Origin of the sequence: Lysinibacillus sp. NPDC093216, assembly GCF_050280325.1 — a bacterium.
Lineage (GTDB): Bacteria > Bacillota > Bacilli > Bacillales_A > Planococcaceae > Lysinibacillus.
On record NZ_JBNNVB010000007.1, the window covers coordinates 1 to 57,671 of the forward strand.

Below are 57,671 nucleotides of genomic sequence, written 5' to 3' on the forward strand. Positions count from 1 at the left end.
CAATATTTTCAATTAAACAACATCCGTCATAGAACAGGAAGAAAAGCCAAACTTCATTTCAACCTGGTGACGTTTATTTATAATGCCTGCAAGTTGGCAGTGGATCGTCTAAATGCTTTATTACAAGTACAAACTCAAGCAGCATAATTTTTAAAAACGTAAGTTTTCTTAATAGGAGCAGTCTAAGCTCTTGAAAAAAGTGATTTATGAAATTGATTCAGTTATATAAATCTTTTAAAATTTTTAATGTTGGTTTATAGTTTGCTTTTTCAATTCCGATTTTTTGCATAAAAAACCTCTTAATTATCCTAATTCTTCTTGTAGTTATATTGGTATCTAAAAAAAATACCTACTCCGTTAGTTCAAGAAGCCATTGCTCACTATCTTTGTTTAAAGATAATCAAATATATTTATATCAACTGAATCAATATAACCTATTTCCTCATTTAAATCCCAAAGTTTTATTTCTGATGTTTCCTCATTCTCTATAAATGGTTGTAGTTTTTCCATTGTAGTAAAGTACACAGGATTATATTTTATGTTGCCATCTAATGAATTTCCGGCTTTGATTAATCCTTTAAATTCTAAGTTTGTAACTAATTGTCCAGTTTCCTCGTAAAGTTCTCTAATGGCACATTCCTTTGACGTTTCGTTATTCTCTCTACCTCCAGAAGGTAGTTCCCATTGTTTACGCCAAGTGTTATAGCAAAGGAGAAACTTTCCTTCGCACTTTACTACGGCAAAAGAACCCGATAGAGGCTGGTATTTTTTTATATCTGTTTCTGGTATATTAATGAAATTTAGAGATTTAAATCCATTATTTTTCAAATAAGTCATAAGGAAGCCTCCTTTGATAAGCTTAATATTACTTCAATAAGCAGCATACAAATACCTTTATCTTAGTTTTTCTTGTTAAACTAACCTGCATCGTTACTAGAATAAGAAAAAAGAGCTGCCTGAACAGCTCTGCAATCTTGTACTAAAGCACCGTTTATTTTAATAAGGATTATTCTAATATCAATGTTACATTTTCGTGATCAAGGATTATTTCTTTTATTGAGTCAAATATAGTTGGACCCTTGTTCATTTTCGCATCCTTTATTTCTTGTAGCATATATTTTTTATTACTTGGATGGCATCTTTCCAAATTTTCATTGAGTTTAATTATTGTTTCTTCATATCCTAAATCACTTTTAGATTTATCGGAATTTGTCCAAATAATTGTATAATCTTCATTAAATTCAATTTCACCAAAGCCACCACGCAAAATATCATTAAATGCAGCGAGGGTTCCGTTCCACTCAAACTTTCCAGAAAGAACAACTCTCGAAAACTCCTTACAAAATTCCTCAAAGCTTGAAAAATTATTCCCATCTACGACAAAAACTTTATTCATTTCATTTTAACCACCTTAAATGCATAGTATGTTTGATTTTATCATACTTCCTCGCTGCACTAACCTGCTCCGTCAGTTGAATAGCAACAATCTTTTCGGAAACAGCTTAAAACTAAAAGCTATTTATATTTTTATCACCTAAAAATGAGATGACATTTTGATAAAACCTATGCCATGCGAATAAGTTGATTGTGGTGAAAATCGGACGCTCCAGAAAAGCGCCCAGCCGGAACGAAAATCAATCCCACATTATGGTAAATGTTCGATCTTTTTATATCGAAAAACAACATAAGGTAGATAATTTTGTTGTTTTTTAGCTTTTTACTACTAAACAAAACGTTAATAGCATTCTATGTATTATTAACAAAGTGTCTAATACTTGTCTAATAGGACAATGTTAAAATGATTTAACTTCTTTTAGCAGATGTCCAAACGCCTGCTAAAATAGAGGAACTCAGTCTAAGAACGCCACGTCCTGTGGCAACGACTGAGTGACCAACATCATGTTGTTGCTGCGCTTCGTTTCACTACGCTTTCGCACAGAATGAAGCCCTTTTGCTGCCGCTGCGTTAGCACTACGCTTTCGCACAAAAAACATCTGTTGGCCCAAAGTCTCCGGCGGATGTCATGGAATCGGAAAAGAGTTCTTAGAGGATGTTAGCCTAAAACCATCGCATCCATGCGATAAAGGCTAACTGACCTGCATCGGTGCTGTGTTGCTGTCGCTTCGCTTTCGCGCAAAAAACATCTGCAGGCCCAAGACAAAGCCGATTCCGGACGCAATTATGCGGAGGCATAAATGATCTCTAGAATATTCTATAAAACAAGGAGGCATTTGAATGACAGTAACAAGTTTAAAGACAACGGAATCTTATATGCGCGACCGAGAAGCAGTTATTGAGCTTACACAAAAGCTAGTACGAATAGATAGCGTTTATCGAGAAGATGATCCAAATGGCAATGAACAAGAAGTCGCGAATTTTGTCGCTCAATATTTACGTGAGATCGGGATAGAAACACATGTAGAGGAGGTTGTGCCAGGAAGGCCGAATGTTATTGGTATTATTGATTCGGGTAAGCCAGGAAAAACACTACTCTTTGAAGGACACACAGATGTCGTTACCGAAGGAAATCGTGAAGCATGGACGTACGATCCATTCGGTGCAGAAATTATTGATGGTCGAATGTATGGCCGAGGTACAAATGATACAAAAGGAAATCTTGCGTGTATGATTACAGCTTGTCAGTCGTTGTTACTGGATCAGGAGGAATTTACAGGCAAGATTATTTTATGTATTCCGTGCGATGAAGAAGGATTGATGCTTGGGATTAAACATTTTATAAAAAATGGCTGGGCAGATAATGTGGATGGGGCGATTATCTGTGAGCCAGAGGAAAACAATGTCTGTATTGCACAGCGCGGGGCAATACGTTTGAAAGTAGATATCTTCGGTAAAATGGCGCACGGTGCAATTTCTTGGAGTGGCATTAATCCGAACTGGCGCATGGCACGTTTTATTGTAGAGCTTGAAAAATTAGAAAAAGAAGAGCAAGCACGATTAGGACGTGATCCGATGCTTAATTGGCCATCTATTACACCAACGATTTTACGAGCGCCTGTAAAAGGAGATGCACAAATTAATGTCATTCCTGATCACTGTATGACAACGCTTGATATTCGTACAGTCCCTGCACAGGATCATGAGGAGCTTCTAGGTAAAATTGATGCCATTATTAAACGTCTGCAAGCAGATGATCCAGATTTTAAAGTGGAGCTAACAGTGCTTGATAACCGTCCTGCAACAGCAACAGCGAAGGAGAATCCTGTTGTACAAGCCATTTATGAGGCAGTCGCTGAAGTAACGGAAAAAGAGCCGAAATATAACGGTGTACCAGGGGCTACGGATGGAACGTTCCTTCATGTGCATGGAGTACCAATCGTTACCGTTGGAGCGGGTGATCGTGATATTCCCCATCAAATTGATGAATATGTCGATATCGAAGAATTAGCAGAAACAACAGCCATTTACCGTTTGGCGGCATTAAAGTTTTTAGCAGGTGATGCACAATGACTCACACAAAAGTCGCAGTAATTCCTGGTGATGGCATTGGAAAGGAAGTTATGGAAGAAGCACTAAAGGTACTAAGTTCTCTTCAGGAACACGATTCGTCTTTACAAATAGAAACAACAATTTTTCCTTGGAGTTCAGATTATTACCTCAAGCACGGTCAAATGATGCCAGACAATGCATTAGACATATTAAAAGAATACGATGCAATTTTATTCGGGGCTATTGGAGATGCTCGTGTTCCGGATGACGTGACAGTATGGGAATTAATTATGCCGATACGAAAAAGCTTCCAGCAATATGTTAATTTCCGTCCGATTAAATCACTACCTGGCATAGCCTCACCGCTTGCCAACGGAAGGGATATTGATTTTGTGATCTTCCGGGAAAACGCAGAGGGGGAATATTCCAATAGTGGTGGGCGAATTTATCATAATCAACCGCAGGAAATGACGATTCAAAATACGATTATGACACGGATCGGTATTGAAAAAATTGTCCAAGCGGCCTGTGATTATGCCTATAAAAATGGCAAAACAAAAATTACGAGTGCGACAAAATCGAATGCCATTATCCATTCAATGAAGTTCTGGGATGAGCATGCTAAGAGAATTCTAGCACAAAGCTCACCAGCACTAGAGTTAGAATCTATCTATATCGATGCTTTAGTAGCTTATTTTGTAGAGAGACCGCAAGATTTTCAGGTTGTAGTTGCCTCCAATTTATTCGGAGATATTTTATCAGATTTAGGGTCAGCTATTGTTGGTGGTCTTGGGTTGTCTCCATCAGCAAATTTAAATCCGGAAAAAGAATTCCCATCAATGTTTGAGCCTGTGCATGGGTCAGCACCAAATATCGCAGGAAAGGGCATAGCAAACCCAATCGCACAAATTTGGTCACTTGCGTTGTTACTTGGACATATCGGAAGACGGGATATAGAACAGCTAATTGTTCATGCGATTGAGACGGTGCTTCGAGAAGGTGTTGTGAAAACTGCAGATATTGGTGGACAGGCGACAACAGCACAAATGGGTGATGCGATTTGTCAGGAGATTATAAAACTGAATTTAGCGACAAGGGGTGTATAGCATGGCAGTAGAGCAACAGGTCGTCATCGTCACAGGTGCAGGGGGCGGTATGGGGAAAGCCATTATTCAGGAACAGCTTGCGAAGGGCAATATAGCAGTTGGGCTCGATTTATCAGTAGCTTCTTTAAGTGATTTAGTGCAGGATACCTTTCAATGCTTTGAAGTCAATGCCTTGCAAGAGGAGCGCGTGAACGATGTGTTCAAGCAGGTTTTTGACAAGTATGGACGTATTGATGGCCTTGTCAATGCACTAGGTATAGCGCAGTCAGCAACACCGCTTGAGCAAGTAACGATGGACGAGTGGAATCGATTAATGGATGTCAATGTTAAAAGTTTATTTATTACAACAAAGGCAGTCGTTCCATACATGAAAGAGCGACGCACAGGTTCAATTGTCACAATCGCTTCCATTTCTGCTGTACGTCCACGCCCAGGGTTACAAGCTTATATTGCTTCTAAAGGGGCTGCGGAGAGTTTTACACGTGCTTTGGCTATTGAACTAGCACCGTTTCAAATACGTGTTAATACGATTCACCCAGGGCCTGCCGATACACAGATGCTTGGTCAATTTACGGCACAAGGAGCAGATATCGAGCAAACAAAGCAAAGTGTCTTTGTTCAATCGGTCCCGCTTGGACGTTTAGTGAATCCATCAGACATTGCAGGAGCAGTAAGTTATTTACTCTCTGAAGTAGCTAGCGTGGTTACAGGAACGACCTTACATGTAGACGGTGGTCGCGGACTATAGGAGGGATAAGGGTGAAAAAAATTCCGATGTTTATAAATGGTGAATGGGTTTACAGTGCTATGGAAGAGGCCTTATTAGATGTTATGGACCCCTCTACTGGTGAAGTCATTGCCCAAATTACGAATGCAAGTAAAACGCATGTCGACGAAGCTGTATGTGCTGCACGTGTAGCGTTTGAAAGTGAAGAGTGGCGGAAAATAAAGGCCTATGAACGGGGACAGCTACTTGTGGAACTTGCGCACTATATACGCAAGCATGCAGAGGAATGGAGTTTATTAGAATGTCGTGATGTAGGTAAGCCGTTAACACAAGCAAGAGCCGATATTGAAGCAGCAGCACGCTATTTTGAGTTTTATGGGGGTGCTGCTGATAAAGTGATGGGTGACACGATTCCTGTTGAAGACGGCATTTTAAATGCGGTAGTGTTAGAGCCTGTTGGAATTACCGTACATATCGTGCCTTGGAATTATCCTATTCAAATCACAGCGAGAAGTGTAGCAGCTGCAATTGCTACTGGCAATGCAGTAATTGTCAAAAGTGCGGAAGATACGCCATTGACTACTCATGCTATAACGGAATGGTTTGCGGATAAATTGCCGAGGGGTATTTTTCAGCATATTACAGGCTTAGGTCGTGATGTAGGACCCTATTTAACATCTCATCCTGATATCAATCATATTACGTTTACAGGCTCTGTTCCAACAGGCATAGCAGTGATGAAATCAGCTGCTGAAAATGTTGTACCTGTAACGTTAGAGCTTGGTGGGAAATCACCAAATATTGTTTTTGCGGACGCCAACATGGAGCAAGCACTTGATGGTGTTGTACGTGCCATTATTCAGAATGCCGGGCAAACATGCTCTGCAGGGGCTAGATTACTAATTGAAGAAAGTGCCAAAGAAAAATTCATTGCTCAATTAGTGCAGAAATTTCAAGCTTTAAGAGTTGGTCCGGGTGAAGCAGACGTTGATATGGGTCCACTTCTAAATGAACGGCAATATACGAAGATTTCAACACTGTTGCAAAAGGCGAAGGAAAATGGTTTTGTGATTACTGGTGGTGAGACACTGACGATTGCGGGTTATGAAAAAGGATATTATGTTGAACCAACAATACTTGCAGGGGTAGAAGCTAACGATACACTTGCACAGGAGGAAATTTTCGGACCGGTGTTGACGGTATTGACATTTAAGACCGTTGAGGAAGCAATTGCCTTGGCAAATAATACAGACTACGGTTTAGTTGCAGGGGTTTGGTCGAAGGATTTAGATACTGCACATTATGTCGCAAGCCGTGTAAAAGCTGGACAAGTGTTTGTTAATAACTATGGAGCAGCAGGCGGAATTCAAATGCCGTTTGGTGGCTATAAAAAGAGCGGCATTGGTCGAGAAAAAGGTTTTGTCGCGTTGAGAAATTATACGCAAATGAAAAATATCGCGATACGCTATGCACCACCAAATCAAATGTGATAAACGGAGGGATGCATATGGATCAGCCAAAAGAAAATCAAGTGCTACTAGAGGTAAATCATTTAAAAATAAAATTCCATTTAAAAAATGGTAAAGAGGCAAAAGTTGTTGATGATGTGAGCTTTACGATCCGTAAGGGAGAAACGGTTGCGCTTGTAGGTGAATCTGGTAGTGGTAAAAGTATTACATCGCTATCCATTATACGGTTACTGCCCATACCACCAGGAGAAATTTCAGCTGGTACGATTAAATTGAATGGTAAAAATCTCTTAGACTATAAAAATAAAGAGATGAGTAACATAAGAGGCAATGAAATTAGTATGATTTTTCAAGAGCCGATGACGTCATTAGATCCAGTTTTCACAATCGGTAATCAAATGATGGAAGGAATATGTAGACACCAAAAGATTTCAAAAAAAGAGGCATGGGAGAAATCTCTACAGCTGTTAAAAGAAGTTGGTATTGCCAATGCGGAAAAGGTTATTGCTGAATATCCGCACCAATTATCAGGTGGTATGCGCCAGCGTGTCATGATTGCAATAGCCATGTCTAATAACCCTCAGCTGCTGATTGCGGATGAGCCAACAACGGCACTTGATGTAACCGTACAAGCACAAATTTTAAAGCTTATGATGAAGATGAAGGAAGAACATCATTCGGCTATATTATTTATTACGCATGATATGAGCGTTGTAGCAGAAACGGCAGATCGCGTTATGGTCATGTATGCGGGACAAATCGTAGAAGAAGCATCAGTGCGAGAGCTTTTTATGAATCCAAAGCATCCATATACAACTGCTCTTTTAAAAACAATGCCTAATCTAGACACAGATGTTAAAAGGTTGCCGTCAATCCCAGGCACTGTTCCACCAGCTTATGCGTTACCAGAGGGCTGTCGCTTTGCACCGCGCTGTCCATTTGCGATGGAACAATGCCATGAGGTGCTACCAGAGGTAATCCATATTCAAGATGAACATAAAGTGCGCTGTCATTTATTTACGGAGAAGGGAGCGCTTGATCATGACGAAGAAAGAAGTTTTGCTTGAAATTAATCATTTAAAAGCCTACTTTCCTGTGAAACGTAAGTCGATGAAGGAAGAGAAAAAAGTCATTAAAGCAGTTGATGATATTTCACTTGAAATTTTCCGTGGCGAGACGCTTGGCATTGTAGGAGAATCCGGCTCCGGAAAATCGACGTTTGGCCGAACTATTTTAAAACTCGTCGAACCGACCGAGGGAGAAATTTTCTATAAAGGACAGCCCATTCAGCAGTTAAAGGGCAATAAGTTGCAAACTTTTCGCAATCAAATGCAAATGATTTTTCAGGATCCTTTTGCATCACTCAATCCTCGTATGCGCATAGGTACCATTATTGAAGAACCGATGAAGCTGCAATTAACATTAACGAAAGAGCAACGCAAAGAACGTGTGAAGGAGCTTTTACAAAAGGTAGGTCTCCCAGAAGATGCTATGCAAAAGTTCCCTCATGAATTTTCCGGCGGTCAAAGACAACGAATCGGGATTGCGCGGGCGCTTGCTATTCATCCAGAGTTCATTATTGCGGATGAGCCTGTATCTGCACTAGATGTTTCGGTGCAGTCACAGGTCTTAAACTTAATGATGGATTTACAGGATGAATTTCATTTGACCTATTTATTTATTTCACATGATTTAAGTGTTGTGAAACATATTAGTGATCGGGTGGCTGTGTTGTATTTAGGGAGGGTAGTGGAAATTGGCACAAAGAAAGAATTATATGCGAATCCTCTGCATCCATATACGCAGGCGTTGCTATCAGCGATCCCAGTTATCAATTTTGATCAACCGAAACAAGAAATATCGTTACAGGGTGAATTGCCAAGCCCTATGAATCCTCCAGTAGGCTGTGTGTTTCATACACGTTGTCCCTATGTCATGGACAGATGTCATCAGGAACGGCCTGTGCTTCAGGAAGAAAATAACCATCAACGGGTAGCATGCTTTTTATATGATAAGTAAACTGAAAATTAAGTCTTTTTTGTGGAGTGAGGTGTGTTTGATGTTTGGAAATATTACAGATGTGCCAGGAGTTAAAGTTGGGCATGCAGAAAATAGTGAAGGCATAACAGGCTGTACAGCGATTTTAGTGGAAAATGGTGCAGTTTGCGGTGTCGATGTAAGAGGCTCAGCACCAGGCACTCGAGAGACGGATGCACTTGATCCTATTAACGAAATTGATCATGTACATGGGATTTGCTTGTCCGGAGGAAGTGCTTTCGGATTGGATGCTGCGACCGGAGTCATGCAATTTTTAGAGGAACAGGGTATTGGTGTGGATGCAGGTATTGCTACCATTCCAATTGTTCCTAGTGCTGTGCTATTCGATTTATTTATCGGTGATCCAAAGACAAGACCTACTGCTCCAATGGGCTATGAAGCGGCTAAGAGTGCGGTTGTTGGTCCATTTGCAAATGGTAATACTGGAGCCGGTTATGGTGCGACTGTAGGGAAATTGGCAGGCCCTCAATTTTGTATGAAAGGGGGGCTAGGTAGTACCTCTATAGCTGGTAAAGAGGGTGTTGTAGTTGGGGCAATCGTTGCTGTCAACGCTGTTGGGGATGTAAAAGATCCAAATACGAGAGAAACGCTAGCAGGTGCAAGGAATCCGAAAACAGGGGAATGGATTGATTGCTGTACTTATTTAGAGGAGTATGTGCAATCAGAAGGGTTATCTGGTACGAATACGACAATCGGTGTCATTGCAGTGAATGCCAGGCTGACAAAAGCAGAGGCGAAAAAAATAGCCCAGCTTACACAAAATGCCCTCGCACGGACGATTTATCCTGTTCACACAATGCTGGATGGAGATACGATTTTCGTGCTGGGTACAGGAGATAAAACATATCCAGTTGACTATTTGGGCCATTTGGCTACAAGAGCTATGGAGGAAGCGATCATTGCTGGCATTAAAGCTGCTGATAAATTAGTTGAAGTAGAAAGCTATAAAAGCATTCAAATAATGAGCACATAATGAATAGGAGGAAAGGACATGAGACTGAAGAACAAGTGGTTGATGCTGTTGTTGACATTGATAGTAGTTTTACTAGTAAGTGCCTGTTCAAATGATGACAAAAAAGATGAAAGTTCTAAAGAGAAATCCGAAGCAGATTTACCTCAAGACATCGTGGTACGTATAAATGATGACCCAGATTTTTTAGATCCACATAAAGCAACAGCATCTATTTCGTACCAAATGATACTCAATATTTTTGAAGGACTAATGGCACCTGAAACAGATGGTACTTTAAAAGAAGGGTTAGCCGAAAGCTATGCAATATCTGACGATGGTTTAACATATACATTCAAAATTCGTCCGGGTGTGAAATTTCATAATGGTGAGGATTTAACTGTTGAGGATATTCAGTATTCATTTGATCGTTTAATGGGGAAAAACGGTGGCGAAAAGATGTCAAACAGTTTTGATAATGTTGCGTCAACGGAAGCACCAGATGCCAATACATTTGTGATTAAGCTAAAGGAGCCAAACTCTAACTTCTTATATTCATTAACTGCTCGACAATCAGCCATCTTACCAAAAAGCAATGATGGAAAACATAATGAAAACCCAATAGGTACTGGACCATTTGCTTATGTAAAATACTCTCCAGGCTCTAATTTAGAATTGAAGAAAAATGAACACTACTGGAAGGAAGGGTTACCATACTTGAATAAAGTGACGTTTACCTTCCAATCGGATGATCAAGCGGCGATTATGAGTTTAATGGCCAATGAAGTCGATTTAACGAGTGTACCTTGGCAGCGCGTAAGTGAAGTAGAAAATAACTATAACTTATCTCATCAAAATAATAACTCATCATTAATCGTTACATTTAATGAAACGAAAGCTCCTTTTGATAATGTAAAGGTCCGTCAAGCAATTAACTACGCTATTAATAAGTCCGATATTATCGATTCAGTATTTGCAGGCTATGCTGTACCACTTGGTTCAAATATGAGTCCGGCGATGGGGGACTATCAAAAGAAAGGCTTAGAAAATATGTATAAGCGTGATGTGGAAAAAGCCAAAGCATTATTAGCAGAAGCGGGATATCCTAATGGCTTTAAAACGAAAATTACAGTGTCTTCGCATAATGATATGTATTCAAATATCGCGCAAATCGTAGCGGCTAATTTAAAGGAAATCGGTATTGATGTGGAAATTGAAGTAGTAGAGTGGGGCATTTGGCTAGACCGAGTTTACTTTGGTCGCGACTATCAAATGACAACGATCGATTTAACAGGTCGTGCCTCTGCCTATGATATTTTAAATGATTACATTTCATCAAATGATAGTGAAAACTTCTTCAAATTTAGAAATAATGAATACGACAAAATTATGGCAAATGTTTTAAAAGAAAGAGATCAGGCAAAACAAATTGACTATTACCATCGTGCACAGGAAATTTTAGCTGAGCAGGCAGTAGCGGTTTACATCGCAGATTATCAAATTGTTTGGGGTTCTAATAAAAACGTTACTGGGTTAAAGAACTATCCATTCTGGTTCCATGATATGTCTGAGGTTAAATTTTCTAACTAGAAAGGGATGAGAGCTAGATGATGTATATATTACGTCGATTCATCCTGTTAATAACAACCATCCTTCTAGTGTCGATCATTACATTCGGTGTTTTTCAAATTTTACCTGGTGATCCGGTTCGGACAATGTTAGGCACTGAAGCGGATCCCACACAAATTGAAAATTTGCGATCAGAGCTTGGCTTGAATCGCCCCCTTTACGTGCAATATACAGATTGGATGAAGGGATTATTGACAGGGGAATTAGGAAATTCCATTCGTTTTTCAATGCCAGTAAAAGAATTACTGTTTGATAGACTACCTGTAACGATGTCATTGGCTGGGCTCACTCTCTTAATTGTGCTACTCATTTCCTTACCACTGGGTATGTTTGCAGCGAGAAGACAAAATAAGTTTAGTGATGTGTCGTTGTCGACAGTGACGCAAGTTGGCATGGCCATTCCTTCTTTCTGGCTTGGGATGATACTCATTTTGTATATTGGCATGCAGTTCAGCTTCTTTAAAATAAGTGGGTATATTCCGTGGACGCAAAGTGTAACAGGAGCGTTAAGTACACTCGTTCTGCCAGCGTTAACAATTGCGATTCCACAAATTGCGGTCAATTTCCGCTATGTGCGTACGGCTATTTTAGAGCAAGTTCAGCTCGATTATGTGCGTACGGTTCGTAGTAAAGGGATGTCTGAGCAAAATGTTATGTATAAGCATGTCTTAAAAAATTCGATGATTCCAATATTAACGGTATTTGGATTGATCATGGCTGAAGTTGTTGCAGGGACAATTATTGTGGAGCAAGTATTTTCACTACCGGGTGTCGGTCAACTCCTCATCACGGCAATTAGTAATCGTGACTTTCCATTAGTACAGGGAATCGTTATGTATATTACGGTAGCAGTGGTCATGATCAATTTTATGGTCGATATTTTATATTCTGTGTTAGATCCTAGAATCCGATTACGATGAGAGGTGGATACGATGAAGAATATACAAAGGTACATGAAAAATATCAATTTAATCATTGGTCTACTAGTCATTGTCGGTTTTCTAATCATAATGATTATCAGCTTTTTTTATACACCACATGATGTAAACTCGATGAATATACCTCAAAAATTACAAAGCCCAAGTAGTGATTATCTTTTTGGTACGGATGAATTTGGTCGTGATATTTTTAGCCGTATGATGAAAGGAACACAAACGGCCTTTGCAGTCGGTCTACTAACGGTATCTATCGGAACAATTTTTGGTATTTTAATTGGTGGTATAGCGGGGTATGTAGGTGGCTGGATCGATGAAATCTTTATGCGCATGATGGATGCACTAATGGCTTTTCCAGGAATAATATTAGCTTTAATGCTCGTAGCGGTATTTGGACCAGGGATTGTTAATACAGCTATTGCATTAGGCATTATAGCCATACCGGCCATTGCCAGGATTACACGTAGTGGTTTCGTCCAACATCGTGACAATGAATATGTCTTAGCTGCAAAGTTAATCGGCGTAAAACCTTATAGCATTATGTTTCGCCATATATTACCCAATATTTCATCGCAGATTATCGTCGCCGCAACTGTAACTTTTGCGACTGCGATGCTTGCTGAAGCGGCACTGAGTTATTTAGGGCTTGGCGTGCAGCCACCAAACCCTAGCTGGGGACGAATGTTAAAAGACTCACAAGCTTATTTAGTTGGAGCCCCTTGGTATACTTATGCGCCAGGGGGAGCCATTACAGTACTTGTATTAGGTTTGTATATGCTTAGCAATGCATTACGCGATTTTATGGATCCGCGTTCAAAAGCGTAAAATATCAGGTGCTGTTTTTTTCAATAATTCAAAGGCCTTCACCGCTATTTCTATATTGAGACGATGTGGGGCCTGTAAAAAATCAGCACCTAAAATATTTTCTAGTCGTTCAATTCGTTTATAGAGTGTTTGGCGGACAATGAATAATTGTTCAGCAGTATCATTTTTGGCACCATTGCATGCTAAATAAACACAGAGCGTTTGATAAAGGTCGTTACCATTCTTTTGATCAATCAATAGTATTTCTTGTAAATAATCTTTTACGTATTGCAAAAGGACAGCATGATCCTGATGTAATAACAATCTGTAAACACCTAAATCCTTGTAGTAAATAGAAGAAGTAAGTTCATTGTGTTGCATTTGAATGGTTGTTTTTGCCTCTTTATAGCCTTGTTGTACGCTATTTATGGATTGATAAACATTGCTTATGCCAAAGGTAAGGGTTATTTGCTCGAAAAGCTGTGGTGTTTTTCGAACAATAATCTGCTGTATAGCTTGGTTGAAAGAGTCACGATTTTCCTCCATATTATCTGCTGCAATGTAAAATGCAAGGATAATAATTTCATGCTGTCGTACAGAAACGGTAGGGAAAAAGCCAAATTTTTTTAGGATGGAACGAACAAACATAACATTTTGTAGCTGTATTTCTTGCCAATCTTCCTTTGAAAAGGTATTGGCATAATCAAGCATATTAAACACGACTACGCGATAAAATAGGTTGCGACTTTCCAGTGGCAAATAACTTTGATAATACTGAAGATCAATAGGTTCTCCTTGTATTAAGGCGAGGATAAATTCATCCTCACGACTTTGCTGCCGCTCCTGTAGCATTCGATTACGCATCAAAATTTGGGCAATCGACATCGTTGCACGTTCAAGATTTAACAATGTATAATCACTTGGCTTCGGCAGTGCAGAATGCATACATAAATAGCCCCATACTTGTCCTAGTCCATTGACTGGAATGATAACGAAATGATCTTTGTCAATGGATAGTCGTTGGATGGGTTCTTGTAATTCTAGTTGCTGACAATGCTCCTCCATAACTTGTAAATACTTTTTGGCTTCTATTGGATAATAGAAGCTTTTTGTATCTTCGGAGACAAATAAAAATAATGCATCGGTATCTTGATGAAGCACCTGTAAAATTTTTAATATACCATTTGGCATTAACGACAATTCCATAAAAGTCTTTGATATTGCATCTAGCTGTGTTAATGCTTGTTGGTGATGATTAATAATGTACGTATGTAGATCCTGCGTAATATCGATAAATCTTACAACCTCTTCAAAAATGATGATAGGAAAATCATGAGTATTAGCCATTGTAACCAGTTCTACAGGGACATAGTCAAAATAATCACCAATTTCAATACAAAGACCTGCAGCACCGTTACGGATAAGATTTTGTAAATAAGCAATTTGTGTTTCACGCTCTAACTGTAAACCTACACCAGTTGTTAAAATGAGCTCACCACCATTTATTAAAGTATCAAAATCTTTTATTTCTAAAATATGTGTCCATAGTACTTGTCGATTTAGGCCTTGTTGTCCTGCGATTAGCTTGGCAGATTCAAAATGCTTTCGCTTTAATACATCACGTACAAGTAGAGGATGTTTCGACATAATAAGCACCTACCCTTCGAATGTACAATAATTATGTTTGATTAATCAGAAAATTTCAACATTAATAGAATAAAAGAGTTAAGTCGGTGAATAAGGGATCTCGGGGATAGGGGGCGGACGGATGTATGGCGTGAAGCGATCATACTACACTTAAAGGCACTGAACGTAGGGGGAGGGAGCTCACTTCGACATTATTTATGATCGCTGTATATAAAAGGGATTCTGATGCAAAGAAAGGCGTTTCCAAATGCTCAGAAGCGTATGGAATCACCTTTAATAATTTCGTGTATGACCTTTCTTTACATACTCCCAATCAGTTTCAATATTTTGACGAATACGAATTAATAAGTCGTGAATACTGTCAATTTCATTAGAAGAAAAACCATCTAATGCTCTAGCATTCGAATAGTCACCTTCTCGCTTTAACAATGGATAAATCTTGAGACTTTTCTCTGTCGGGAAAAGCTGTTTGTTTTTCTTATTGCCAATTTCATTACGCTTTTCTATAAAACCTTTTGTCTCCAACTTTTGAATCGCTCGGGAGGCGGTTGTGCGATCTACCTTCAATAGTTCAGCTACCTTTTCCTGAATAATACCAGGGTTTTCACAGATGCGGGTGACATACAAATATTGTCCCTTTGTTAAATCAAGTTCTTTAAACTCAATATTACTAATGGAATCAAGTGCCCTTGCAATCGCACCAATATCTCGCAAAATTTCCTTCATTGATTGCCTCCGAAAAAATTATTGTATTTGCAATAAAAAATGCTCTATACTATATATTATCATCCATGCAAGGAAATTTCACTTCTTATCTACAGGTGGAGGTTCTGCAAAGCGGTTCTAGTTGCGGAGTGGACGGCTTTAGCGGCGCAACAAGCAGATTTAGCGGCGAAGTAGACGGTTCTATCGCCGGAAAACAAAGTCTACCAACGGAGAGCACGCTCCGAAAAACAAGGAGGAATATTAAAATGAACACGAAAAAAATTACAGATGAACAAGATTTACAAACAGCATTTGCTATTCGCCAAAAAGTTTTTATAGAGGAACAAGAGGTTCCAGAGGAAGAAGAATTTGATGAATTCGATACACTAGATGCAGCATGTGATCATACTCTTGTGTACTATAACGAACAACCTGTTGGCACAGGCAGACTGCGAGTTGTTGATGGCTATGGCAAACTAGAGCGTATATGTATATTAATAGAATTCCGCAAATTTGGTTTAGGAAAAGTGATTATCCAAAGTTTAGAGGACATAGCACTTGAAAAAGGTTTAACAAAATATAAATTAAACGCACAATCCTATGCAGAAGGCTTTTATGAAAAATTAGGCTATAAGCGTGAAGGTGAAGAATTTATGGATTGTGGCATCCCACATATTTTAATGAAAAAACAATTTAATAGGGTGTAGTGGTATTTATTTTTCATTTTAAAAAATAGCAAACTAGGTTTAATGTTAGTTTGCTATTTTATTTTAATGCAATAGCGCTTTTATTTTTCCCCATAATGGCTTAATTTTTTCTTTATTCGGCACATTTTCAAAAATCCAATCTGATTCATTGTTGAAGGCGTTCACTAATTTCTTTACTGCCATCTCATGAGTTACAAGGCTCATACAATTCATGATATCTACTATTTCATGTAATGGGTCAGTGGGTAATGAATTAGACAACGTTTTAAGTCCAAGTAAAGCCCGCTCAGGACAATACTTATGCAGTAGTACTTTTGCGAAGTGTTCTAAACTATTCCGCAGTAAATGAACACTCCAAATCTCATTTCCACGTTGAGCACTCCAATAATATTGATACAAATACCAGACAGTATCATCTACAGCATCTTGAAATTCGAGTGGAGTTAATGACAAAGTAGTATTCTTTTGTTTTGCTGTAAGGATCCCATTTGGATCAAATAAAATTTTAATCGCATCGTTTTCACTTATTTCAGAGGAAGTTACTGTAAATAAATCGATATGAATCATATCTTCATATATGACTAATAGCTGAGGAGCAATAATATAGATATCATCTACAAAAATTGTTTTCTTATAAGCTTCAATATGTTGATTGCGGTTGGGCAAAAAAGCTTCGACGTTTTCTTCATTCACAACGCAATAAATATCGATATCCGAAAATTCATCATGCTCTTCTCTAGCCATCGATCCTCTTAAAAATACAGCTTCAATATATTGATCATCCTTTAGACTTTCAAGTAAAACCTCAACAACATGATCTAATTTCAAGTGTATCCTCTCCTTTTAATAAAACAGGCTACCCAAGTTATTTTTGAGTAGCCTTATTTTGCTAGATTTCCTTAACAATAGTGCCTGAGAAGCTATCGTGGGGAAGAAGTTGTCCATTTTGTTGTTCGAATGCTTTTGGATTTTTCAAGTAATCGAATGTGCTAATTGAGTCACGGTAAGCTATTCGTTTTATAATTTGGGAGGAAGTCACCCTAGTCCCAATTTTATTTTCGAGAACTAGTCCCATTTTTTTGTAGCCAACTGTTTGCCCTTTTTTACGTAATTGTGCTAATTCAAGTGACCACATAACGACTGTCGGTGTAACGATGGCATGAATCGCCTCGTTTTTTACCTTTTTTCGGAGGATATACTCCACGCCAGCTGTGACAGCCGACGAAATAGCAATATCGATTAGAAATGCTTTTGTTCGTTTTTTTGAAATAGAGTTCACCAGTTCTCCTCCTCGAAATAAGTTGCGAAATATTTAAAAAAACATATTATCTTTAAATGGCAATTCACGCTTAGTCAGGTAAGAAGCAATGGCACCATGTTTTTCGGTCGAAGCTCCTGCATATCGATTTGCGAAAGTAAGAAGGGGAATAGCCTGCTCCTTACAAAATTCGACTAGATTGATCACTGTAATCTGTTTGCTCAGGAGAATAGCTAACAATGCACCAATAAAAGCATCGCCCGCTCCAGTAGTATCAACCGCATGAACTTTGTCAGCAGGTATCTTTACATGAAGCTTTTTAGTATAAAGACTTGCACCTTCTGCGCCACAAGTAATTATAATTACTTGTACTTTCCCCTGAAATAATGAATGGACAGCTGTTTCCTCATCCTCAATCGCTGTTAAAAATAAAAGCTCCTCCTCGGACAATTTAACGATATGGGCCTTTGGTAAAAAATCCAAAATGGTTTGACGACATGCCTTCTCATCATTCCATAGTGGCAAGCGAACATTTGGATCAAAAGAAACAAGACTACCTACCTGATGGGCTTGTTCAATCAATGCCATATGTGCATGTTTCATAGGGCTTTCCACTAAATTAACTGAACAAAAATGAACAATATCGTGATCTGTTAATAAATTAGGTGGGAGTTGTTCTTTGTTGTAAAGTAAATCTGCTGCGTGGCGACGATAAAATAAGAAATCTCGGCCTCCATCACTTGTCAGGGAAACAAAAGCTAGACTCGTTTCACCCTTATCTGTTTGAACAATATAGTTCGTATCGACATCGGCTTTTTTTAACGTTTCTACGAGAAAATCTCCAAAAGCATCCTGACCTACCTGTGTAATGAGGGCAGCTTGTTGCCCGAGTTTTGCACAAACAGCTGCAACATTGGCAGGAGCCCCACCAGCATTTTTAGTAAATTGCTCAACTGTAGCAAGGGAAGCATTTTGTTCAGTAGGTGTAAAATCAATTAATAATTCACCAATTGCATAAAGTTTACTCACGGAATAATCTCCTTTAAATAAAATGTTGCTGTCGCTTTTCTTTCGCACAGAAAAATTGCCACATGACGTGGGCTTTCCATCACTAAGCGCTTTGCATCCGTCGCTCTGTTGGATCTTTCCGTCACAAAGCGCTTTACATCCGTCGCTCTGCCAGTCCGTTCCGTCACCTTCATTTCAATCCGTCGCTCTGCTGGACCTTTCCGTCACAAAGCGCTTTGTATCTGTCGTTCTGCCAGTCCGTTCCGTCGCCTTCATTTCAATCCGTCGCTTTTCTCGACCTTTCCGTCACCTTGCCCTTGGCGTTCTTAGACTGAGTTCCTCTATTCCAGTCTGTGTGAGAATATATCCACTGAAAAGGAAGCACACCCACATTCATCTCTTCACCTTTAAAGGTGGGAGTCTTCTGTAGCTGACGCGTCGCTTTCGCCACAAAAAACATCCGCTGAATGAAGATAAATAAGGATTAAGTCTGAGGCACACGCTTTTTCTTCGGTACGTAAATTGTGTAAAAAATGCCACCAAAAATTAATACAATACCAACTGTTTGCATGAAGCTTGGCATAAAATCAAGCAACAGCATATCAAGCAATATAGCCACTACTGGGTCAACAAATACTAATACTGAAACTAGAATAGTAGAGAGGCTACGAATACTATCAAAAAATAAATAATAAACAAATCCTGTATGAATAAAGCCTGTTCCTAAAATATATAGCCAGTTTGTTGTCGTTAAGCCATCAAATAACGAAAAATTAACAAATGGCAATAGTATGATAATTCCAACTGCAGTTTGGATATATGTTAAGGCATAGGAACTAAGCTTTGTGATTGTTTTACTTGTAAGCATCGTAAACGCGTAAAACAATGCAGACAGTAATGCCCAAATAAAACCTGATTTCATAAATTCAGAGAGTGTCATAAAATTATTTAAACCAATAATGAGCATACTGCCGATAAAGCAAGTAACTGTTGCTAGCAATGCTTGAATAGTCATCTTTTCTTTTAAAAACAACGCGCCAAATATTAATACGAATATTGGTGCTAAATTATAGATAGAAATGGCAATGGAAATGGACATTTCTTCAAAGGCTTTAAATAAAAATACCCAGTTTAAGACAATAAAGACACCGCATAGAAGTGTACGTAATATCTCCTTTTTATCCCATATTTCCGTTTTGTGACCACCTGTGATCAGCCACATTCCTCCTAGAAAGAGGGTAGCACAAATACATCTAACAAATACTAGCTCGGTAGCAGGTACGCCAGTATGAACGGTAAAAAATCCAATAGAGCCAAAAAGGGCCATTGAAACAGTTAGTTTGATAATCGCTGAAATGTTCATCCAAAACCTTCTTTCTATAAAATTATTATAATTTTTGTCGCTTGTGGAAGTAGGGGAAACTTAACGTTATTTCGCCCCGTTCTCAAAGTTATTCGCTCAGATAGAGTAAGAAACTGCTCGGCAAAGAGAAGAAATCGCTCAGGTAAAGGCTGGAACCGCTCGACTAAGAGAAGAAATCGCTCAGGTAAAGGCATGAACCGCTCGACTAAGAGAAGAAATCGCTCAGGTAGAGTGAGGAACTGCTCGGCTAAGAGAAGAATCCGCTAAGGTAGAGTAAGGAACTGCTCGGCTAAGAGAAGAAATCGCTCAGGTAAAGGCATGAACCGCTCGACTAAGGGAAGAATTCGCACAGGTATAGTCTCGAACTACTCAGCTTGGAGAAGAATCCACCTAAGCATAGTCTAGAACCGTTCGGCTGATGAGAAGAATTCGTTCAGGTATAGTCTGAACCCGCTGAGTTAACAGTAGAATCTACTCAGATAGAAGACGCCCCAGCACCTTTACAAATCTATCAATCCTTAAGGTTCAAAAATAAGGAAAGAAAGCCGACAGTTGACATACGCTGTCGGCTCTTCATTAATAGTTCTACAATTATTCTCGGATTTGGCCGTTACCGTGAATGTAATACTTTGTTGATGTTAATGCTGGTAAACCCATTGGTCCCCGAGCGTGTAATTTTTGCGTACTAATGCCGATTTCTGCACCGTAGCCGAATTCAAAGCCGTCTGTGAAGCGAGTGGAGGCATTGTGATAAACAGCTGCAGCATCCACGCTATTTAAGAACGTATCTGCTACTAACTGATCCTCAGTCATGATGGCTTCAGAGTGGTTCGTGCCGTATTTATTAATGTGTTCGATTGCTTCATAAACGTTTTCCACAATTTTAACGCTGATCTTTAAATCTAAATATTCAGTTGCATAGTCTTCAGCTGTTGCTAGTTGAGCGAATTCAAGAGCTTGACAAACGGTTTCATCACCAATAATTGTCACACCGGCTTGATGCATAGCACTTAGTAGCTGTTTGCCGTGCTCCTTAAACCAATCAGGATGAATAAGTAAGCTTTCGGCTGCATTACAAACCGATGGGCGTTGCGTTTTCGCATTGATACAAATTTTTTCTGTTTTTATGTAATCGGCCGTATGGTCCACATAAATATGACAGTTGCCAGCACCTGTCTCTAGTACTGGTACAGTGGCTTCATTTACTACTAAATCAATAAGTGCTTTTCCGCCACGAGGAATTAATACATCTAAGTATTCTTTTAAATGGAATAATTCTTTGACAGTTTCACGATTCGTATCCTCGATTAATTGTACAGCGCCTACAGGGATAGACGTTTTGCTAAGTGCACGATGAATACTTGCCACAAGTGCTACATTAGAAAATTTGGCAGAAGAGCTACCACGTAAAATGACTGCATTACCTGTTTTCAATGATAATGTTGCCGCATCCACTGTAACATTAGGTCGCGCCTCGTAAATCATCCCGATAACGCCAATAGGCACTAGACGCTTTTCAATCAATAGTCCATTATCTTTTTCTATTCGCTCTAAAAGACTACCTACTGGATCATTTAATTCAACAAGTAACTGAATAGCACTTGACATAGCTTCCACTCGTTCTTTGTTTAGCATGATGCGATCAAGTGTAGAAGCGGGCATTCCTTGTTGCTTGCCATGAGCTAAATCCTTTGCATTTTCAGCAATAATAGTATCTTGGTCGATGATTAATTGCTCAGCAATTTTTGTGAGAGCCTCATTTTTTTCACAAGTTGTTTTAATATTTAAAATATAGCTGGCGGCTTTTGCTAGCTTTCCTTTTTGTTGAACTTCACTTGTCATGTGAATTCCTCCTTAATTTGTTTGAATTTTTAGCCATTTATCTCGGTGAATGACCTCAATAGGATAGTTCGCTAACTCATCTGTACGTTTTCCCATCGCATGTGCTAACTCTAGGGAAGAATATAAGACCTCACCACGACCAAGCAGTCCATTGTCACTGTAGACCTCGACAACGTCTCCATTTGCGAAGTCACCTTCGACACGGTATACACCAGCGGGTAACAAGCTTTTCCCATTTGCCAATAGTGCATGCTCAGCACCGCTATCTATAAAAATTTTACCAGATACTTCCGTGAGTGCAATCCACTGTTTATTATTTGTTAAAACAGCAAGCGCATCATGCTCAACATACGTACCATCACCACGGCCTTCTAGTATGTCTACAAGCTTTTTAGCACCGTGGCCAGTTCCGATAAAAACTTTGACGCCTGCATTTAAAGCTGCTCGAGCTGCAAGTAATTTAGATTCCATACCACCTGTACCGACCTTCGAGCCTGCACCATCTGCAAAACCTAGCATTTCATCAGATACCTCTGTTAATCGATCAATGCGTTTGGCCTCTGGGTTTTTATTTGGATTGGCGTTATACAAGCCATTGATATCTGTTAAGATAATGAGCTGATCGGCATGAACGAGACCACTTACAAGAGCCGATAACATGTCGTTATCTCCAAAGGTTAATTCGCTAACAGATACCGTATCGTTTTCGTTAACGATTGGCAGTATAGAGCGCTCTATTAATTCTTCAAAAGTGGCATAGGCATTTTTATAGCGCTCCTTTTTTGAAAAATCAGTACGTGTTAATAAAATTTGAGCAGGTACAATATCATAAATACTAAATAAAGCATTGTAGGTTTGAATAAGTAAACTTTGCCCAACTGCCGCTGCAGCTTGTTTACCTTTTACTGTAACGGGTCGGGAAGGGTACCCTAGCTGTTTAAAGCCTGCTGCAACTGCACCTGATGAAACAAGCAATACTTCATGACCGTCTTTTTTTAATTCAGCTATCGCTTGAACATGGTCCATTAAACGTATTTTATCAATTTCACCTTTTGCATTTGTTAAGGAGCTACTCCCAATTTTGACGACGATTCTTTTTCTTTCCATTGCAATACCTCCAATTCGCCATTACATTTGCATTATGATTTAAACTTTAGCAGCTGCTAAGATTCGCTAAAAATTAAAAATAAAAAGCCTTTTCATCCTAATAAATTAGGACGAAAAGGCCGCTTTCCGTGGTACCACCTACATTGAACGTCATTGACATTCCACTTTACCTCATAACGCTTGAGACTGCGCCTAGTTTAGCTAGGACGTTTTACGAAGTAGGTTCTTTAGTCTTTCTTGTACAATGCCTTACAGCCGATGGGCATCGCTCTCTGATCAAGCAGTTTCTAGGTACTAGTCTTCGCCGCTGTTATTTTAATAATTGAATATCTTTTTGAATGATGTCTCATTCCTCAAAAAGTAATTGAATAAAGAATGCACTACTTTAGCAAGTCTGTCAAGCTGATTAGGAATGTTAATAAAAAGTTTCGAATAAATTAGTAGGTAATACTGAACAATCGAGGGTACGTTGAGAGGAAAACACAACTTTTTTAATTGTACCACCAGATTGCGACTAATAGTGGGAGCATCGCTATAACAATTACGAAAAAGCTCCATAATATTTGTTTTCCTGAAGACATATTTTTTGGTTTTATACTCATTTGTTCATATAGTTCGTTGATGGCACGTTGTTCTTTAGCATAAAGCATGGTTTGAAATTCATCGTAATCTTGAATATAGCTTGAGGGAGGGCGAGGGCTAAAACGTAAACTTCGAATATCATCAGTAATCTCTTTTTCACCCATAAAATAAGTAATAACTGGTGCTAACCCTGAATTTTGTGCAGCTTGTACTTCGATATCATGTGTTTTCATTTTATAATAGACATTTCCTTGCTCGTCTTCATATTGCTTTACAATATCACTTACTGCCATCGACAAACACCTCTTTCTCCAAAACAATACGACTTTTACGTTATGATAATATTTATTATAATGTATTAAAGAAGAAAAGTGTTGCTTAAACGAGCATAATCGCTTAGAGATTTTTTGTAAAAATTTAGAAAAAGCAAATCACCATGTAGTATAATGGAAATAAAATCATATTATAATGGTTCTTTTCTAAAAGTAATTGTTCATTACCGAAAGTTGGGTGTGACATTTTGTAAAAACGTATGTTATGTTGATGAGCCTATTAAAAATATGGAAAGAAGGGGTAGTATTGACGTTTTCAATGTTATTGGCGTTTTTAGGGGCAGCAATTATTTTAACATTAATGCCAGGACCAGATAATTTATTTGTTCTTGCGCAAAGCATTACACAGGATAAAAAGGCGGGTATAGCGACATCACTTGGTCTCTGTACAGGCTTGCTCGTTCATATAGGAGCGGCTGTTCTAGGAATCTCAGCTATTATTTATCAATCAACAGTTATTTTTTCTATTGTTAAGTTTGCAGGAGCAGCGTATTTATTGTATTTAGCTTGGCAATCGTTTCGCGCGAAAGGTGATCCATTCACGCTGGAACAGCAAAATGAACAAGCCTATATGACGTTATATCGAAAAGGTATTTTAATGAATATTTTAAATCCAAAAGTTTCTTTATTTTTCTTAGCACTATTGCCACAGTTTGTAAATCCTTCTAATGGTCATGTAGGTTTACAGATGTTAATTTTGGGTATTGTATTTTTAGTACAAGCGCTTATACTATTTTCATTATTTAGCATTTTTGCCGGTAAAGTTAGAAAAGTAATTATTGGTAAGCCTGCAATTGCTAAACGATTAAATATGATTCAAGGCATACTTTTCACTTTTATTGGGATACAAATAGCGCTGAGTAAACAGTAAAATGGGGGATTTTCATGGCAATTTTACATATAACGTTTAGCTTATCTACACAGGGTTCGATAAAACACGCGATACGACAGCATCATTTACAACGAGATGAATCAGTGCTTAGTGTCAATGAGATTTTCTCGATTGGTCCACTAAGCAGCGCAGAAGAACGAAAAAACTGGCTAGCAGCTCATATCTTTAGGGACAATGAAGAACGTGAATTGTACGAGGATCTTCAACAAGCATGGAAGAAAAAAATTGCAGGTTTACCGTGCGATGTTGATGTCTGGGTTTGGTACAGCCAAAGTACTCATGAAGAGATTGGGTTGCGACTTGTTATGAGCGAGTTGATCAATAAATGTAGTATGGTATATGGAATTGATGCTACAGAGGGCTTAAAGCGTGTACAGCCAAACATGAAGATTCGTCAATCAGGTGAACTTGCGTCAGACTTGCTAATGAAGCTCCGTTCTGAGGCTAAGCGGTTTTCTATTGATGAGTGTCAGGAACTTGCAAAGGAATGGGAAGAGCTAAAACAAAACCCTAGTACACTACGAATTTGGCAAGATGGAATTGTACATGTAGCGGAAGACGCATTGGATCCTATCATTATGGAAAGTGCGGAAAGAGCACATGCCGAACTAAATGAAGAATGGCTTATACCGATGCGTATCATCGGTGAAACAATTGGTGCAATTGATGACTATATAAGTGAAGAATTTGTGGAAAAACGCTTGATGACCCTTGCAAAGCAGGGACTTTTTGAGATCGATGGAAATACAACAGATATGTATTCGTATCAAGTAAAATATGTAGGAAAGTAATAATAAAATGCTTTGCAGTAACCACCTTTCGTATGAAGAAGGTGGTTTTTTGAGTTGAAGAAAATTGTCTTGTAGTGTACCTCATAAAATGAGAAAGTACTCATGTTTTGAGCTCTTAAATAGGGACTGAAAGAAAGCTTGGCAAACTGAAGGAAACACCAATAATTATGCTTGCTGCGAGAGATAGCATTATGAATCGAATATTGTATAGACCCCTTATTGCTAAAAAATAAATGATAATTTTGGTTTTTATTTAGAGAAAATTTACTTTGTGGATATAATAGGTGTAATGAAAATCACCAACAATATGAAATAAATTAAGTTTAAGGAGGAAGAGTATGTATAATGAACTTCTCAAAGTAGGACCGATAACCATATATGGGTATGGATTATTGATTGCACTGGGCATATTCCTTGCATACCAACTCATTGTTTATCGTGCTAAAAACCGTCAGTTTGAATTATCACAGAATTGAGCTTCAGGAAGCCCACTGCTTTAGCTGTGGGAGTAGTCAGATGTTTATTCTTTGACAGTGTGGGGATTGATAGGTGGTTTTACTGGGGCAAAGCTTTTGTATTGGATTACTCAATTCCCAAATATCATCAAGAATCCTAGCATTATTTGGAATATCGGTGAAGGATTTGTTGTTTACGGTGGAATTATTGGCGGGATTTTGGCCGGTTTCATTTATTGTAAACTACATAATATTAAATTTTTGCAACACCTTGATCTTTTTGTCCCCTCAATTGCACTAGCTCAGGGATTTGGAAGGATTGGCTGTCTACTTGCTGGCTGCTGCTATGGAGAAGAAACACATAGTCCGTTTGGAATTACTTTTCATAACTCAGAAATTGCACCGAATGATATTAAATTAATACCTACACAAATTATGGAGAGTGTGTTTAGTTTTACATTATGTATTCTTTTGCTTCTATTAGCGAGAAAGACTAAAAAACCTGGATTAGTTTCTTGTGTGTATTTGCTTCTTTATAGTGCAGGTAGATTTGTAATTGAGTTTTACAGAGGTGATGTAATTAGGGGACAAGTAGGTATATTTTCAACTTCGCAATTTATTGCATTACTTATCGTCCTTGTGACTAGCCTAGTATTAGTTTTATCACAATACCATAAGAGTAAATATACAGGTAAAAATGCATAACCATTTGAATATTTAAAGATAAGCGAGTAACAAATACGCAGAACTGAAATTGTTACTCGCTTTTTTGCTTTAGCTCGTTTATTAATGAATGATAGGGCTGTCAATTATTTTTATCGTAAAAATCGAATACAAATTGTTGAAATTGCCGTGCTGAAGGTGGAAGATATCGATTTTCAATCCAAGCCATACCTATTATCCGTTCACAAACCATATCCTCTACACGAATTTTAGCTAATTTATTTGGATTCAAGTCTTCGTCAACAGGCAGTAACGACACGCCGAGGCCAGCACCTACAAAACCAGCTACGGTTGATACCTCATCACCTTCAAAAGTAATCTTCGGTTTGATACCTGCAGCATTTAATAATTTATCAGCTGTACGGCGCAATGCGTAACCCTTTTTCATCAGTACAAAATTCTCATGTTCAAGTTCCTTCATTTTAATGCTTGTCCGGTTAGCGAAGGGATGGTCAATCGGCACCATAATATAAAGCTCATCACGCCACAGCTCCTTCCAGCAAACAGGGGGCTCCGTGTCGATCGATGCAAGTAAACAAAGGTCTAACTCTCCCGCGAGTAATTGCTTCAATTGGGAATGTGAGTAATTTTGTGTAAAGTGAAAGCGTATATGCGGATGGTTCTGACGGAAAGCGCGAATCAGGTCAGGTACGATGCTAGTCCCAAGTGTATGTAAAAAGCCGAGTGATACATCTCCTAGCTCTGGATTATTGAGCTCCTGTAATTCTAGAACTGCTTTTTCATATTCCTTACGCATGCGTTGGACACGATACAAAAAAAGCTCGCCATATCGGTTGAGCATAATCGAACGTCCTTGTCGGTCGAACAAGGGTACTCCTAATTCCTCTTCAAGCTTTGAAATCGAACGACTTAATGCTGGTTGAGAAATTGCTAATGCTTCAGCTGCACGAGTCATATGCTCAAGCTTTGCTACTGCTACAAAATATTCTAATTGCTGCCACTCCATTTTTTCACCTCAATTCCCGTTATTTTGAGTTAACTGCATTATAACGGTAAAAGAGTAGGAAGTATAGGCACATCAAATGAAACTTTAATCAGTGGGGATTTTCCCGCTGATTATTAGTCTTCATCAATCGGATATTACGGGCAGTTCATCTCTTTACTTCGCTGAATTTTAGGTAGTACTCTTGTACCTGTCACTTCACTTTCCGTACAGATAAATTACTGACTGTTAATGCGGGATGAAAAATTTTTTGAAAAATGAAAGCACGTAAAATGAGGAATGAAAAATAAAAGTAGCAGAAAGTGTGATATAACAGCCATTAACCTCACATCATTAATGCACAAAAGACATTAATATGATAAAAACTATAAATTGTACATTATGAATAAAGGGTGTTAAGATAGACACATAAATTACACAATTACAAGTTTCCGTGAAGGGGATATTATAAAATGAATTTATCAAAGCCACAACCTCTAACAATTGAGGGAGGCAAAAAAGCCGTACTATTACTGCATGGATTCACAGGTAGCACAAAAGATGTGAAAAAGCTAGGTGAATTTTTATCAAAACGTGGTTATACAGTTCATGCACCGATTTATAGTGGGCATGGTGTAGAACCAGAAGCATTACTTGAAACAAGACCAGAAGACTGGTGGAACGATGTTGTGGAAGGTTATAACTTCCTAAAAAGTAATGGTCATGAAGAAATCGCGGTAGTAGGAATTTCACTTGGCGGCGTATTTTCGTTAAAAGTAGCAGAGACGTTTCCTGTGAAAGCATGTGTTGCCATGTGTGCACCAATAACACGCGATAACTCAAAAGGCTTATTTACACGTTTATATCATTACGCTCGTTTATATAAACATTTTGAAAATAAATCAAAAGATCAAATTATTTCAGAATTACATGAATTACGTATTACACCTAAGGATTCATTAGATGGTGTGACACGTTTAACAACAGAAACACGTGATGACTTATCTACAATCAAAGCACCTACATTAGTATTACAAGGTTCATTAGATGATGAGCTTTATCAAGAAAGTGCGCCATTCATTTTAAATACTGTGGAAACTGATGATAAAGAGATTATTTGGTATGAAAATTCTGGCCATATTATTACATTAGATAAAGAGCGCGATAAAGTGTATGAGGACGTATTTAAGTTTTTAGATCATGTAGAGTGGTCTGTCGCAAACTAAGGAGCTGTCAACAGACAGCTCTTTTAGTTTTGTCTACTTAAAGCTAAGAACTGTACAATTAACGATTATAAAAGAAAAAACTATTGTTTTTAAAATAAATGCCTGATACCATAGTGGAATTGTAGAAAGAAATCACTTCGATTTAAATTATCGCAATAGATTAATTTCGCCTGTACCTGGCGCTACGCTTTCGGTACAAAAGACATTTGTAGCTGGCGCTACGCTATCGCTACCAAAACACTTGTACCTGGCGCTACGCTTTCGGTACAAAAGACATTTGTAACTGACGTTTCACTTTCGCTACCAAAACACTTGTAGCTGACTTTGCTTTCTCTACAGAAAATAATTGCAGAAAGAAGTTAAATACATCTAAGGAGTACATCAAAATGCAACAGAAAATACCTTTTTCAACATATGCAGTCATTGGTACAATGCTTTTCGGACTGTATTTTGGAGCAGGGAATCTTATTTTTCCAATACAGCTTGGACAATTAGCAGGGACCAACTTTTGGTTTGGCCTAATTGGATTTTTAGTAACAGCTATCGGTTTACCGTTTCTAGGTATTTTAGCTATTGGTTTATCAGGTAGTAACGGTTTGCGTGACTTAGCGAGCCGTGTTCACCCATTATTCGGTGTCATCTTTTCATTAGCCCTCTATTTAACGATCGGTCCTTTTTTTGCGATTCCACGTACAGCGACAGTTCCGTTTGTTGTTGGCTTTGAACCTTATATACAAGCCGAGCATACAACACTTTTACTTGCTTTATTTAGCTTCGTATTTTTTGCCATCGTTTTTTATTTCTCATTGAACCCAGCGAAAATTATGGATTATATCGGAAAATATTTAACACCAGCATTTTTGATTGTGTTATTTATTTTAATTATTATTAGTATTGTAAAACCGATGGGACATTTCCAGCAGCCAATCGGGGATTATATTGATTCAGCATTTATGACAGGCTTTAAAGAAGGCTATAACACAATGGATGCATTAGCCTCATTAGCATTTGGTATTGTCGTTATTAACGCAATTAAAAGCGCAGGAATATCAGATAGAAAGGAAATTGCTAAAGCGACGTGGAAATCTGGTATTTTTGCCATGGCATTAATGACGTTAATATATGGTTTAATAACGTACATGGGGGCATCGAGTATTGATGCTGTTGGTACATTTGATAACGGTGGCTTAATATTTGCTGCAGTGGCAGATCACTATTTTGGATCATACGGGGCTATTTTATTGGCAGTTATTATTGTCCTTGCTTGTTTAAAGACAAGTATTGGCTTAATCACATCTTGTAGTGAGTTTTTCCACGAAGTGTTCCCGAAAATAAGCTATAAATGGTTTGTTTTCTTATTGTGCGTTGTGTCATTTACAATTGCCAACTTCGGATTAACGAATATTATTAAGTTTGCCATTCCAGTGCTAATGTTCTTATATCCGTTAGCAATTGTCTTAATTGTCCTTGCATTATGTTCATCACTATTTAAAATTAAGCAAACGGTCTATGCGATTGCTATGATTTTTACAATTTTTATTAGCATCATTGATGGTTATAAAGCGTTAGTGGGTAACATTCCTGCAGCGAAACTAGGTTTTTTTGATGCGATTGCAAAAGCTTATTCGAACTTTTTACCTTTTTACGACATGGGCTTAGGATGGATATTACCAGCGTTAATTGGTGCTTTTATAGGATACTTATTCCCAGCAAGGAAAGCCTAAAAAATTAAAAATACCACAATCATTGGGTTGTGGTATTTTTGTTTTGAGATTTATTCACATACTGGCGTAAAGCTTGTAATAATGCAGTTTTCTCCAATTTAGCCCATTTGTAAATATTGAGGCATTTTAAGCAATTATAGTTGATAATTTTAACACTGATAATGATTTTTTCGGTAACAATTATAATTTATTTGGTTAAATTAACCATATAAGAATGTTATTATAATTGTAGTGAATTTTGAGGAGAGATATTATGAAGAAAAAATTATTGCAATCTTTCATGTTAGTCCTAGTGCTTTTTTTGATAGCCTGTAGCAAAGAAGAATCCAAGGATTCGATTGGGGAAGTTTCGGAAGGTATTTCAAAAGCGACAGTAATTAACAATGTACTTGAACAAACCATTACAAGCTATAAAATGAAGACAGAAGCAACTATCGGAGCTAAAACTATAGGATTTAAAAATGAACAATTAGAACAAACTCACACAATGGATATGGTAGTTCAGAAGGAGCCTCTTCTTATTTATTATAATTACGTTGATCCTGAAGATGTGACTGAGGCTTATATTGATATTGATAGCGAATTTTACAATGTTAATAATAACGAACGCTGGTACAAGATATCTGTATTAGATATGGATGAAAAGCAAGAACTAGTAAGAGATGGATATTTTTTAGGCGATATTAAGAGAATGCTGGAATTTGAAGACATATTTCAACTTCAGTACAGAGAAGATGAGTACATATTGATTGCCAAAGTGACTGATTCATCAGATAAAAAGAGTCTAGCATTTGTAACAGATTATGTTGAAAATACTATGAAAAGGGAATTGGAAACAAAGCACCTAAAGACAAAGATTAATGAAGTCAAATATACACTAATATTCAATAAAGACTTTTTATTGAAATCATCTAATATTATTGCGAATATAAATTTATATGAAGAAATTGGAAATTCGAATGTGATTTTAAATTCTGATACCGTTTATTCGGATGTAAATAATGTGAAAAATTTAGTTATTCCTGAAGAAATTAGTAGGAACGCCATTAAAAAGGAAGAACTTTAAAACACACAATTCTGGAACAATCGTACTAATTATGAAAGAAGGCTGTTCTATTTTTTAATAGCTAGAAACAAGTATCATTTTGTAATCATCTACAATTTATGAAATGTTAAATATGAAAGAATAATACTTTGTTATGTTGAATTTCTTCAGCATTTATGAAATACGTGTTTATTTACCTGAAGGAATTAGAAAATATAGAGCATTTCAAACGAGAACTTAAAATATAGTTGAATACTATAATTCGAAACGGATAAAGACCAAATACAAAATGAGTTCGATACAATATCGAACTCATTTAAACATACCAACTAATGAAATAAACTTGACTAACTTTTTGAGATCACAATTTTCTTTCAGATGTGCTAAAAACGAAATTAGTAAGCTGTCCAACCACCATCAACAGCAATTACTTGTCCGTTGACAAAGCTTGCTTCATCTGAACCAAGGAATATAGCAAGCTGAGCGATTTCTTCAGGTTGTCCAGCTCGTGGGTTAATGGACAAACCTAGTGATTGGCGAGCTGCACCTGTTTGACTCACATTTGTCATGGAAGAAGCAATGTTTGTGATCACTGCACCTGGTGCGATACCATTACAGCGAATATTTTTATCTGCATACATAAAAGCTGTGTTTTTAGTGAGACCAACAACAGCATGCTTAGAAGCAGTGTAGGCAGCCCCAGCACGAGCGCCATATAGGCCGCCAGCAGATATGTTGTTAACAAAGACACCATGTCCTTGGGCAAGGAAAATCTCTGTTGCCATACGCATCGAACGCATTACGGCAGTTGTATTTACCGCAAATACTTTGTCCCATCGTTCATCAGAAACTTCACCTACTGGCTCCATGCCATCCATAATACCAGCATTATTCACTAAAATATCTAATTTACCATAAGCATTTTTTGTTTCATCAAATAAGCGCTGTAAGTCTTCTGTTGATGCAACATTTGTTTGAATAGCGATCGCTGAGCCACCAGCTGCTTCGATACCTTCAACAACAGCTTGTGCACCTTCTAAATTTAAGTCAGAAACTACGACCTTTGCTCCTTCTTTTGCATAGCCTTCTGCAATTGCTTTACCCATACCAGACGCTGCACCTGTTACGATGGCTACTTTACCTTCTAATCTCATCACAAAAACCTCCTATAATTTATGTTTATTCACCAGAGTTTGTCCCAGTGATTTCGAGGATATAATATGTTAAATATTGAATATGTGTTCATTAAAATAATATAATAATTTTGTAAGCGATTTCAATGCGCAAAATACTAAGAACTGTTCAGTAATCAACACATTTAGAAACATCTGTTTAGTAAGGGGGAAAAAATTTGAGCGCTAACGATTTAAGAGTTGTCAAAACGAAGCAAGCATTACATAATGCTTTACTAACTTTATTAAGCGAGAAACCTTTAGAAAACATTACAATCGCAGAAATTTGTCGGGTGGCAAAGGTGAATAGAGGTACCTTCTACTTGCACTATGAGCAAAAGGAAGGGCTATTTGAGGAATACTTTCAGGAAATTATGGAGGATTTAAATAATTCCTATGAGGAACCGTACCGTGCAGTAACAACATTGGATAAAAACCAAATAGATCCAAATACTATTCGTATTTTTCATCATATTGAGCGCTTTAAAATGTTCTATCGTATTGTTTTTTCTAAAAATGTGCCACTGACATACTATTACATGTTATTTGATGGAATTTTCGCTCTGCTAAAAAGAGATATCACACTTCATAATAAAGTACATGATGAGATATCCATTGAGTATTATAGTGCTTATCAAGCAAACGCAATCATTGGCCTAATCATTCAATGGTATCGTCAAGATTTTGTGGATAGCGTAAGTACCTTGAATAAACAACTTGCGGCTATTTTGCGAATTGGTGAATAGTATTAAAGGACTCCTCGGCAAAGCGAGGAGGTGATTTCCGTTCCGACTGGACGCTTTGTTGCTGACGCTTCGCTGCAGGGTCTCATCTGTGACGCTAATCCCAAAGGCGTCGAATGATATAACCGAAAGTTAGTAATAGCGTCAGGACAAATGTTTACTATGCAACAATATAAGAGGAGGAGGTGGCTCGACTCTCACCCACGGGAAAGCGATAGCCTAGAACGGAAATCACCTTTATTTAAAGTGCCGCATCTTAGCGAAGGTATCTTCACTGTTTTATGATTTTACTACAAAAGCGATGTACCAACTCATCATTAGTACATCGCTTTTTTTGACAATATTATTGAGCCGTGGCAGGGGAAATTTGCTCGCTTTCACTCTTTACTTTTGATTTTTTTAAAGCAACGACCGTCGCAGAAATGCCCAGTGTTACAGCTATGATAATTCCTAACGAGCTACAATCACTCATTAAATTATCAGTGCTTCCACCAAAAATAATGATGAAATAGCCGTCAGCTCCATAAGTAGCTGGGAGAAGTGACGCTAGTTTATTGTAAAAATCAGATAGCATCGCTTGTGGAACAAGAGCACCTGAAGTAACAAGCTGCATAGAAAGAGCGCAAATATTAAAAATCATACCCAAGTTACCAAAAATGATGATAAAGGCTTGTGCTAGGGAGAGGAAAGCCCAGAACATTAATGCTTGAAAAAGGTATACTGTTAAAAAATTTACTTGACTTGAAATATTAAATAGATGCATTAAGCCAATCGTTAATAGCGGAAGGGCAAAGGCGACACCAATATTAATAAGCTGTCTTGCTAGGAACAATCGCCACTTCGAAATTGTATCTTGCACAAGTTGTGCAGCCTGCTGATGCTGCATAATCATTACCATTGCACCAACGAATGACGAAATAATAACCATCAATGGCACAAAATTCGCAGCAAACTCTTCAACATTATTTGTTTTAATAATAGTAGAATCTATCGCATGATCCTTTACACTCATAATTGTTGTAGCAACGGCTTCGTTAATTTGTTGTGCTGTATTTGGCTCCATTGGAAGCTGTGAGAACTTTTGAGAAAATGCCTCAATGGTTTTGCCTTGCTGTAAAGGATAAATATTATGGTTAATTTCCTCTGTTGCTTGTTTTGCTACTCCATCCATCATATTTTTTGCGATGCTTGCATTTGCTTGATTGATAGAGTAAATAATTTCAGCCTCTTTACCTGCTTGTAATTGACTCGTAAAGTTGCTTGGAATATGAATAATCATATGGATATTACGTTGATTTAATTCTTGCTCAGCTCTGTCTAGAGAGGAGTAATTTTCTATTGTAAAAGGTAGTTTTCCTTTTAGTTCATTTGCTACTTGTTGCCCCATCTCAGTATCTTCGCTAATTAGTCCGATCTTTAAATTTTCTGTTCTGTCATTTACACCATCATAGGCAGTCATCCATACGGAAAAGAAAATCACCTGGAATGCAATTGTAATGACAATGCCAATATAAGTTTCTCGAATTTTAAATAAAGCTTGTAACCCTTTCATAAAAGACCTCCTATAAAGTAAGTACTTACTTGCATTGTAAGGAAAAATTTTTTCTAGGGAGTCAATCCCCTAGAAAAAATTGAAATGCTCGTTTTTAACAATTCTTCAGTAGGCATATTAGAAACAATTGTTCCTAAGCGTGCCCGTGACATGAAATGACCAAAATTAATAGCGATAAGAGATAACGCTGCTGCTTCAAAATCAATCTCTCTAATTTTTCCTCTTTCATACATTTCCTGAAAATAATGAATTAGCTCATTTTTAATATGAAGAGGGATATTAGCAATCTCTTCATTAATTTCCGGAAACTGCATCGCTTCCTTAAAACCAATCATTACAAAGTCTTTAATAGACATTAAAAAGTTGAAATGCTTTACAGAGAAATTTAGTAAATCCGTTTCCAATTCCCATGTAACATTTTTATTAATCTCTTGCTGTAGAAGAGGGAAATAGGAAAATTGCTCAATAATGGCTTTCAAAATGCCGCGCTTGTTGCCAAAATGGCGAAAAATTGTTACTTCATTGACCCCAGCTAATTCAGCAATTGCTTTAGTTGTTGCAGCAGTATAGCCCTTCTCACTAACGAGTTGTAAAGCTGCATCTATGATTCGTTCTGCGGTACCTTTTGTAGACAATAGAATTCTTCCTTTCGTGCAAGTAATTACTTACATGCTAGCATAGAGAAATTCCATGTGCAATAAAAATATTAACAGACAATGGAAATCAGTAATGTTTGGATGATAAGAGGAAATGCTCGAATAACCAAGAGAAGAATAAGAACCTCTCGAGTAGCCAGGGAAATCTCAGATGAAACCAAAAATCACTCAAGGTGAATCAAAACAACAACATGGTGCTACACTGCTAGTATGAAAAGTTTTAATAACTTTTTATGGAAAAAATAACATTGACAACTATATCGTTGGCTGATATATTTTTAGTATATCGTATGGCGATATATTGTTAGACGATATAAAAAGGGGGATTTGTATGACTCAAGAACATCCGCCATTAACAGAAGGCGTTTATTATATTTTATTAGCTTTATTTGACACAAGACATGGTTACGGCATCATGCAACTAGTAGAGGAAATGAGTGATGGTCGTGTTCGGCTTGGAGCGGGGACGATTTATGGAGCTATCAAAACTTTACTCGAGCGAGGATGGATTGAGGCGCTAGATGGTGATGGACGAAAAAAGGAATACATCATTACAGAGAGTGGAAAAAGAGTGGTTGAATACGAAATTTTGAGATTAAGGGAACTTTTTGACAATGGCGTCCGTATAACGAAGGAGGATGGAACAAATGGATAAATATCGATTGGCCGTTAACCCGTATGATATTGAGAAATGGGTTAACGATATGGCAAGCCAAGGTTGGCATTTAAAAAAGTTCGCTTGGATACGTTTTACGTTCGAACGTGGAGAACCAGGTAGTTATATTTATCGGCATGATGAAATGGAGCGAAATGGTGCCTCATATGAAGACGAATACTTAGATTTTCTGAGGTCCTCAGGAATTGAACGGGTAGATCGTTCTGGCAATCTCGTCTTCTTTAGGAAACCAGCAAATGATGGACCTTTTGAACTTTACTCTGATAAGAAAAATAAAATGAATAAGCTGTCCCAAAGAATTTCGCTGCTACTATCGCTTATCCTTCTTAATTTGGCTATAGGACTAATTGGTCTGAGTGGGATTTTTTCAGCACAGGCAATAGACTGGATTAAATTATCAATGAATATCACTAATATTCTTGTAGTCGTGTTATTTTCTATACCATTATTAAAACTTGTGCGTGTGCGCAATAAATTGAAGAAGGATTTGGATCTGTTCACAGATTAGTATGGGAGACTGTATGGCTGAAAAATGGTTGCATTTAATGCCAAAAAGAAAGCTACAGTATGGGATTTCATATTTGCTTCAAAATTATTTTCCGGGAAATCAGAAAAATCAATCAATAGTTATAAGACTATTATTTATGCGTATATTTAACCAGGAGTTCGCATCAGTTTTGTATGATTAATAGAATGGAGGTGGGACTTTATGAAAAAAAGAGTGTATCGTTTTTTTCTTGATTATGAAAAGGAAGAAGCATGGGTTAATGATATGGCAGAACAAGGTTGGCATCTAAAGCGTACAATGGTGGGATACTTTATTTTTGAAAAAGGGGAACCTGGTCAATACATATATCGCAATGAACTAGTTAAAGGTAAAAAGCAGGACTACTTTGATTTTTTAGAGACGATGAATATTGAGTTTGTTTCAAAATTTGGCGTATGGGCTTATTACCGCAAAAAGAAATCAGAAGGTCCATTTGAATTATTTTCAGATAGTTCTTCGAAAATAAAATATTTAACATTAATAAGCCGCCTTTTTATTGCCGCAACATTTCTTAATTTATTAATTGGATTTATCAATCTTTATATTTTACTTGGTGAATCAACAGAAAGAATCTTATACACGGGAGTACCATTCTTAAATTTTGTAGTCGTAATAATAATGTGTACACAAATTTTGAAAGTTGAAAGACGTAAAAAAGGACTACAACGAGAATTACATATATTTGAATCGTAGGAGGAAAAAAGATGACATTACAATTAGAGCATGTCACGAAGAAATACAAAGACTTCACAGCGGTCGACAACTTAAATTTCACCATTGAAAAAGGGGAGATTTTTGGGCTGATTGGACAAAACGGAGCCGGTAAAACAACGACATTCCGAATGATTTTAGATTTACAGGAGACAACAGCTGGTACAATTACTTGGGATGGCAAGCCGGTTAATGCTATCAACCGAGATGTACTTGGTTATTTACCAGAAGAACGAGGCATTTTTCCGACGATGAAGGTAGAGGATCAGCTTTACTTTTTCGGTGAGCTACGTGGCATGAAGAAGTCTGTGTTAAAAAAGGAGATTGATTATTGGATTAGTCGATTTGAGCTAGAAGAAAGACGGAAAGATAAGGCTGAAACTTTGTCAAAAGGGAATCAGCAAAAAGTACAATTGATTGCTAGCTTTATTCATAAGCCGCAGTTCTTAATACTAGACGAACCATTCAGTGGACTTGATCCTGTGAATAAAGATTTACTGAAGGATGCTATATTGCTTTTAAAAGAACAAGGCACTACGATTTTGTTCTCCAGTCACCAAATGGATAATGTAGAGGAACTATGCGATCATCTTTGTCTATTAAAACGTGGAGTCTCTTTATTTTCAGGTAGTCTACTAGATTTAAAGAAACAATACGGGAAAACAAGATTGGCAGTACGTACAGAGTGGTCTACAACTCAATTGATGGAACTTGAAGGTGTCAAAGATATTCGAGTAGAGAAAGAGCAAACGGTACTCACTCTAGAGGATGAGAGCTATGCGCAAAGCATTTTCGAAAAGCTTTCAAATGGTAAATATATTGAAAAGTTTAGTTTAGATTACTTATCGTTAGATGAGATCTTTAAAGATAAGGTAGGTGGCAACGTTGTCGAAGTTTAATTTATTAATGAAACAGCTATACAAATCAAAAATAAAATCAAAATCCTTTGTTGTAATGACATGCATTTATATACTTGGGATGTCTGTTGCGGTTTTCTGGTCGGATATTAAAGAGCTTTTTACGGGTGATGATCATACCCAACAAATTGCGATTATCAACGAAACAACAGCAGATTTAAGCGGCCTCTTTGTATCAAATGGCGATATGGAATTTATACAAAATGAGTCAAATATATCGGCGCTTGAGAAAAAGGTTAAGGATGAAAAGTTAGATGCAATCGTTAAAATAACAGATCAAAATGATCAGCTTCACGCTGAAATTTCCACTTTCACTCCATTGAAATTAAATGATCAAGGTGCGATAAATTCGATACTGCAACTTGCTGGCCAAAATTATGCTGTACAACAGTTATCACTAACACCAGAACAAGCAACTCAAATTATGGGTGCAAAAACGATAATCTCTAATAAAAACTTAAATAAAGAGTCTAATGGTGGTAAAAGCGAAGAAGAAAAACAATCAGGGCTAGTTGTATCTTATGCAGTTGGAATTTTAATCTATTTCTTTATTTCTACATTCCTATCTATGATTACAACGGAAATTGCTACTGAAAAAGGTTCACGTGCAATGGAAATGCTACTTGTTAGTGTAAAGCCAGCTACCCATTTTAAAGCAAAAATTGCTGGTGTGCTTTTACTCGCATTAACACAGATGGGTATTATTACAGTTGTCTTCCTAATCTATGCGAAATTTGCGAAGAACGGTTTTGTTTGGGATATGGCAGCTAGCATTGTTAAAGAATTATCGATAGGTTATGTGATATACGCCATTCTATTCTTACTATTAACAATTATTCTTTACTTAATTGTAGGAGCATTATTCGGTTCTTTAGTGTCTAAAGTGGAAGAATCAGGTCAAGTATTAATGCCAGCCATGATGATTACTATCATTGGTTTCTATGTTATGATAACGGGAATGGGTAATCCAGATACACTTATCATTAAGGTATTCTCTTATATTCCATTTACGTCTGGAATGCTCATGCCGATGCGTATTGGGGGTACTGATATAGGCTTAATTGTACCACTTTTATCGTTAGGTATTTTAATCGCAACAATTATTGTGGCTTACTTATTCAGCATTTCATTCTATAAACGCAGCGTGCTGACTTATAGTTCAGGTGGCGTTATTAAGAAAATTAAAACTGTGCTAAAAGTGACAACGTGATGATTAAAGCAGCTACACTCTTTAAGATTAAGTACAAGTAATTGTATTTTGAATTTAATTAACATTTAAAAAGCACATTACTATGAAAAAATTAGTAATGTGTTTTTTTATTTTGAATGATTTATTAAGGGGTTATACATTTTATAATGACAGATTTTCCGAACGGGAAAGCCCCATCCGTAAGGTGTGGGATGAGAGTGAGAGCGGATACGGAGTGCCACTAATAACTGGAAGGTTTAGCGAGATAAACAAAGTTAATTTCAGCGTGTTAAAAGTCCAACTATACAACAGTCGAAAGGTTAAGGAAAACATAAAAAGACCTCTAAATATAGAGGTTAGGGCGCTACTAATTCAACCTTAATTCTGTCTGGGTCTTCAAAATAAACTGCATAGTGTTCTTCCCCTCCTGCAAAGGGATGCTTATCAGTATAAAGAATTTTAATACCTTTTTCTTTTAACTTTTTTGTCATATCGTCAATTTGTTGACGTGAACTTGTATGGAACGCCAAATGATTTAGACCTACTCGACATCTATGGTAAGGTATGTCCATAAATCGTTCATCTGTTTGAACGAAAACGATGTATGTTTCTCCAATCTTCCAACTTTGTCCACGATCCCATTCCTGAAATGGCTCATATCCCAATTCTTCTAATAACCACCCCCAAAAGGTAATTGACTTCTTTAAATCTGAAACATATATTTCAATGTGGTGTATTAGTCCCTGTGACAACGGATTACCTCCTTTTTACATGTTATTTTATCAGATAATTCCAGACTTTTAATTATTTATCCAGAAAACAACAATCTTCGAGAAATCAGCATTAATAATAAAAACAGAAGCAGCCTGTTTTTTTGATGGTTCTGCACTTTTAAATGTTTTATCTATTTTATTAACTAACGACTAAGCATATTGGAAATATGTTGACTTTTAATAAAACGAAAGTAGCTACTTTTTTGCTCATCTGACGACCTAGCCGGAACGGAAATCAACCCAACATTATAGGGGAAAGCCTCTGCTAATTTTAGAAAACAATGTAAAGTATTTCATTGATTCAGTCGAATTTCCTACTGAAACAAGCTATAATTTATGTAAGAGGGTGAAGATATGTTATCACAAGCAAAGATTGAAGCATTATTAAAAAAATCACCAATTCAACGCCTTGCAACACAAGAGGAGAGAGAACAGTTCTTTGTGAAGCTTGAGCAGCAGCTACCTATGAGAAATGAATTGGCTGGAATTTTAAATAATCGTAAGCGATTAAAGCTTTTTGTCAATATTTCTAATACATCTCATTATAGCTTTCAACTAGAGCATCATGAGGCTTCATATATATTAAGTGACTCTTATTTTGTAAGACTTGATTAAAATGAAACTTTTTCAGCTTAGAATCGTATGTTAATAAAAGAGATAAATCGCAGGGGGTAAAACTTTTATGTCTGAATTCGACAACGACCTATTAAAATCAAAAGATCCATTTGCATCAGAAAATCCATTATTACAACCTAATCCATTATTACAGGTGGAGCAAGAGCCAAAAAAACCAGTACTTGTTTCTGAGCAAGAGCTATCACAAATTGCTCAAAATCAACTTGCTTTAAAGCAAGATCCTGAGGTTCATGCATTAGCACAAAAAATTGATGTCAAAGACCAAATTGCTATGCTAGAGCTTGGAAAAGAAACTGCGAATGGTATTTCTACTTTTTCAGATAAAATGCTAGCAACGATGAAAACAAGTAAACTTGAGGAATCAAGTGTATTATTAAATAATTTAAATAGAATTATGGATAAATTTGATCCTCAAGATTTTGCGGAGGATAAAAAAGGTGGCTTCCTTACTAAGCTGTTTAGTAAAGGAAAGGAACAATTAGAAAAGTTTCTATCCAAATATGACAGCATGAACAAGGAAGTGGATGTCATTTTCCGTGAGGTTCAAAAATACGAAGGTGAAATGAAACGTAATACAATTGATCTTGAAAATTTATATGATCAAAACTTAAATTACTTCCAAACTTTAAGTAAATTTATTGCGGCAATTGAAGTGAAAACAGATGAAGTACGTTCATCATTACCAGCACTTGAACAAAAAGCACAAACTGGTGATCAATTAGCGGCAATGGACTATGAAACGATGGTACGTGCCGTTGATTTACTAGAACAACGTCGTTATGATTTAGAAATGGCGCAACAAGTTTCATTCCAATCTGCTCCACAAATTCGATTAATGCAGCAAGGGAATAACCATTTAATCGCTAAAATTAACTCTGCGTTTGTGACGACAATTCCTATATTCAAGCAAGGGCTTATTCATGCGGTGACGTTAAAACGCCAAAAGCTTATTTCAGACTCAATGACTGAATTAGACCGTCGTACGAATGAAATGCTTGTACGAAATGCAGAAAATATTAGTAAAAATAGTGTTAATATCGCGCGTGCAGCTGGTAGCCCAAGTATTAAGATCGAAACCATTGAAACGACATGGCAAACAATTATGTCTGGTATTCAAGAAACGAAGCAAATTCAAGCAGAAACAGCTAAAAATCGTGAGGAAGGCCGTAAACGTATTGAACGTCTGCAGCTTGAATATGAGAAACTGAAAAAAATGTAATCGAAAAGCTTCTTGCATCTCTCTTCGCAAGAAGCTTTTTTACATTGACAAAATAGAAATTAATACGATAATTAGACCAATGAAAAATTTTTTCAAAGGAAGCGGAAAAATGTTAAACAAAGCTATGCCATTACACGAACTCATTAGTGATGGAGTGAAGAAAAATCTATGAACAAAATAAATCCAACTACATTATCGTGTGCAACGTTAAAAGATGGAACACTTTCTATTGATATAACAGAAACACTGATGCTGTTATCGCAAAGTCGCTATCAAGAATTGACACATATAGCTGAGCTATATAATGCTTTACATAAAGATTTAGATGAAAAGCATCATATTCAGGAGCTGGAGCAAAAAAATTTAAAGAGACAAAATATACAGCTTATGGATGATATGCAAAAAATGAAGCAGCAAAATGCAGTCTTGCAAAAAAAGCTAATGGAATACAATTGTATCGTAGGAGAGCTGAAGGAGATCCGTAGACAAAATACAGAGCTATTAATTGAATTAAGTAAACATACTACTTTATCTAAGGAAAACCTGTCAGGTCCGTTAAAATCTATGATACGTGATATGCGGGAGCAGGGTGTTGGTATTAAAGAAATTCAGATTCGCATTAAACGTCAAATTAACCCTGATATTAGTTATAGTATGGTGCGTAAATATATTTCTGAGCTTGAATCTGAACATAAAGAGTAATGTCGATTTGTTAAAATTCGTCATTTACAGTTTCCAATCTAAGACCTATAATTAGTCTATTCTTCAAATGGAAATATAACGCAAAAACATATAGATTCAAAATAGAGTAGGAGAGTTAGAGGCAATGTCAAATGAGAAAAAAGGCGTTTTGGCGGCATTTTTAGCCTATGCTTTTTGGGGTGCATTTCCGCTTTATTGGAAATTGCTTGAGCATGTCCCGAGTATGGAAATTTTATTATCGCGTGTCATTTGGTCTTTTGTCTTTACAGTACTAGCAGTAATAGTATTTAGAATGCGCAAAGATCTTATCGCAGACTTAAAATATTTGTGGTCACACCAAAAGCATTTTTGGCAGCTTGCGGGAGCTTCATTTGTTATTTCAATGAACTGGTATTTATATATTTGGGCAGTTACCCATAATCATTTAATTGAAACGAGCTTAGGCTATTATATTAATCCCTTACTGTCAGTTATTTTTGGGGTTATTTTCTTTAAAGAAGCACTTAGTCGTGCGCAATGGGCAGCTACAGGAATTGCCTTTATCGCTGTAATTATTTTAACGATTAATTATGGGTCAATCCCATGGGTAGCACTTCTTATTGCTTTATCCTTCGCCATTTACGGTGTTCTAAAAAAGAAAATTACGCTTGATGCGACAAGAGGTCTAGCCATTGAAACGTTATTTATTCTACCGTTTGCTTTAGGCTACTATATTTACCTTTTTACAACGAATCAAGCATCATTTTTACATGTTGATGTGAAAACAGACATCCTCATGATTGTGAGTGGTATAGTGACAGCAGTGCCATTAATTTTATTTGCGAAAGGTGCTCAAAATATTCCACTCTATTTATTAGGCTTTATTCAATACGTATCACCAACGATTGTGTTAGTTTTAGGGATCGTACTTTATAAAGAACCGTTTAGTCAAATAGAGCTATTAGCATTTAGTATTATTTGGGCAGCCTTACTACTGTTTTCAGGTTCGAAAATCATTGAAGTGAGAAGAGCTCATCATAAATCAGCCTAAAAAAGGACTTGTAGATATTTTCTACAGGTCCTTTTTGCATATTCCATAAAAATTAAGCTATTCTATCTTTAACTCAGATAAAAAATGTCACGAATGAATTTCGTTTACAATGAAAGAGGAGAAACTACTTTATGGATTTTCACTATACAGTCACATCAAATAAAACGATTGAAGAAACAATTTCAGCTATAGCATTAAATTTAAAAGAACATAAATTTGGCGTTTTATGGGAGCTCAACTTGACTGAAACGCTGCATAAAAAAGGCGTAGATAGTTTTAAAATGCCTTATAGAATTCTCGAGGTTTGTAATCCGGTAGAGGCTGCGAAGGTACTTGGTCATAATGCATTAGTTGGATACTTTCTGCCGTGTAAGATAACGGTTTATGAAGATGCAGAGAAAAAGAAAATCGGCCTTCCAAAACCAACTGCGATGATAGGTTTGTTAAATGACCCAGAATTAAAATTAGTTGCTGAAAAAATTGAAAAGATTTTAATTGATGTATTAGAGAAAAGCAAATGATGAATAGTAATAAGGAACTTTACTTTTCTGCCAGCATATAGTAATATGATGTCAATCAATTAGATAACAATGATTATAAATTATATAAATGAGAGGTGCTTTTGATGAGTGCGGTAGGTTCTAAATAGGAACAACTTAATGAAGTAAATTTAATGACGACAGGGGATTTGTGTCATAAAGTGACCCCTTATTTAGTCGTGGATTTATTTCGATACCTATGAAGATACCTACAATACTTTATAAAGCGTGTAATGGTCTGAAAATGCTTCATTTTGATTGAAGTCTTTTTCACGATGCTTTTTACACATGCCTTGTAATGTAAAAGCTGTGGGATCCCCGCAGCTTTTTTGTTTTTTAATTGAATATAAAGGTTTTCAAACTATTTGTTGAGGTGTCCCTACAAAGGGAAGGACAGTTGTCGTAACCTTGGTGAGACTTCACCTAGTGCTTCACTCCAACATTAGATGTAGAACCAATTTAAAATCATTGCTATCTAATGAGTAGGTATCTTCATGAATGATTATGGAAAAATCATAGTGAGGAGAATTTAAAATGAATCATTCTACTTTTGAGAAGTTACAATACAATGAATTGAAGGATATCGTTAAATCATACTGTGTTAGTGGATTAGGTAAACAGTTATTAGATAAATTAACGCCGAGCCCAAATTTGACAGTTGTTAAAAATCGTTTGAATGAAACGACTGAGGCACGAGCGATTTTAGATGCGGAAGGTCATGTCCCGTTTTTAGGGGTATCCAATATTGACAACACGATTAAAAAACTTGAAAAAGGGATAATTTTAGACCCTAGTGAATTGGTTAGCATCTCTGACTTTTTAAGAGGCTGTAGAAAAATTAAAAAGTTTATGCTGGAGAAGGAATTTTTTGCACCAGTACTTGCATCCTATGCAAATTCGATGTCTGAATTTAAAAGTGTAGAAGAGGAGATTAACTTTGCTATTAAAGCAAATCGTGTTGATTCAGCTGCTAGTAGGGAGTTAAAGCGGATTCGCAATCATATCGAAACAACTGAGGGAAAAATTAAAGAGCGCTTAACTAAATTTTTAAATAATAGTGCCAATAAAACATATATCCAGGAATTTTTTATTAGTAAGAAGGATGATCGATACACGATTCCTATTAAGGCTTCTTATAAAAATCATGTGCAAGGGACAATAGTAGAGGTTTCGTCTAAAGGTGCAACGGTCTTTATGGAACCAAGTACAGTAGGTAAATTAAATGTGGAATTGGCCACTTTGAAAGCAGAAGAAGCGGTGGAGGAATATCAGATTTTGGCGACATTATCTGGGCTACTGATGGAAAATATCCGTGAAATCAACATCAACATGGAATTGATTAGCCAATATGATATGGTGTTTGCCAAAGCTAAGTTTAGCAAGCACATTGGAGGAGTTGAACCAAGCTTAAATGATTATGGCTATATTAAGCTCGTTAATTGTAAGCATCCACTGTTAACAGGGAAGGCGGTGCCACTTCATTTTGAAATTGGTAAAGACTATCGCAGCTTAATCATTACAGGACCGAATGCTGGTGGTAAAACCGTTGTCCTAAAAACCATTGGCTTGTTAACATTGGCTACTATGTCAGGCTTCCATATTGTTGCAGATAAAGGTACAGAAATAGCTGTATTCGATCATATTTTTGTAGACATTGGTGATAATCAAAGTATTGAAAATGCACTTAGTACGTTCTCATCCCATATGAAAAATCTCTCGGATATTATGAGGGCATCCAATAATAATACGCTTTTGCTATTTGATGAAATAGGAAGTGGTACGGAACCGAATGAAGGAGCAGCACTGGCGATTTCCATTTTAGAGGAGTTCTATCATATGGGCTGTATGACAGTGGCAACTACTCACTATGGAGAAATTAAGCGTTTCTCTGAAATGCATAGTGATTTTATGAATGCGGCTATGCGTTTCAATAGTGAAACTTTAGAACCTTTGTATAAATTAGTTATCGGAACATCTGGAGAAAGTAATGCGCTATGGATTTCTAAGAAAATGAATATACGTGAAACAGTATTGCAAAGAGCGAAGGGCTATATTGACAATAAGGATTATCATCTAGAACAAGTAAATGACAGTAAAATCAGGAAGCCTAAGATTGAGCAAGAGAGAACCAAAGCAAAGTATGACTTTAAAAAGGGAGATCGTGTGAAGCTGTTAGATCATGATGACGTTGGAATTGTTTATCAAGAAATGGATAATTTCTATAATGTTGTCGTTTTCTACGAGGGAGAATTTATAAATGTAAATGTCAAGCGTTTGGCATTAGAGCTTCCGGCAACAGAATTATACCCAGAAGGATATGATGTAGAGACATTGTTTGTGGATTATAAAGAACGAAAGCTTCAGCATGACATAGAGCGCGGTTCGAAAAAAGCCCTTCGAAAGATTCAGAAGGAAATAAAGAGAGATAAATCGAGCTAATAATATGAAGGGATTACACATAAATTATAAAATGTGCAATCCCTTTTATTTATTGAACCGAGTTAATTTGTGCTTTTATTGAATAATAAGTTTCTTCAATTTTTTGTTTATAGGGTAGATCAATTAAATACTGAGAATCCATATAGGCCATTTTGGCGATTTCGTAGGCAGTTGTTAATTCACCGAAGTGTGCATAGCAAAGAGCTTTATAAGAAAAACACTCATTAAAGCCTAATATGTCAAATGGATGTAAGATGAATGGGGGAATGTTTGTTAAATGTTCAAATGCTTCTTTAGCCTCTTCATATCGGGCTAGCAAATATAAGGATTTTCCTTTTTCCGCATAGTAAAGATTTTTATCAAATTTAATCAATCCCATATCCATAAGTGGACGAAACCGCTCTATTTCCGCTAGTGCCTTTTCATAATCATGAGTGAAATTGTTATAATAATGCGCTCGTAATGTGAAAATAAAGGCATCTACTTCCACTTGTTCCGCAAAAACTCGATACTGCTCAAGTTTTTTTATCAAATGTTCTGCTTGCTCAAAATCGTTGTCAACCATAGCACAAAACGCTGCAATACGATACATATCATCTATATAAGAGTAAAATTGATTTTTATGTGCATTGGCAATTGTCTCTTTAACGAGTTGTTTACCGGCTTCATATTCTCCGACTGCTAATTGAAAAACACTAATATAATAAGCCATTTTTCCGGCATCTCGTGAATCTAATTGATAATTTTCTTGCTCAGCTTCTTCTTTAGCTTGTAAGATACAGGAATACGCCATTTTATAGTTTCGACCTTCTGTGAATATGGCCGACTGTAATATATAGGTTTCAAACCAATGGCTCAGTAAATTAATTTCTTTAAACATGAAGCGTGCTTGTTGGAGTGGTGACTCCCATGTTGTTAATCCCATTTGATATTGTGCTGTTGCGTAAATATACAGTAAACGACCAGCTTCATAGCTAAGCGGAAGATCTTCTACATAAGGGTTAATTATCTCTATGATTTGCTGCAGATTTTCTGTATTACCTAGTTTTATTTCAGCATATATAGTCTCCACCTGCTCTAAAAGATGACGTATCGTAGAAGGTGCTATTTCTTCAAGTAATTCACTTGCTTTTACCTTTAAACGCTCCGCAATATATTCAAGACTTTCCATCGAAGGTTTGGCCTTATCATTTTCAATTTGACTTAACATACCTTTTGTTAGACGTTCACCAGCAAGTTCCTCTAATGTTAATTTTCGTTCTTTCCTTAATTTGCGAATTCGTGTGCCTAAAGAGTCCACTGCCTCGCCTCCTTTTTAAATCACGTCTTTTGTTTAATTATATTAAACTTTTTGTTGCGTGAAAAGTGGGAGGTGTGTTATATTTTGTTTAATTAAATTAAACTTTTTAATATAATTAAAAATACGGAGGGATTTTAGATGAGTGAAGAGCAAAAATATAAAAAGGCGACGTATCATTTATGGACATTCACAACCAGTAAAATGATCTCGTTGTTAGGGTCACATGTATTGTCATTTGGGATAGGGTTATATATTTTGGCACTGACAGGGTCAGCGATGAGTTTTGCGACAACTATGATATGTTCCATTTTGCCTCGTGCATTAGTCGCGCCTCTGGCAGGGTATGTAGCTGATAATTATTCAAAGAAACGCACGATTTTATTAGCACAAGCAGGAACGATCTTGACCGTTACTGGGCTACTACTTTATACAGAAATGGTCGGTCTGTCGGTTTATGCTATTTATATAGCAACTGTTTTTAATACAATATGCTCAGCCTTTTCAGGTGTAACATTTTCTTCCTCAATCGCAACACTAGTAAATCCAGAACGCCTACAGAAAGCAATGTCATTCAATCAAATGTCAGTGTCATTAGCAGCAATTGGTGGGCCAGTAATCGGGGGAATGATGTATGGATTTTTCTCCATGAAAGCATTTTTGCTTGTACATATGGTGGCCTATGTGATTGCATTTTGCTTAGAAGCAACAATGAATTTTACTCTCTATAGTACAAGAGATCAGGCTATAGAAAAGGAAAAAATGTGGGCTGGGCTTGTTAGTGGCTTTCGCTATATTAAGCTACAAAAAGTTGTTAAAACAGTAATGTGGCTTTCATTATGGATTAATTTGTTTTTCTCTGCCATTGTTGTTGGGGGGACCTATATTATTATTGAATTACTAAAAGTAAAATCAACTCATTTTGGTTTTATTGAAGCTTCAGGTGCAGTAGGTATGCTTGTTGCTTCCCTCATTTTCGCTACACGGAAAGAGGTTAAGGCGCCACTACGTTTTTCTAAAATCAGCTTATTGCTGTTGGCTAGCAGCTTAGGGCTGGCGGTTGTTCCATTAGTAACGAATTTATCCTATTTAGCTATTGTTATCTTTTATATTGTAATCTACTTTATTTTCGCTGTTTTTGAGATGGGGATTAACATGCCAATTGGGGTTTATATGCAAAGGCTGATTTCAGAAGAATATCGTGGACGCGTATTGGGATTAATGGAAACAATGGCAATGTCAATGATGCCGATTGGTATGGTCGTTTACGGCATCTTGTACGATACATTCCCAGCAACGGTTATTTTACTTGTCACAAGTGTCATTATCGTGACGATATCACTAGTTATGCTACGAACATCTGTCTTAAAAGAAGCACATCCAGAGTTTTATGAACAAAAGAAGATAGTAACTGAGAGTGTTGCTAATTAATGTAACAGCGAAATGCGCAGTTTTATCAGCGATAATAGCGGTTTTATCGGCGATTAGTGAGACTTTATCATCGATAATAGCAGTTTTACCAGCGATTCGTAACCATCTATCAACGAGATTATATAGGCAACATACAAAACCAGGCATTTCTTCAATGTTGAAGTATGCCTGGTTGATTGGTTTTACTGATCCTCAATCACAATATAAGTGGCTTTAATTGGTCCATGTACACCAACGATCAAAATCATTTCGATATCTGCCGAATTACTTGGTCCTGTTATAAAGTTAATGCAGGAAGCAATTTGTTCGCCATTTCTAACTTTTTCGCTAATCCAACGAGCCGCTTGTGTCATTCGTGGAACAATGGTACTTTTAGGAATTAAAATAATAGACTTCTCTGGTAAAAAGCTAACTGATCTACCTTTATCCTTATCACTAAAAAGTACAGCAGTTCCTGATTCTGCTAATGTAATTTCACTGATTGTAATGCCAATGTTAGCTTTTTCAGCTTGTCGAATATTTTCCTCTGGTTGCTCAGAATCCCATTCGTACAGTTGAATATTTTCTTGAGGCCATTGCTCGGTCATTAATTTTCCTAGGCCATAGTTTTGGAAACGCTCATCTTTCCATGTTATAACAGATTGACCTCCATAATTTCCAATTACTTTTTGTAAATCTGCAGGAAGATTAGCTGTATTTGTAATGACAATATCCGTATGAATATTTTTGCATTGTTCAACTAAAACCTCTAGTAACTCATCTTTTGTCGCTTCATTTAGGACGCGATCTTGAGGGTTATATTGCCATGTAGGTCGTACGATTTCTGTTTTTGGTGTACGTCCAAGCTGTTTCGCAATGTTTGCTAAAAATACATCTCTATTTTCAATAGTACCTGTCATCATTCATCGCCTCCTTTTTGGCGGTGTTTAAACCAGTCACGGAAATTATCTTTATTGGGGGCAGGAAAATCCCTTGCTTCCGTCCATGCTTTTAGTGGGCCTGGGCCTTTAGAAATTTTTTGATCTTTTGTAAATGGAGCCATTGCTGGTGAAGCCATTTTTGTCGCCATTTTATATAGGGCAGGGGAGGAAGCACCTAGACCAAAGGCCTTCATTAGTAACTTTTCCGATACAGGTGCCTTTCCTTCGTTTTCGACAATTACTTGCCGATGTCTATGAATAAGCTGATGTAATGGTATTTTGACAGGACAAGCATCTGTACAGGCGCCACATAATGTGGAGGCATATGGCAACTCTTTAAAATCTTCATAGCCACCTAATAATGGTGAAAGAACGACACCTACTGGCCCAGAATAGATAGAACCATAAGCATGTCCGCCAACATGTCGATAAACAGGGCAAGCGTTAACACAAGCTGCACAGCGAATACATTGTAAAATAGGCTGGAATTCACTGCCTAAAATATCAGAACGTCCATTATCAACAATTACTAAATGGAATTCCTCTGGTCCATCTGTGTCACCTTCATCTTTGATCCCTGTTAATGTGGTAATATAGCTTGTTAGCTTTTGCCCAACTGCGCTTCTTGTTAATAAGCTTACTAGTACTTCCATCTCTTCAAATGTTGGAACAATTCTCTCCATTCCCATTACCGTAATTTGTGTTTTCGGCAAAGCTGTTACTAAATCTGCGTTCCCTTCATTTGTCACGAGCGTAATCGAGCCACTCTCTGCAATAGCAAAGTTACAGCCTGTAATGCCAATGTCTGCTGTTAAATATTCATTTCTTAATTTTTCACGTACATATAGAGCTAGTTCTTCAGGCTTTTCGGTTTTCTCATAACCTTGTTTTTCTTTAAAAACGTCACGAATCTGCTCCTTATTTTTATGCATAGCTGGAGCAATGATATGAGATGGTGGCTCATGATCATCTACTTGCAAAATGTACTCTCCAAGATCTGTTTCAATAACTTCACACCCGAGCTTTTCTAAAGCGGCGTTTAAATCAATTTCCTCCGTCACCATAGATTTTGATTTTACAATTTTAGCAGCATTCTTTTTTTTCGCGATACTTTGAATGTAGTCCGTCGCTTCTTTCGCTGTTTGCGCAAAGTAAACATGTCCACCTCTTTTAGAGACGTTTTCACTTAGCTGATATAAGTAATAATCTAAGTTCTCCAGCACATGCTTTCGAATTTCTTCGCCGTGAGAGCGCCATTCCTCCCAATGTCCGAGCTCATCAGCTTGTTTTAGCCGACGTGTTTGTAAGCGCTCCTGTGCGCTTGACACAGCTCCGCGCATAAACGTATTTTCTAATTCTTTCGTTACACGATGATTAAAGCGTTCATCACTTGTTTTCATGGACATTTCTTTTACCCCCTCTTAGTGACAATTTAATACTTCCGCAATATGCATGACTTTAATAGGCTTACCTTGTCGATTAATTCGACCACCAATATTGATTAAGCAACCTGCATCAGCTCCGATTAAAATGTCTGCACCTGTTTCTTCAACATTTTGTACTTTTTCATTAACCATTTCTCCAGAAATATTGCCCATTTTTACTGAAAATGTTCCGCCAAATCCACAGCATCTTTCTTTTCCTGGGAGTTCTACATACTGTAGTCCTTTAACTTGATTTAATAGTTTAAACGGTGCATCTGTAACTCCGAGTAGACGTGTCATATGACAGGAAGTATGATAAGTAGCCTTGCCCTCTAAATGTGCTCCTACATCCTCGACTTTTAATATATCTACGATAAACTCTGTAAATTCATATGTTTTATCTGCTAATGCTTGCGCTTTTGGCTCCCAAACAGGATCTCCCTTAAACACTTCTGGGTATTCCTTAAACATATAAGCGCAGGAACCAGAAGGGGAGACAACGTATTCGGCATGTTCAAACGCTGTAATCATTTTTTTCATAGCATTTTTAGATTCTTTTACATAGCCACTATTGTAGGCAGGCTGCCCACAGCAAATTTGATTTTCAGGAAAGTCTAGGTCACAACCGAGCCTTTCAAGAACTTCTACTACAGCTTTTCCTACATCACCTTGAAACATATCAACTAAACAAGTCGCAAAAAGTGTTACTTTCATGAGAATCGCTCCTTTTCATCTTTATTACCCGTAATTCAACAGGTCATCTGATGACTTTGTTTTTATATTACTACAATTGTACAGATGAATAAAAGGTGTTTATTATTAATTTTCAAAAAATTCGAAAACTGCCTATAGTAAAAACTAGGCAGCTGCTGTTATTTCATAGATTCAGTTGTTTCAAAATATTGCATTAAGACCTTTTCCACATTACTTAAATGTGAAGCCATAGCATGTTTTGCGAGCTCTTCATTTTGCTGTTTAATCGCGAGGAAGATTTGCATATGTTCATCATACAGCTTTTCGCTCGTAATTTTTTTAGAGTACAACCAAATTCGACGTGTCTCTTTCATCGTTTCAATCATTAAACCTGAAACCTGGTCCAATATAGTTGTAAGTAGGGGGTTTTGAGATGCTGCAGAAATGGCCGCGTGAAATTGAAAATCCACTTTCTCTCCTAGCTCTCCATCTCCTTGTACTCGTTTCATCTCATCCAAAATTTGCAACATGGACTGTATGTCTTCTTCTGTTCGATGAATAGCTGCGCTAGCCGCTGTGCCTACTTCGATAATTTTACGTACTTCTAACAAATTTGAGATATCTTGCTTATTTGTTAAAATGGCAGTAGATAAGGGGAAATCGAGTTGATTGGATTGATTACTTTTAACAAATGTACCTGAGCCTTGTTTAATTTCAATAAGTCCCATTGCTTTTAAAGCGGAAAGAGCTTCTCGGATGGCAGATCTGCTTACTTGTAATTGTTCAGCAAGTTGTTCTACTGAATCAAGTCGATCACCCGGCTTCAGTTCGCCAGCTCTAATTTTTTCATAGAGGATTTCAGATACTTCCTCATATATTTTTTTCGGTTTAATTTTTCTTAATTCCAAGGACTACACCTCATTTATCTCTATCAATTGCTCTATTGTTTTTTTATTATACATGAAGAAAGTTAATTTACTAACTAATAACAGTAAATTAAAAAGGGTACTACAACTCTGAAATAAGCGGTAGGTAACGGCTTTACAACAGCCCACCATAGCTCTGTTCTAGTGCCTTTTGGATATGCTTAGAAGGACATAACTTGAATTGCAGAATTATGGTGAATTTTGTTGACAGATAATATAAGGGGGCGCATAATGCAAAAGTACATTAGCAAATATACTTTGATTTAATAAGGTCTGAAAATTAAATAAGTATGATAATATGATGGAACTTCACTTTTTTAACACCTTTTTGCCATGAAACGTTCACAAACAAGAAGGGCGCAATTTACAGTGATTTTTGGTACGATGGAGACAGTAACTGTAAGGAGCGAGTGAGAAAATATGGGAACTGATATTAACGTATTTTTAGCTTTAGGTGCAGGGTTTTTAAGTTTTATTTCACCTTGTACTCTACCGCTGTATCCGGCATTTTTATCATACATAACAGGTATGTCATTAGATGAGCTAAAATCGGAACGAGGTATGATGCAAAAACGTGCAATTTTGCACACCCTGTTCTTTTTACTAGGATTTTCAATCATCTTTATTTTGATTGGTCTAAGTGCATCATTAGCAGCCGAGTTCTTCCTTAATTATAAAACATTATTACGTCAGGTTGGAGCCATTTTAATCGTTGTATTTGGATTAATGATTGTGGGATTACTGCAAATTGACTTTTTAATGAAGGACCGAAAATTCCAATTTAAAAACCGACCATCGGGTTATTTGGGATCGGTATTAATCGGAATAGCCTTTGCGGCTGGTTGGACGCCTTGTACAGGTCCAATTTTAGCATCGATTATTGCATTAGCAAGTGCAAATCCAACAGCAGGATTTAGCTATATGTTAGCTTATTATTTAGGTTTTGCGATTCCGTTCTTCGTGTTATCTTTCTTTATAGCACGTATGACTTGGATTCGTACACACAGCCAAAAAATCGTGAAAATCGGCGGTTATATTATGATTGTCGTTGGTGTATTGTTATTCTTTGACGGATTATCGTATTTAACACGCATTTTACAGCCTATTTTTGGTGGATTTACAGGCTTCTAATCTGCTAAACTAAAGAGGCAATACCGTACTTTAACGTGGAGGGAGATGAACATGTGCCTACAGTTTTAGTAGTGGATGATACGCTTTTTATGCGTGTTGCAATAAGTAATATGTTTACTGAATGGGGTTATGAGGTAGTCGGCAAGGCAGTGAATGGTAAAGAAGCTGTGGCGATGTATCGTGAGTTACAACCAGATCTAGTAACGATGGATGTAACAATGCCCGTTATGACAGGTATAGCAGCAGTAAAAGAAATCATCCCTGAATTTCCAGATGCAAAAATAATTATGATTACAGCTTTAGGACAACAAAAGTTAGTCGTGGAAGCAATTGAAAGTGGTGCAAAGGATTTTATGACAAAGCCTTTCGAGCCAGAAAGATTAAAAGCTGTAGTTGATCAATTACTTGGACAAAATTGTTAATGACATTAGAGGAGGAAATTTTATGTTTGACAATATCCCTTCTCAATATTATGTAATAGGTTCAACCATAATGGCCATTTTTATGGGTACCTTTGTCATGGTTATTCGTATGCGTGCATCTAAGAAACCGACAAATGAGAAGAAAATTATCATTCCACCTATTGCGATGTCTTCAGGTGCGTTAATGTTTTTATTCGAACAATTTCGAGTGCCACCCATGCAAATCCTTGAAGCGGCAGCAGTCGGCATGGTGTTCTCAACAATCTTAATTGCCACTTCTAAATTTGAAGTAAAAGGTCAAGATATTTATTTAAAACGTTCAAAAGCATTCGTTTTTATATTAATCGGACTGTTAGTATTCCGTGTAATTGCAAAAATGATATTAAGTAGCTCAATTGACGTTGGTGAATTAGCAGGAATGTTTTGGATTTTAGCGTTCGCTATGTTACTCCCTTGGCGAATCGCAATGCTTGTTCAATTTATTAAAATCAAAAAAACAGTTCCGCTAAAGAATATTTAATAGGAAGACTACACTAGAGAATTTATCTAGTGTAGTCTTTTTTGCGCGTAGTTTGGCTGATGGATAGAGCGGTCCGAGCGATAGAGAGGCTTGGCAAAGTGAAGGATAGAAATCAGAGCGACGGAAAGAATCGACCAAACGACGGAAAGAAGAGTCAAAGTGACGGATAGAAATTAGAACGACGGATAAAGTTGCCGGAACGACGGAAAGAATCGACCAAGCGACGGAAAGAAGAGTCAAAGTGACGGATAGAAATTAGAACGATGGATAAAGTTGCCGGAACGACGGAAAGAATCGACCAAACGACGGAAAGAAGAGTCAAAGTGACGGATAGAAATTAGAGCGACGGATAGAGTTGCCGGAACGACGGATGGAGTTGCTGGAGCGACGGAAAGAATCGACCAAAGGACGGAAAGAAGAGTCAAAGTGACGGATAGAAATTAGAACGACGGATAAAGTTGCCGGAACGACGGATAGAAAGACAGAAACGACGGATAGAAAGACAGAAACGACGGAAAGAAGGGTCAAAGTGACGGATAGAAATTAGAACGACGGATAGAGTTGCCGGAACGACGGAAAGAAAGACAAAAGCGACGGAAAGATTCGACCAAGCGACGGATAGAAGAGCTAAAGCGACGGAAAGAAATCAGAGCAACTGATGAATGTGCGAGAAAATGAATATCAAAGACATTTGGAAAAATAGTATATGAATTTTGACGATTGACACACACTACACCATTGTAGTATGTTTTAATTACTACAATGGTGTAGTAATTAAAGTGAAGGGAATGACAGAGGTGGTTAATAATAAATTGTCCGAAACAGAAGAGGAATTGATGGACTTTATATGGAAACAAAATCGTAAGTTTACATCTACAGAATTATTAGATTTCTTTAATCGAGAGAAAGGGAAGCAGTGGAAGTCTCAAACCATTTCTACCTTTTTGACAAGATTGGTTGACAAGGGATTGCTGGATGTAAAAAGGGAAGGTAGATCAAATGTGTATATCCCTCTTCTTTCGCTAAAAGAGTATAAAAAGAAAGAAGCGCAAGGCCTATTAGATAAGTTGTATCAAGGTTCAGTAAAGAACTTTTTAGCAACGCTCTATGACGAAAAGGTTCCATCTGACGAGTTGAATGAACTAAAAAAATGGTTTTCTGATAAGTAGGTGTGATGATGAATGAGTGGTTAAGAATCTTGGTGACATTGTCGGTCGCTGGAAGTATCGTTCTATCACTTTCCTTTTTGATCACGTATGTGACAAAAGAGTTACTCACTGCAAAATGGAACTATTTGAGTAGAAAACTGTCTCTTTTCTTTTTTCTAGTTCCAATCTTTGTTTTCCCTGAATTACTTATCATTTTTAGGAAAACAAATAATGATATCGCTTTGGGGAATCAGACTGTAGCACTTAAAAATACATTAACTGTATCATTAACTGCTGTCCAAGTTTTATTTGCCATTTGGATTGTAGGAGTAATCGGTAAAAGTGTTTGGTCTTTCTATTCGTATCAAAGATTCAACAAGCAAATAAAAGTATCAAGTTTTTTAGTTCCAAAAGAAAGTGAAGTACACCAACTTCTTACTAAAAATATGGATCGTATGAATTGCTCGTCTGATATAGAGATTATGTATAACAAGTGTAATATAAGTCCCATTCTAATCGGGATTTTAAAACCGACTATTGTGTTGCCGATGTATAAGATTCCAAATGATGAATTAGAGATGGTTATTAAACGCGAATTGATTCATTTTAAGAAAAAAGATTTATGGATAAGAAGGTTTATGCTAATTGCAACGATTATCCATTGGTATAATCCATTAATTTATTTATTAAAAAAAGAAGTACTTATGTGGAGTGAGCTTTCTTGTGATGAAGATGTTGTTATGAAAATGTCTCATGTAGAGAGGAAAAAATATGGAGAAACAAT

55 protein-coding genes and 2 pseudogenes (1 of these 57 running past the window's edge) are annotated in these 57,671 nt (G+C 37.1%); 36 read left to right on the forward strand and 21 right to left on the reverse strand.

What is annotated here, in order from left to right; genetic code table 11:
- Positions 1-147: pseudogene (locus ACQKOG_RS10020) on the forward strand (IS5/IS1182 family transposase); the annotation flags it as partial.
- Between the two features lie 243 nt (positions 148-390).
- Here ACQKOG_RS10020 and ACQKOG_RS10025 read toward each other — a convergent pair.
- Together ACQKOG_RS10025 and ACQKOG_RS10030 are read right to left on the reverse strand one after the other, a co-directional pair.
- Positions 391-837, reverse strand: coding sequence for an NUDIX domain-containing protein (locus ACQKOG_RS10025; protein WP_427446233.1), 447 nt, complete (start codon positions 835-837; stop codon positions 391-393).
- A 169-nt stretch (positions 838-1,006) separates the two neighbouring features.
- Positions 1,007-1,396, reverse strand: coding sequence for a hypothetical protein (locus ACQKOG_RS10030; RefSeq protein WP_370077431.1), 390 nt, complete (start codon positions 1,394-1,396; stop codon positions 1,007-1,009).
- 839 nt (positions 1,397-2,235) lie between these two features.
- Here ACQKOG_RS10030 and ACQKOG_RS10035 point away from each other — a divergent pair.
- Genes ACQKOG_RS10035 through ACQKOG_RS10080 form a run of 10 tightly spaced genes read left to right on the forward strand, consistent with a single transcriptional unit; the run spans position 2,236 to position 13,145 of the window.
- Positions 2,236-3,468, forward strand: coding sequence for a M20 family metallopeptidase (locus tag ACQKOG_RS10035; protein ID WP_370077432.1), 1,233 nt, complete (start codon positions 2,236-2,238; stop codon positions 3,466-3,468).
- Positions 3,465-4,553: a tartrate dehydrogenase gene (locus ACQKOG_RS10040; RefSeq protein WP_370077434.1), complete on the forward strand. Its 1,089-nt coding sequence runs from the start codon at positions 3,465-3,467 to the stop codon at positions 4,551-4,553. Before ACQKOG_RS10035 ends, ACQKOG_RS10040 begins: the two co-directional genes overlap by 4 nt.
- Position 4,554: 1 nt before the next feature.
- Complete coding sequence (locus ACQKOG_RS10045) at positions 4,555-5,301, forward strand: SDR family NAD(P)-dependent oxidoreductase (protein WP_370077436.1); 747 nt, start codon at positions 4,555-4,557, stop codon at positions 5,299-5,301.
- Between the two features lie 11 nt (positions 5,302-5,312).
- Positions 5,313-6,770 (forward strand): aldehyde dehydrogenase family protein, encoded by a 1,458-nt coding sequence (locus ACQKOG_RS10050; protein ID WP_370077438.1) that lies wholly within the window; start codon positions 5,313-5,315, stop codon positions 6,768-6,770.
- Between the two features lie 17 nt (positions 6,771-6,787).
- A complete protein-coding gene (locus ACQKOG_RS10055; protein ID WP_427446237.1) occupies positions 6,788-7,816 on the forward strand; it encodes an ABC transporter ATP-binding protein in 1,029 nt (342 codons plus the stop codon).
- On the forward strand, positions 7,791-8,768 hold the full coding sequence (locus ACQKOG_RS10060) for an ABC transporter ATP-binding protein (protein ID WP_370077442.1): 978 nt from the start codon (positions 7,791-7,793) through the stop codon (positions 8,766-8,768). The genes ACQKOG_RS10055 and ACQKOG_RS10060 overlap by 26 nt, the downstream gene beginning before the upstream one ends.
- A 40-nt stretch (positions 8,769-8,808) precedes the next feature.
- Positions 8,809-9,780 carry a P1 family peptidase gene (locus ACQKOG_RS10065; RefSeq protein WP_370077443.1) on the forward strand — a complete coding sequence of 324 codons (972 nt, stop codon included), beginning with the start codon at positions 8,809-8,811 and terminating at the stop codon, positions 9,778-9,780.
- Between the two features lie 18 nt (positions 9,781-9,798).
- The gene (locus ACQKOG_RS10070) at positions 9,799-11,346 is read left to right on the forward strand and encodes an ABC transporter substrate-binding protein (protein WP_370077445.1); all 1,548 of its coding nucleotides are present in this window, start codon (positions 9,799-9,801) and stop codon (positions 11,344-11,346) included.
- A gap of 17 nt (positions 11,347-11,363) precedes the next feature.
- Entirely contained in the window at positions 11,364-12,305 is a 942-nt protein-coding gene (locus tag ACQKOG_RS10075; protein WP_370077447.1) for an ABC transporter permease, read from the forward strand.
- Positions 12,306-12,317: 12 nt separating this feature from the next.
- Positions 12,318-13,145, forward strand: a complete 828-nt coding sequence (locus ACQKOG_RS10080; RefSeq protein WP_370077449.1) for an ABC transporter permease — start codon at positions 12,318-12,320, stop codon at positions 13,143-13,145.
- Here the strand turns inward: ACQKOG_RS10080 and ACQKOG_RS10085 are convergent.
- The gene (locus ACQKOG_RS10085; protein WP_402869034.1) at positions 13,134-14,771 is read right to left on the reverse strand and encodes a PucR family transcriptional regulator; all 1,638 of its coding nucleotides are present in this window, start codon (positions 14,769-14,771) and stop codon (positions 13,134-13,136) included. The two genes, ACQKOG_RS10080 and ACQKOG_RS10085, sit on opposite strands and share 12 nt — an antisense overlap.
- A 273-nt stretch (positions 14,772-15,044) precedes the next feature.
- Positions 15,045-15,497 carry a MarR family winged helix-turn-helix transcriptional regulator gene (locus ACQKOG_RS10090; RefSeq protein ID WP_370077452.1) on the reverse strand — a complete coding sequence of 151 codons (453 nt, stop codon included), beginning with the start codon at positions 15,495-15,497 and terminating at the stop codon, positions 15,045-15,047.
- 245 nt (positions 15,498-15,742) lie between these two features.
- On the opposite strand from ACQKOG_RS10090, the gene ACQKOG_RS10095 reads away from it, so the two are divergent.
- Positions 15,743-16,183, forward strand: coding sequence for a GNAT family N-acetyltransferase (locus ACQKOG_RS10095; protein WP_370077454.1), 441 nt, complete (start codon positions 15,743-15,745; stop codon positions 16,181-16,183).
- A 63-nt stretch (positions 16,184-16,246) separates the two neighbouring features.
- Here the strand turns inward: ACQKOG_RS10095 and ACQKOG_RS10100 are convergent, their stop codons facing one another.
- From ACQKOG_RS10100 to ACQKOG_RS10130, 7 genes are all read right to left on the reverse strand, one after another.
- Complete coding sequence (locus ACQKOG_RS10100; RefSeq protein ID WP_402869036.1) at positions 16,247-17,011, reverse strand: aminoglycoside 6-adenylyltransferase; 765 nt, start codon at positions 17,009-17,011, stop codon at positions 16,247-16,249.
- 61 nt (positions 17,012-17,072) lie between these two features.
- Positions 17,073-17,462 carry an RDD family protein gene (locus ACQKOG_RS10105; RefSeq protein WP_370077458.1) on the reverse strand — a complete coding sequence of 130 codons (390 nt, stop codon included), beginning with the start codon at positions 17,460-17,462 and terminating at the stop codon, positions 17,073-17,075.
- A 33-nt stretch (positions 17,463-17,495) separates the two neighbouring features.
- Positions 17,496-18,470, reverse strand: coding sequence for a carbohydrate kinase family protein (locus ACQKOG_RS10110; protein ID WP_370077460.1), 975 nt, complete (start codon positions 18,468-18,470; stop codon positions 17,496-17,498).
- 463 nt (positions 18,471-18,933) lie between these two features.
- Positions 18,934-19,812 (reverse strand): DMT family transporter, encoded by an 879-nt coding sequence (locus tag ACQKOG_RS10115; protein WP_370077463.1) that lies wholly within the window; start codon positions 19,810-19,812, stop codon positions 18,934-18,936.
- 591 nt (positions 19,813-20,403) lie between these two features.
- Positions 20,404-21,654, reverse strand: coding sequence for a glutamate-5-semialdehyde dehydrogenase (locus tag ACQKOG_RS10120; protein ID WP_370077465.1), 1,251 nt, complete (start codon positions 21,652-21,654; stop codon positions 20,404-20,406).
- A 12-nt stretch (positions 21,655-21,666) separates the two neighbouring features.
- On the reverse strand, positions 21,667-22,761 hold the full coding sequence (proB, locus tag ACQKOG_RS10125; protein ID WP_370077467.1) for a glutamate 5-kinase: 1,095 nt from the start codon (positions 22,759-22,761) through the stop codon (positions 21,667-21,669).
- Between the two features lie 491 nt (positions 22,762-23,252).
- Positions 23,253-23,636, reverse strand: a complete 384-nt coding sequence (locus tag ACQKOG_RS10130; protein WP_370077471.1) for a sodium:proton antiporter — start codon at positions 23,634-23,636, stop codon at positions 23,253-23,255.
- Positions 23,637-23,922: 286 nt separating this feature from the next.
- Between ACQKOG_RS10130 and ACQKOG_RS10135 the strand changes: the two genes are divergently transcribed.
- From ACQKOG_RS10135 to ACQKOG_RS10145, 3 genes and pseudogenes are all read left to right on the forward strand, one after another.
- Positions 23,923-24,546 (forward strand): LysE family translocator, encoded by a 624-nt coding sequence (locus ACQKOG_RS10135; protein WP_370077473.1) that lies wholly within the window; start codon positions 23,923-23,925, stop codon positions 24,544-24,546.
- A gap of 14 nt (positions 24,547-24,560) precedes the next feature.
- A complete protein-coding gene (locus tag ACQKOG_RS10140) occupies positions 24,561-25,358 on the forward strand; it encodes a DUF1835 domain-containing protein (RefSeq protein WP_370077475.1) in 798 nt (265 codons plus the stop codon).
- 338 nt (positions 25,359-25,696) lie between these two features.
- Positions 25,697-26,518, forward strand: a pseudogene (locus ACQKOG_RS10145) (prolipoprotein diacylglyceryl transferase).
- Positions 26,519-26,618: 100 nt separating this feature from the next.
- Here the strand turns inward: ACQKOG_RS10145 and ACQKOG_RS10150 are convergent.
- Positions 26,619-27,503 carry a LysR family transcriptional regulator gene (locus tag ACQKOG_RS10150; RefSeq protein WP_370077477.1) on the reverse strand — a complete coding sequence of 295 codons (885 nt, stop codon included), beginning with the start codon at positions 27,501-27,503 and terminating at the stop codon, positions 26,619-26,621.
- Positions 27,504-27,952: 449 nt separating this feature from the next.
- Between ACQKOG_RS10150 and ACQKOG_RS10155 the strand changes: the two genes are divergently transcribed.
- From ACQKOG_RS10155 to ACQKOG_RS10165, 3 genes are all read left to right on the forward strand, one after another.
- Positions 27,953-28,705, forward strand: coding sequence for an alpha/beta hydrolase (locus ACQKOG_RS10155; protein ID WP_370077479.1), 753 nt, complete (start codon positions 27,953-27,955; stop codon positions 28,703-28,705).
- Positions 28,706-29,091: 386 nt separating this feature from the next.
- Positions 29,092-30,429 carry a branched-chain amino acid transport system II carrier protein gene (gene brnQ, locus ACQKOG_RS10160; RefSeq protein WP_370077481.1) on the forward strand — a complete coding sequence of 446 codons (1,338 nt, stop codon included), beginning with the start codon at positions 29,092-29,094 and terminating at the stop codon, positions 30,427-30,429.
- Positions 30,430-30,682: 253 nt separating this feature from the next.
- Entirely contained in the window at positions 30,683-31,495 is an 813-nt protein-coding gene (locus ACQKOG_RS10165) for a DUF6612 family protein (RefSeq protein WP_427446245.1), read from the forward strand.
- A 374-nt stretch (positions 31,496-31,869) separates the two neighbouring features.
- Here ACQKOG_RS10165 and ACQKOG_RS10170 read toward each other — a convergent pair whose 3' ends face one another.
- Complete coding sequence (locus ACQKOG_RS10170) at positions 31,870-32,628, reverse strand: SDR family oxidoreductase (protein WP_427446247.1); 759 nt, start codon at positions 32,626-32,628, stop codon at positions 31,870-31,872.
- A gap of 197 nt (positions 32,629-32,825) precedes the next feature.
- Here ACQKOG_RS10170 and ACQKOG_RS10175 point away from each other — a divergent pair, with 197 nt between their 5' ends.
- Complete coding sequence (locus tag ACQKOG_RS10175; protein ID WP_415730217.1) at positions 32,826-33,392, forward strand: TetR/AcrR family transcriptional regulator; 567 nt, start codon at positions 32,826-32,828, stop codon at positions 33,390-33,392.
- A gap of 340 nt (positions 33,393-33,732) precedes the next feature.
- Here ACQKOG_RS10175 and ACQKOG_RS10180 read toward each other — a convergent pair whose 3' ends face one another.
- Together ACQKOG_RS10180 and ACQKOG_RS10185 are read right to left on the reverse strand one after the other, a co-directional pair.
- Positions 33,733-34,941, reverse strand: a complete 1,209-nt coding sequence (locus ACQKOG_RS10180) for a YhgE/Pip domain-containing protein (RefSeq protein ID WP_415730216.1) — start codon at positions 34,939-34,941, stop codon at positions 33,733-33,735.
- 53 nt (positions 34,942-34,994) lie between these two features.
- Complete coding sequence (locus ACQKOG_RS10185) at positions 34,995-35,576, reverse strand: TetR/AcrR family transcriptional regulator (protein ID WP_402869046.1); 582 nt, start codon at positions 35,574-35,576, stop codon at positions 34,995-34,997.
- Positions 35,577-35,928: 352 nt separating this feature from the next.
- On the opposite strand from ACQKOG_RS10185, the gene ACQKOG_RS10190 reads away from it, so the two are divergent.
- From ACQKOG_RS10190 to ACQKOG_RS10210, 5 genes are all read left to right on the forward strand, one after another.
- Positions 35,929-36,252 (forward strand): PadR family transcriptional regulator, encoded by a 324-nt coding sequence (locus tag ACQKOG_RS10190; RefSeq protein WP_402869048.1) that lies wholly within the window; start codon positions 35,929-35,931, stop codon positions 36,250-36,252.
- On the forward strand, positions 36,245-36,781 hold the full coding sequence (locus ACQKOG_RS10195) for a DUF2812 domain-containing protein (RefSeq protein ID WP_427446251.1): 537 nt from the start codon (positions 36,245-36,247) through the stop codon (positions 36,779-36,781). The genes ACQKOG_RS10190 and ACQKOG_RS10195 overlap by 8 nt, the downstream gene beginning before the upstream one ends.
- Before the next feature lie 201 nt (positions 36,782-36,982).
- Entirely contained in the window at positions 36,983-37,513 is a 531-nt protein-coding gene (locus tag ACQKOG_RS10200; RefSeq protein WP_402869052.1) for a DUF2812 domain-containing protein, read from the forward strand.
- A gap of 11 nt (positions 37,514-37,524) precedes the next feature.
- Positions 37,525-38,430, forward strand: coding sequence for an ABC transporter ATP-binding protein (locus ACQKOG_RS10205; RefSeq protein ID WP_370077499.1), 906 nt, complete (start codon positions 37,525-37,527; stop codon positions 38,428-38,430).
- The gene (locus ACQKOG_RS10210) at positions 38,408-39,658 is read left to right on the forward strand and encodes an ABC transporter permease (protein WP_370077501.1); all 1,251 of its coding nucleotides are present in this window, start codon (positions 38,408-38,410) and stop codon (positions 39,656-39,658) included. The genes ACQKOG_RS10205 and ACQKOG_RS10210 overlap by 23 nt, the downstream gene beginning before the upstream one ends.
- A 335-nt stretch (positions 39,659-39,993) precedes the next feature.
- Here ACQKOG_RS10210 and ACQKOG_RS10215 read toward each other — a convergent pair whose 3' ends face one another.
- Positions 39,994-40,389, reverse strand: coding sequence for a VOC family protein (locus ACQKOG_RS10215; protein ID WP_370077502.1), 396 nt, complete (start codon positions 40,387-40,389; stop codon positions 39,994-39,996).
- Between the two features lie 375 nt (positions 40,390-40,764).
- Here ACQKOG_RS10215 and ACQKOG_RS10220 point away from each other — a divergent pair, with 375 nt between their 5' ends.
- The 6 genes from ACQKOG_RS10220 to ACQKOG_RS10245 all read left to right on the forward strand — a co-directional run bounded on the left by ACQKOG_RS10220 (position 40,765) and on the right by ACQKOG_RS10245 (position 46,975).
- Entirely contained in the window at positions 40,765-41,025 is a 261-nt protein-coding gene (locus ACQKOG_RS10220) for a hypothetical protein (protein WP_370077504.1), read from the forward strand.
- Between the two features lie 67 nt (positions 41,026-41,092).
- Positions 41,093-42,265, forward strand: a complete 1,173-nt coding sequence (locus ACQKOG_RS10225; protein WP_370077506.1) for a toxic anion resistance protein — start codon at positions 41,093-41,095, stop codon at positions 42,263-42,265.
- Between the two features lie 168 nt (positions 42,266-42,433).
- A complete protein-coding gene (locus tag ACQKOG_RS10230; protein WP_370077508.1) occupies positions 42,434-42,967 on the forward strand; it encodes a hypothetical protein in 534 nt (177 codons plus the stop codon).
- Between the two features lie 124 nt (positions 42,968-43,091).
- Positions 43,092-43,997, forward strand: coding sequence for an EamA family transporter RarD (rarD, locus tag ACQKOG_RS10235; RefSeq protein ID WP_370077510.1), 906 nt, complete (start codon positions 43,092-43,094; stop codon positions 43,995-43,997).
- Between the two features lie 131 nt (positions 43,998-44,128).
- Complete coding sequence (locus ACQKOG_RS10240) at positions 44,129-44,518, forward strand: DUF302 domain-containing protein (RefSeq protein WP_370077512.1); 390 nt, start codon at positions 44,129-44,131, stop codon at positions 44,516-44,518.
- A gap of 552 nt (positions 44,519-45,070) precedes the next feature.
- Complete coding sequence (locus tag ACQKOG_RS10245) at positions 45,071-46,975, forward strand: endonuclease MutS2 (RefSeq protein WP_427446254.1); 1,905 nt, start codon at positions 45,071-45,073, stop codon at positions 46,973-46,975.
- Positions 46,976-47,024: 49 nt separating this feature from the next.
- Here the strand turns inward: ACQKOG_RS10245 and ACQKOG_RS10250 are convergent, their stop codons facing one another.
- Positions 47,025-48,275, reverse strand: coding sequence for a helix-turn-helix domain-containing protein (locus tag ACQKOG_RS10250; protein ID WP_370077515.1), 1,251 nt, complete (start codon positions 48,273-48,275; stop codon positions 47,025-47,027).
- A gap of 138 nt (positions 48,276-48,413) precedes the next feature.
- Here ACQKOG_RS10250 and ACQKOG_RS10255 point away from each other — a divergent pair, with 138 nt between their 5' ends.
- Positions 48,414-49,703, forward strand: a complete 1,290-nt coding sequence (locus tag ACQKOG_RS10255) for an MFS transporter (protein WP_427446256.1) — start codon at positions 48,414-48,416, stop codon at positions 49,701-49,703.
- Positions 49,704-49,885: 182 nt separating this feature from the next.
- Here the strand turns inward: ACQKOG_RS10255 and ACQKOG_RS10260 are convergent, their stop codons facing one another.
- From ACQKOG_RS10260 to ACQKOG_RS10275, 4 genes are all read right to left on the reverse strand, one after another.
- Positions 49,886-50,602: a LutC/YkgG family protein gene (locus ACQKOG_RS10260; RefSeq protein ID WP_402869227.1), complete on the reverse strand. Its 717-nt coding sequence runs from the start codon at positions 50,600-50,602 to the stop codon at positions 49,886-49,888.
- The gene (locus tag ACQKOG_RS10265) at positions 50,602-52,029 is read right to left on the reverse strand and encodes a LutB/LldF family L-lactate oxidation iron-sulfur protein (RefSeq protein WP_402869062.1); all 1,428 of its coding nucleotides are present in this window, start codon (positions 52,027-52,029) and stop codon (positions 50,602-50,604) included. The genes ACQKOG_RS10260 and ACQKOG_RS10265 overlap by 1 nt, the downstream gene beginning before the upstream one ends.
- Before the next feature lie 15 nt (positions 52,030-52,044).
- Positions 52,045-52,761 (reverse strand): (Fe-S)-binding protein, encoded by a 717-nt coding sequence (locus tag ACQKOG_RS10270; RefSeq protein WP_427446258.1) that lies wholly within the window; start codon positions 52,759-52,761, stop codon positions 52,045-52,047.
- A 158-nt stretch (positions 52,762-52,919) separates the two neighbouring features.
- Complete coding sequence (locus tag ACQKOG_RS10275; protein WP_370077522.1) at positions 52,920-53,648, reverse strand: FadR/GntR family transcriptional regulator; 729 nt, start codon at positions 53,646-53,648, stop codon at positions 52,920-52,922.
- A gap of 438 nt (positions 53,649-54,086) precedes the next feature.
- Here ACQKOG_RS10275 and ACQKOG_RS10280 point away from each other — a divergent pair, with 438 nt between their 5' ends.
- The 5 genes from ACQKOG_RS10280 to ACQKOG_RS10300 all read left to right on the forward strand — a co-directional run.
- Entirely contained in the window at positions 54,087-54,797 is a 711-nt protein-coding gene (locus ACQKOG_RS10280) for a cytochrome c biogenesis CcdA family protein (RefSeq protein WP_370077524.1), read from the forward strand.
- Between the two features lie 53 nt (positions 54,798-54,850).
- Positions 54,851-55,219: a response regulator gene (locus ACQKOG_RS10285; RefSeq protein ID WP_370077526.1), complete on the forward strand. Its 369-nt coding sequence runs from the start codon at positions 54,851-54,853 to the stop codon at positions 55,217-55,219.
- 22 nt (positions 55,220-55,241) lie between these two features.
- Entirely contained in the window at positions 55,242-55,739 is a 498-nt protein-coding gene (locus ACQKOG_RS10290) for a CcdC family protein (RefSeq protein WP_370077527.1), read from the forward strand.
- A gap of 812 nt (positions 55,740-56,551) precedes the next feature.
- Positions 56,552-56,908, forward strand: a complete 357-nt coding sequence (locus tag ACQKOG_RS10295; RefSeq protein ID WP_370077537.1) for a BlaI/MecI/CopY family transcriptional regulator — start codon at positions 56,552-56,554, stop codon at positions 56,906-56,908.
- An 8-nt stretch (positions 56,909-56,916) separates the two neighbouring features.
- Positions 56,917-57,671 carry the 5' portion of a M56 family metallopeptidase gene (locus tag ACQKOG_RS10300; protein ID WP_427446262.1) on the forward strand. 412 nt of this gene lie beyond the right edge of the window, so 755 of the gene's 1,167 nt are visible here — the first part of the coding sequence; its start codon is at positions 56,917-56,919; its stop codon lies off the right edge, out of view.

What these genes read in the sequence shown, in the direction of transcription:
- ACQKOG_RS10025 (WP_427446233.1), bottom strand. Translation starts at nt 837, where the DNA reads ATGACTTATTTGAAAAATAATGGATTTAAATCTCTAAATTTCATTAAT.
- ACQKOG_RS10030 (WP_370077431.1), bottom strand. Translation starts at nt 1,396, where the DNA reads ATGAATAAAGTTTTTGTCGTAGATGGGAATAATTTTTCAAGCTTTGAG.
- ACQKOG_RS10035 (WP_370077432.1), top strand. Translation starts at nt 2,236, where the DNA reads ATGACAGTAACAAGTTTAAAGACAACGGAATCTTATATGCGCGACCGA.
- ACQKOG_RS10040 (WP_370077434.1), top strand. Translation starts at nt 3,465, where the DNA reads ATGACTCACACAAAAGTCGCAGTAATTCCTGGTGATGGCATTGGAAAG.
- ACQKOG_RS10045 (WP_370077436.1), top strand. Translation starts at nt 4,555, where the DNA reads ATGGCAGTAGAGCAACAGGTCGTCATCGTCACAGGTGCAGGGGGCGGT.
- ACQKOG_RS10055 (WP_427446237.1), top strand. Translation starts at nt 6,788, where the DNA reads ATGGATCAGCCAAAAGAAAATCAAGTGCTACTAGAGGTAAATCATTTA.
- ACQKOG_RS10060 (WP_370077442.1), top strand. Translation starts at nt 7,791, where the DNA reads ATGACGAAGAAAGAAGTTTTGCTTGAAATTAATCATTTAAAAGCCTAC.
- ACQKOG_RS10065 (WP_370077443.1), top strand. Translation starts at nt 8,809, where the DNA reads ATGTTTGGAAATATTACAGATGTGCCAGGAGTTAAAGTTGGGCATGCA.
- ACQKOG_RS10070 (WP_370077445.1), top strand. Translation starts at nt 9,799, where the DNA reads ATGAGACTGAAGAACAAGTGGTTGATGCTGTTGTTGACATTGATAGTA.
- ACQKOG_RS10075 (WP_370077447.1), top strand. Translation starts at nt 11,364, where the DNA reads ATGATGTATATATTACGTCGATTCATCCTGTTAATAACAACCATCCTT.
- ACQKOG_RS10080 (WP_370077449.1), top strand. Translation starts at nt 12,318, where the DNA reads ATGAAGAATATACAAAGGTACATGAAAAATATCAATTTAATCATTGGT.
- ACQKOG_RS10085 (WP_402869034.1), bottom strand. Translation starts at nt 14,771, where the DNA reads ATGTCGAAACATCCTCTACTTGTACGTGATGTATTAAAGCGAAAGCAT.
- ACQKOG_RS10090 (WP_370077452.1), bottom strand. Translation starts at nt 15,497, where the DNA reads ATGAAGGAAATTTTGCGAGATATTGGTGCGATTGCAAGGGCACTTGAT.
- ACQKOG_RS10095 (WP_370077454.1), top strand. Translation starts at nt 15,743, where the DNA reads ATGAACACGAAAAAAATTACAGATGAACAAGATTTACAAACAGCATTT.
- ACQKOG_RS10115 (WP_370077463.1), bottom strand. Translation starts at nt 19,812, where the DNA reads ATGAACATTTCAGCGATTATCAAACTAACTGTTTCAATGGCCCTTTTT.
- ACQKOG_RS10120 (WP_370077465.1), bottom strand. Translation starts at nt 21,654, where the DNA reads ATGACAAGTGAAGTTCAACAAAAAGGAAAGCTAGCAAAAGCCGCCAGC.
- proB (WP_370077467.1), bottom strand. Translation starts at nt 22,761, where the DNA reads ATGGAAAGAAAAAGAATCGTCGTCAAAATTGGGAGTAGCTCCTTAACA.
- ACQKOG_RS10130 (WP_370077471.1), bottom strand. Translation starts at nt 23,636, where the DNA reads ATGGCAGTAAGTGATATTGTAAAGCAATATGAAGACGAGCAAGGAAAT.
- ACQKOG_RS10140 (WP_370077475.1), top strand. Translation starts at nt 24,561, where the DNA reads ATGGCAATTTTACATATAACGTTTAGCTTATCTACACAGGGTTCGATA.
- ACQKOG_RS10150 (WP_370077477.1), bottom strand. Translation starts at nt 27,503, where the DNA reads ATGGAGTGGCAGCAATTAGAATATTTTGTAGCAGTAGCAAAGCTTGAG.
- ACQKOG_RS10155 (WP_370077479.1), top strand. Translation starts at nt 27,953, where the DNA reads ATGAATTTATCAAAGCCACAACCTCTAACAATTGAGGGAGGCAAAAAA.
- brnQ (WP_370077481.1), top strand. Translation starts at nt 29,092, where the DNA reads ATGCAACAGAAAATACCTTTTTCAACATATGCAGTCATTGGTACAATG.
- ACQKOG_RS10165 (WP_427446245.1), top strand. Translation starts at nt 30,683, where the DNA reads ATGAAGAAAAAATTATTGCAATCTTTCATGTTAGTCCTAGTGCTTTTT.
- ACQKOG_RS10170 (WP_427446247.1), bottom strand. Translation starts at nt 32,628, where the DNA reads ATGAGATTAGAAGGTAAAGTAGCCATCGTAACAGGTGCAGCGTCTGGT.
- ACQKOG_RS10180 (WP_415730216.1), bottom strand. Translation starts at nt 34,941, where the DNA reads ATGAAAGGGTTACAAGCTTTATTTAAAATTCGAGAAACTTATATTGGC.
- ACQKOG_RS10190 (WP_402869048.1), top strand. Translation starts at nt 35,929, where the DNA reads ATGACTCAAGAACATCCGCCATTAACAGAAGGCGTTTATTATATTTTA.
- ACQKOG_RS10195 (WP_427446251.1), top strand. Translation starts at nt 36,245, where the DNA reads ATGGATAAATATCGATTGGCCGTTAACCCGTATGATATTGAGAAATGG.
- ACQKOG_RS10200 (WP_402869052.1), top strand. Translation starts at nt 36,983, where the DNA reads ATGAAAAAAAGAGTGTATCGTTTTTTTCTTGATTATGAAAAGGAAGAA.
- ACQKOG_RS10205 (WP_370077499.1), top strand. Translation starts at nt 37,525, where the DNA reads ATGACATTACAATTAGAGCATGTCACGAAGAAATACAAAGACTTCACA.
- ACQKOG_RS10220 (WP_370077504.1), top strand. Translation starts at nt 40,765, where the DNA reads ATGTTATCACAAGCAAAGATTGAAGCATTATTAAAAAAATCACCAATT.
- ACQKOG_RS10225 (WP_370077506.1), top strand. Translation starts at nt 41,093, where the DNA reads ATGTCTGAATTCGACAACGACCTATTAAAATCAAAAGATCCATTTGCA.
- ACQKOG_RS10230 (WP_370077508.1), top strand. Translation starts at nt 42,434, where the DNA reads ATGAACAAAATAAATCCAACTACATTATCGTGTGCAACGTTAAAAGAT.
- rarD (WP_370077510.1), top strand. Translation starts at nt 43,092, where the DNA reads ATGTCAAATGAGAAAAAAGGCGTTTTGGCGGCATTTTTAGCCTATGCT.
- ACQKOG_RS10240 (WP_370077512.1), top strand. Translation starts at nt 44,129, where the DNA reads ATGGATTTTCACTATACAGTCACATCAAATAAAACGATTGAAGAAACA.
- ACQKOG_RS10245 (WP_427446254.1), top strand. Translation starts at nt 45,071, where the DNA reads ATGAATCATTCTACTTTTGAGAAGTTACAATACAATGAATTGAAGGAT.
- ACQKOG_RS10255 (WP_427446256.1), top strand. Translation starts at nt 48,414, where the DNA reads ATGAGTGAAGAGCAAAAATATAAAAAGGCGACGTATCATTTATGGACA.
- ACQKOG_RS10260 (WP_402869227.1), bottom strand. Translation starts at nt 50,602, where the DNA reads ATGACAGGTACTATTGAAAATAGAGATGTATTTTTAGCAAACATTGCG.
- ACQKOG_RS10265 (WP_402869062.1), bottom strand. Translation starts at nt 52,029, where the DNA reads ATGTCCATGAAAACAAGTGATGAACGCTTTAATCATCGTGTAACGAAA.
- ACQKOG_RS10270 (WP_427446258.1), bottom strand. Translation starts at nt 52,761, where the DNA reads ATGAAAGTAACACTTTTTGCGACTTGTTTAGTTGATATGTTTCAAGGT.
- ACQKOG_RS10280 (WP_370077524.1), top strand. Translation starts at nt 54,087, where the DNA reads ATGGGAACTGATATTAACGTATTTTTAGCTTTAGGTGCAGGGTTTTTA.
- ACQKOG_RS10290 (WP_370077527.1), top strand. Translation starts at nt 55,242, where the DNA reads ATGTTTGACAATATCCCTTCTCAATATTATGTAATAGGTTCAACCATA.